Raw genomic sequence first — 52,157 nt, forward strand, 5'->3', positions numbered from 1 at the left:
CTTAATTTGATACGTTTCACGCTCTAGCAGTGCTGCTAATTGATTATAAGCTGATATCTTTATGACATCTGCACGTGGTACTGGCTTAGAAAAATATAAATCCTCGACCTCGACTCGTTCATAGTTTACATGATAATTGGCTAGATGATCCTCAATGATTTGTGTCGATTTTTTACCCTCAAGCTTCTCATCGTGATAGTACTTATACTCGATTGTCAGTGGAAGCGTATCCTTGACCATACCAAGTATACCTAGGACACTGATCAATGCTCCTGCCGAAGTAAAGGCGACAGTGGAGACAATGGTTACCATAAAAAACATCTGGGCATTATCCTTAATACGATAAGCTAGATCGGACAGCCAAATAATTCGGGTTCCACGCCAGTAGAGAATGGGTCTTTTTTTTACCCAATTAATCAGGAATGCTCCAAACTGAGAGTAGAAGAAGTAAGTACCGACACAGGTTAAGAGAATGACTATAAACATCCACCTTATAACCTCAAAGATATCGTTTTTAAGGGTAAACGTAATATAGTAGGCTGAACCAATGCAAAGGATAGAGAAAAGAGCTAAAATAACCGATCCCTTAGGCTCCTTTTTCGGTTTGCGTGATTCATCAAGTAAAACCTTGATACTCCGGTGCTTCGTTGTAAATAGAGTGAAAAAAGAAATAAGCAAAAAGGCAGTATAAAAGGAAACGATCGTAAGTAAAAGAGCTTTAGTTGGTATATAAAATGGTATTTCGTCCATATCAAGAATGGCTGAAGCGAATATGAAGAAGGATTTGGAGAATAGCAGACCAAATCCAATGCCAACCGCCATAGATAACGTAACTAACAGCAGGTTTTCCATAAATATCATGAAATTGATCTGCCAGCGTGAAATACCAAGTATAGATAAAACGGCAAACTCTTTTTTCCGCATCTTAAGAAAAATATTGGTGGAGTACCAGATAAAGGCAAAGGAAAAGCAGAAGATAATGGCTTCGGCTACGGTCATTCCATTCACCACCAAGTAATGTAGACCTTCTGTAGTCGTTCCTGGATGATAAATGAACATGCCGTAGGTAAAATAAATCATGATGACAAACGTAACACTTAAAAAATACGCCAAATAAAACCTGAATTTACGACGTACATTAGTGGCGATGAATTGTAGAAAGGTCATAGGTATTTCCCCCTAAAAGTGCAAGAACATCTAAGATTTGCTGGAAGAACACCTGACGGCTTTCTCCGCGTTGAATTTCATTATATAGCGTCCCATCCTTGATAAATAAAACGCGATCACAGTAACTAGCAGCTACAGGATCGTGTGTCACCATCATCATCGTGGTTTTTTTGGTAGCATTAATGCTTTGCAGAGTTTCCATGACGATGCGGGTTGATTTAGAATCCAGATTACCCGTAGGCTCGTCTGCTAATAAAAGGGAGGGCGAATGGATGATGGCTCTCGCGATGGCTGCACGCTGGTTTTGCCCACCTGACACCTCGTAGGGACGCTTTTGTAAAATGTGATTAATTTCTAGCTGAGTAGCGATTTCATCTAATTTCTGTTTCATTTCAGGAACCTTGTAAAAATCAAGCGCGAGCGGCAATAAGATATTTTCGCCCAGTGTTAAAGTATCTAATAGATTAAAATCCTGAAACACAAAGCCTAGATTACGTCTGCGAAACACCGCTAGCTTTGATTTTTTGATCTTATGAGGATTTTCACCATTTAATAGAATATCTCCAGTGGTGGGGATATCAATTGTGGCAATAAGATTTAATAGGGTCGTTTTTCCGCTCCCTGACGGCCCCATGATAGCAATAAACTCTCCCTCTTCTATGTGAAAGTTCACGTCGGTTAAAGCGCGATAGGGAATTTTCCCCCCGTATATTTTGCTGACGTTTGTTACCTGAAGAAGTCCCATGTCACACATACACCTCCATTACGTATCGTTATCCCGGTCAAGAGTCGCGTTTAGAGTATCATTTGGTTAGGTGTCAGTCAAGCTAAGCGCCGTATCATCGTTTTATCATCAGACTCTCATGAGTTTATAACGGTTCAAGCATGTTATTAGTGCCTTTACTAGCATATATTGGTATAGGCAGGAAGCGATAAAGAACATTTTACATCGTTATAAATAGAAGGAAAAATATAGTGGGGGTGCCGATCATGAAACTATTGAAATATGGCGCGGTGTTACTTCTAAGTGTGGCTATGGCGGGATGCTCAGTAATGGCAAAGGAATCTGAGCTACAAAGACCAGCAAGTATATCTGAGAAAAAAGAGATCGTTGATTTATCCAAGGTGGAAGTGAAGGAATTTTTTCCAAATGACGAAGGTACGTTTATCCTGCGTGATGTGGAGAAAAATTCGACCTTTATTTTTAATGAAGAGAGAGCAAAACAACCGCAAGCACCTGAGTCTACTTTTAAAATCATGAATGCTCTAATAGGTCTTCAAGTAAAAGCAGTGGACGATGAATATACGGTGAAGCGCTGGGATGGCGTGAAGCGCGATCTTGATGTCTGGAACAAGGATCATACGCTTGGTTCGGGGATGCGCTATTCAACAGTCTGGTACTATCAACAGCTAGCTCGCGATATTGGTGCAGAACGCATGAAGGAATGGTTACATAAAGCAGCCTATGGGAATCAGGATATCAGCGGTGGAATTGATAAATTTTGGCTAAATAGTACTTTAAAGATCACACCTCTGGAGCAGGCAGATTTCTTAGAAAAGCTATATAAAGAACAATTGCCGTTTGACAAGCAGGTAATGAAGACTGTGAAACGCATGATGATCCAGCAGGATGAGGACTTGTACACGCTTTACGGAAAAACAGGGACACGCAATACACCAGCAGTTGGTTGGTTTGTAGGGTTTGTTAAGATAGAGGGACATCCTTATATCTTTGTTACCAATGTGAATGGGGAAGGAAGTTCCTCAGGAGTAAAGGCTAAAAATATTACATTACAAATCCTCAAAAAATATAACATGCTCCCAACACCATCCCAGAACAAATAGGATGAAAAAGGGAAAGAACAAGGGCTGCAAACCAAGCAGCTCTTGTTGACGTATAAGAATCGTTTATAATAGAGTGAAGGATTAACTGTTATTTGGAGTGATATCATGTTGGGAGTAGAAGCATATCTCTTCATTAAAAAGGGAGATTCCAACCAGACGACGGTCAAAAAATTCATTACAGAGACCGAATGCACAATTGGTAGACGTGGTGCGACGTATCAACCTGATTTATCTTTTACCAGTTTATTTATATCAAGACAACACGCTGTCATCCGCCAAGAAAAAAATCAGTACGTTCTTTATGACTTAAACAGCAAACATGGCACGGAGGTAAATGGGCAACCGCTCCAAAATGCCCCGCATGTTTTACAATACGGAGATCGTATTTCATTGGCAAAGGGAGAGGCAGAATTTATTTTCTTTACATTGGAAAATGACTTGGATGTGACACGGGAGTTTATTCGACCATTGGGTGCTAGTAAGGATCAGGCGGTGGAACAGACTGAGCCAGTGGCAAGCAATGGGAGTACGGATGTGAAGGGTTTAACCATCAATGTGGAGAGAAGAGAAATTCTGCTGGATGGAGTTCGTCTTTATTTATCGGGAAAAGATATTGATCTGTTGATGCTCATGTACGAGCGTGTAAATCAAGCTGTGAGCTATGATGAGATGAAAGTGCATGTGTGGCCAGAACGGTCATCTACAGTGGATGGATTGCCAGATGTAGGTCGGGCCGAGATTAATGCATTGGTTTACCGTTTACGTAAAAGGTTGGGTGAGTACGGTGATAAAATTATCACCATACCACGGTATGGTTATATGTTGGACTTATAAAAGGCAGAAAAGCCAGAAGACAAAGCAGAGGAATTCCGTTCTGATAAGAGAGGGAGGTCTGTTGTTGTTCTTCTGGCTTTTTTATTATGTGCCATTTTGATGGGACGAAGGACTGTCTCATGTAAATATGAGCGATTTATCACCGATCTAATGTTGGAACAATATGTTTATTGGATGACGTATGACCTATCTTTAGGAGGAAGGAGTGGATTTATCATGAAAAGAATACTCTTTTTTTCTATCGTTGGAGTTCTTCTTGCTGTAGGAGGAATTTTTATTTACGCCCATTTGATGGAAGATGATCCTCGTGTTGTAAAGGATCGGGCAGAAAAACGTTTTGAGGAGTATCTGGACAACTGGGGTAAACAGGACTTTGCCCAAATGTATGAGCAACTAGCTTTGGATACAAAGAAAAAAATGACAAAGACGGCATTTATAAGCCGCTATGAAAGCATTTATAACGGGATGGAAGCCAGTCATGTACAAGTGAAGGATACCTCAATGGGACGTGAATCCATCACGAAAAATGAGGAGCTTCACCTGCCCTACCAAGTTAGCATGAATACAGTCGCTGGTCCTCTTACTTTTACACATAAGCTAACAATGGTACGTGAAAATCAGAGTGGAAAAAAAGATTGGTATATCAAATGGAATGAATCCCTCATTTTTCCTAGCATGAAGGAGAAAGATAAGGTGAGGGTCCAAACCATCCTGCCACAGCGAGGGGAAATTGTAGATCGTAATGGAATCTTATTAGCCACAACAGGGGTCGCTTATGAAGTAGGGCTAATACCTGAAAAATGGGAAAAAAATTCAGACGATCAGAAACAAAAAACAGCCGCTCTATTAGATATGACCGTCGAACAAATTGCGGCGAAACGAAATGCAAAATGGGTGAAGCCAGAGTTATTTGTTCCATTAGCAACGCAAGCTAAGGAAGACGATCGCTTAGATCAATTAGAAAAGATTGAGGGCTTGATGCTACGTAAGAAACAGGTGCGCTATTATCCTTATCGTCAGGCTACTGCTCATTTAATCGGTTATATCGGCAGTATGAATGAAGAGCAATGGAAGTTATACGAGCCAAAAGGTTATCGTGCTACGGATTTAGTGGGGAAGGCGGGCGTGGAGCAGGTCTATGAGGAACAATTACACGGTACGCCAGGTGCGCGGATTATTATAGCGGATGAGCAGGGACAGGAAAAGGAAGTGCTAGCAAAAAAACTAGCACAGGATGGGCAGAAGCTCGCACTAACCATTGATGCTGATCTACAGTTTGCAATCTATGAGGAAATGAAGAATGATGCAGGGACAGCGGCGGCTATTCATCCGCTTACTGGAGAAGTGCTGGCGATGCTAAGTACACCAGCGTATGATCCTAACGCGTTTATCAGAGGATTATCCAATAAGGAATGGACCCAGCTAAATGACGATCCAGCTAAACCACTACTTAATCGCTTTGCTATTGGATTTGCGCCGGGTTCCACCTTTAAGCCTATTACGGCGGCGATTGGACTGGAACAAGGAAGTATCCAGCCTGAGCAAGGCATGACTGTCAAGGGATTACATTGGCAAAAGGATTCCTCATGGGGGAAATACGAGGTAACGCGAGTGAAAGACCCACATAGCCCCGTTACTTTAGAAAAAGCCCTCGTGTATTCCGATAATATTTATTTTGCGCAAGCGGCATTACAGATGGGGCAGCAGGTTTTCTTAGAAGGAGCAAAAAAGTTTGGTATAGGTGAAAATTTGCCGCTTACCTATCCGTTAAGGAAATCAAAAATAGCTAACCAGGATATCAGAAATGAAATTCAGCTAGCTGATTCTGGGTATGGGCAAGGAGAAGTAACAATGACACCTCTTCATCTGGCGTTGACCTATAGCGCATTTGTAAATGAGGGAAATATAGTCTACCCCGCTTTAACCCAGCAGGAGATGAAGCCGCAAGCCATTTGGAGGAAAAATGTAATGTCGAAGGAGACAGCAGCATTGATTAAAGCTGACCTAATTCAAGTGATGGAAAATTCACAAGGGACAGGGCGGTTTGCCAAACCATCGGGTATCCGTGTGGCAGGAAAAACGGGAACAGCCGAGTTAAAGGCGAGAAAAGGTGAGGATGGGTTGGAGTATGGCTGGATGGCTGTGTTTAATGTAGATAAGCCAAAGCTATTACTAACGATGATGATAGAGAATGTAAAAGGTCGAGGTGGCAGTCATTATCTTGATCCCAAGGTTAAACGAATTTTTGCGCAGGAAATGAGTAGAGATTCCTAGTGAAAAGACAGCAGAAAGATAAGGAGAGCCTTTTGTGGATAAAGCAGAACAAAAACTGCATCAGGAACAGCGCTTACAGCGTATGCAATGGATTTTTCTGATTACCTTCTTTTTATTTTCCGCGATTATTCTGCGATTGGCTCAATTACAGATTATAGAGGGAAGCGAGTTTGAAAGAGTGTTAAGCTCTCGCTCCCTCAAAAAAGACCCCATTCCGGCCGTTCGCGGCGATATTTATGATCGTAATGGCAAGCTGCTGGTACATAGCAGAGCTTCATTTACAGCAGTTTTTCATGAACCAGAGGGTATAAAGCAGCGGGAGATTATTGAATTAGCCAAGAAACTTGAAAAAGTTCTCCGAGGAATGACACAAAGCGCAATTATGAAAAAGCTGGATGTAGGCTTCACCTTGGAGAATGGGCAGCGGAAAAACATTGCTCGAAATGCCCCGAAATATATGGAAAAAGAAATTAAGTATGACCTGACCCCCGAAGAAATTGCTTATTTAGAGGAGCATCGGGAAGACTTGCCAGGTGTAGATGTGGTAACAAAATCGATCAGAGAATACGACACCAAACAAATAGCTGTACAAACCATTGGCTACGTTCGTCCTTATCATGTAGCCCAAAATTTGAACAGCTCGTTTTATAAAACAGAGCAGGAGAATTATCTTTCTGATCAATTGGTTGGATTAGACGGGATCGAGCGTAGCTATGAAAAGGAACTGCGCGGAAAGAATGGCTATCGCTTATATGAGGTGGCGGCCGATCAGTCCGTACAGCGCGAGCTAAAGAAAGAGGCTCCCATACGTGGTCAAAGTCTCTATCTAAACATTGATGAGCGTGTACAGTTAGAAATTAGAGATTTCATTAAAGACTTCCTCCCCAAGCTAAGAAGAAGTGTTTCATTAGCTTCTGGAGCGAAAACAGCTTATGTAGTAGCGATGGAAGTGGATACCGGTAAGGTAGTTTCGATGGTCAGCTATCCCGAATATGATCCTAATGTTTGGGTGCATGGTCCAGATCAGGCTACGTATGAGCAAATGAAATACTCTGTTACCAATGGGACGATTCGTGAGGCTCCTTACGATGTTCGGCCATTAACAGGCCCTTCAGCGGAACAGGAAAATAATAAGCATCCCAAATCAATCGTGCCCTCCGGCTCTGTGATGAAGCCAATTACAGTATTGCTAGGGTTAAAAGAGGGCATCATTACGCCGAGCGATCAATGGACCGATCCGGTTACGTACTACTATGGTCGAGGGAACGATCGAATAAAAAACGATAACGGTCATAATTACGGTGTGCTCAATCCAGTAAAGGCGATAGCTAAATCCTCGAATACGTATATGGCGCGCATTGGAGAAGGTGTTGCCAAAAAGAAGGGTAACAGAGCAGTTTCGCTGTTGCAGGAGTACTATCATCAGTTTGGGTTGGGCGTGTTGACGGAAGTGGACCTACCGAGTGAGAATAAGGGCAAAGAGGATTATCTAGTTATGAATCAAAACTATGGGCCACTGGCTGCAATGGTACAAGCCTCCTTTGGACAACAGGTTCGAGCCACGACAGTTCAATTAGCTCAATACGCCGCGACTTTAGCAAATAAAGGCGTTCGGCTACAGCCTCAGCTTGTGGATAAAATCGTAGATGAAAAAGGAAACATTGTGTTTCGGCCCAAGCCTAAGGTTCTAAATAAAATCGAGCAACCGCAAGTACATTGGGATATTTTACGGAATGGAATGATACAGGTAACGCAACCAGGCGGAACCTCTGTCAATGCATTTCGAGGCCTTCCCTATCAGGTAGCAGCCAAGACAGGTACATCTGAACAGGATATTTATGTTCCTGTCATTTCGACGAATTCAAAAGAAGAATCCATTACGAAATGGCACAAACACGCAAGGGTCAATAATGGTGTCATTATCGCCTATGCACCCGCGGACAAACCGAAGCTAGCAGTAGCAGTGGTTGTACCAGAGGGTGGTTATGGAGGGCGCTCTGCATCAAATATTAGTCGAGCGGTGTTTCAAGCATACGATAAATATGTGGGGTTAAGATGAGTAGCTGATGAAAGCTAGCATTTGCGCAGCAGGAGTAAAAGCCTGGCAATGCTGGCTTTTTTCTTTTTGTACATAAAGTAGTATAGATGTGAAACTCTTTTCTGGTTTTTTGTAACGAATAGGTTGTAAAAAAAGATCATTATGCTTGATTGAAATAAGCAAAGCTGGGGTACTTTATTTTGCCTTCTGATTACGAATTGCTTGGCATAGTCCTTCTCCCTGTAATAAGATATGTCATAATAATATAAATTTTCGTGAGTTATGTATAATCATAGGAAGGATGAGGAGAAGGTGCAGCATAAAAATAAGACAGTGGTGAAAGCATTAGATTTACTTTCTCTATTTCTTACTCATCCACATTTAACGTTAGCTCAATTAGTAGAATTAACCGATAAGCCAAAAACCTCTGTTCATCGTATGGCCGGGTCCCTTGAAGAGATGGGATTCCTTCGTAAGGACGAGGAGGGGCGGTATGCGCTTGGGTTAACCTTTCTACAATATGGTCAACTAGTATCCGATCGGTTAGATATTCGCCAAATAGCTCTTCCCTGGATGAATCAGCTAAGAGAGGAAATGGGGGAAGCTGTTCATCTTATTATGAAGGATGGACTGGATGCCATTTATGTCGAGAAGCTAGATACCAAGCATCCGGTGCGATTGTATACGAAAGTAGGGAGGCGCTCTCCTTTGTATGCGGGGGCCTGTTCACGGATTATTTTAGCGTTTCTTTCTGATGCAGAGGTTGAAGAATATCTGGAAAACGTTCGATTTGAGCGTATTGCTAAAGGAACCATTACGAACGGCAGGGAGCTATTGAAAAAGCTGGAAGAGTCTCGTCAAAATTTTTATACGATCAGTTACTCGGAATTAGAGAACGAAACGGTCTCCGTGGCGGCTCCTATTTTTGATCATCGGGGCAAACTAATAGCTGGTCTTAGTGTTGCAGGTCCTGAGGTGCGCTTTCAGCCTGATAAACTACCTTTGCTAATTAAAGAAACAATGGAGACAGCCGAACGAATCTCGCGTGCACTTGGTGGGCAAAGAGAGTATCCGCGTCATCGATGGACCCAGCTGGCATAGCTTTCACTAGACATTTGATAAAGATGATAGAAGCAGAATAACAAAACTACCTAGCGATTTGTTGGGTAGTTTTTTTCTGTAAATTGCTTCTTGTCAATCTATTAAACTAAATCTATAATGAGTAAAAATATAAAAAATGGAACGATTATTCCGAATTTCGGAACGAGTAATGCTGGAATTTCCAGGTATCGCAATGTACAAGTCAAAGGGAGGGGAAGCAATGTATCGCGTAGATTTGAATTGTGATTTGGGAGAGAGCTTTGGTGCGTATCAGATGGGAAACGATGAAGAGATTCTTGCATTTATCAGCTCGGCAAATATTGCTTGCGGTTATCATGCAGGAGATCCATCTACCATGCGCCAGACCGTTCACATGGCTCTGGAAAAAGGAGTAGCGATTGGAGCACATCCAGGGCTGCCCGATTTAATCGGCTTTGGCCGCCGTACGATGGATATTTCACCACGTGAGGCACATGATATGGTGCTATACCAGATAGGAGCCCTACATGCCTTTGTGAAAGCGCAGGGGGGTGTTCTGCATCATGTGAAGCCCCATGGAGCCTTGTACAATATGGCGGCACAAAGTGAGAGCTTGGCCGAAGCGATTGCAGAAGCCGTATATAGCTTGGATTCAGAATTATTTTTGTACGGGCTATCAGGAAGCCGATTGCTTAAGGCAGCCGAAAAGCTTGGCTTACGCAGTGCCCATGAGGTATTTGCTGATCGCACCTATCAAAGCGATGGATCACTTACCTCCCGCCGACAGCCCAATGCCGTTTTAACTGACACGGATGCAGCGGTCAGCCAAGTAATTCGAATGGTTAAAGAAGGGAAAGTTACCTCACAGCAAGGAACAGATGTTAGGATTCAAGCGGACACCGTCTGCATTCACGGTGATGGAGCTCATGCGCTATCCTTTGCCAGACAGATCCGATCACAATTGGAAAACGAGCAGATCAGAGTTGAAACGGTAGGACATCAAGCATAAGGCTACGTACAAGAGTAAACAACAATCTTTTACCAAATAGAGATAGACAGGTAGATTCCATGAGATAAAGGGAGGGTGTACATGTTATCACTGATCGGAATTTTAATTGTTATTGTCGGATTTGCTTTACGCTTTAATCCACTACTCGTTGTTACAGTGGCAGGGATTGCTACTGGACTTGCAGGGAATTTATCGTTTGAACAAATCTTAATTACATTTGGAGAAGCTTTTGAAAAGAACCGCTATTTATCGTTGTTTATTTTAACATTGCCAATTATCGGTCTATTAGAACGATACGGGCTAAAGGAACAGTCACAGCGATTAATTCGCAAAGTAAAAGCGGCTACTACGGGTCGATTGCTGATTTTGTATCTATTTGTACGAGAAGTCACTGCCATGCTAGGACTAACCAGCTTAGGTGGACATGCTCAAATGGTTCGTCCGTTGGTAGCGCCGATGGCAGAAGGAGCAGCCGAGAACAAACACGGTCAATTGCCTAAAGAGCTAAGCGACAAGATTAAGGCTCAATCAGCAGCTACAGATAATATTGGTTTATTTTTTGGAGAAGACATTTTTATTGCTTTTGGTGCCGTCCTATTGATGCATGGCTTCTTCCAACAAAACGGCATCTCACTTGAACCTCTTCATATAGCAGTATGGGGGATTCCAACTGCAATTGCGGCCTTTTTGATTCATGGCACAAGATTATATTTATTTGATGGAAAAATCAGAAGATACATGGAAGAAAGCAAACAACTGCGAAAAAGTGCGTAGTATTACATGGAAGGGAAGGTGACCGCTATGTTCATCCAGTTAGATTTTATCTATTATCTTGCCGGCGTGTTTCTTGTCATTATCTCGATTTTAGCGTTAAGAGATAAAAGCAATCCCCGTCGTATTACCACCTCCCTTTTCTGGGCCTTATTTGCCTTTTCCTTTTTAGGAGGCAAGCTAGTATCTTCCTTAGTCATGGGCATCATTGTGCTGTTAATGGCGCTTATTGCTGGTTTGGGCGGAGTACGCTTGGGAACGTATCAGCAAACAACGGATGAACAAAGAGAGGCTAGCGCCAAACGTTTTGGGAATCGTTTGTTTATCCCCGCACTATTGATCCCGGTTGTGACCGTAATTGGTAGTGTTTTATTGAAAAATGCCAAAATAGGCGAAATATTTTTACTAGATCAGCAGAACGTTACGTTGGTGAGCTTAGGAGTCGCTTGTTTAGTCTCGTTAGTGGTAGCGATGAGCATTACCAAGACAAAAGGTATTCAGCCAGTAAAAGAGTCGCGTCGTTTGCTGGATGCGATCGGCTGGGCTGCTGTCCTGCCGCAAATGCTAGCCACATTGGGAGCATTATTTGGAGCCGCAGGGGTGGGCACAGTGATCGCTGATCTAGTAAGTTCTGCGATTCCAGTGGATAATCGTTTCCTAGTTGTCGTTGCATATGTATTGGGGATGGCCTTGTTCACGATGGTAATGGGGAATGCATTTGCGGCCTTTCCCGTCATGACTGCTGGGATTGGGCTACCCTTGTTAGTGCAAATGCACGGTGGAAACCCAGCCGTGTTGGGGGCAATTGGTATGTTTTCTGGGTATTGTGGCACGTTGCTTACTCCGATGGCAGCCAATTTTAATATTGTTCCGGCGGCCCTATTAGATTTGCCTGATAAAAATGCGGTGATAAAAGCGCAGGCTCCGACTGCTTTATTGCTGTTAGGAATTAATATCTTTCTAATGTACTATTTGCTATTTTAGGAGGAATATCATGGTGAAGAAAGTTTTGTTAACCGGTTTTGATCCTTTTGGTGGGGAACAAATCAATCCTGCATGGGAAGCAGTGCAACAATGCTACAAGCTTGATATTCCTAATGTTGAGGTATTCATCAAACAAATTCCCACTGTCTTTCATCGTTCTCTGGAGGTCTTGGAGAGCAGCATGGCCGAGGTACAGCCTGACGTCGTGATTTGTGTCGGACAGGCGGGCGGACGCCCGGACATCACCGTAGAACGGATAGCGATTAATGTAGACGATGCCCGCATTCCAGATAATGAGGGGAATCAACCAATCGATCAGCCCATTATAGAAGAAGGTCCGGTAGCTTACTGGTCTACGTTGCCGATCAAAGCGATTGTCAAAGAGGTTCGGTTGGCAGGGATTCCTGCCTCCGTTTCTCAAACAGCCGGTACATTTGTTTGTAATCATCTCTTTTATGGTTTAGCTCATCTGATAGCTACGCGTTTTACAAGGACAAAAGGGGGCTTTATTCATATTCCCTATTTACCTGAACAGGCCGTTCGGTTTCCTGGACAGCCAAGCATGGGCTTGATGAGCGTGAAAAAGGCTTTGGAGGTTATCGTTCGTACCAGTGTAGGAGTCGAACAGGATATTAAGGCGATTGAAGGACAGATCAGTTAGAGAGAAATGGTAGAGGTGATCAGGTGCAACAGCCAGATAAACAGATAGAAGGACAAGCGATCGAGCAAAAATGGTCTGTTCAGATTCTACCGCTGGGAGATGCAGCCGTGCTGGTGCAATTCCAATTAGCGGATAATGAGGATGCGGATATTTACCAGCTTGTACAGGCTTTTGCTACTCATATCGAACAACATCCGTTTCCCGGCATGATTGAATTTGTACCGGCTTTTACAAGCGTGGCGATTTATTATGATCCTATCATGGTTAAACAGGTAGTGAACCAACAGACAAACAGCACCGCGTATGAGATCGTAGTGAATAAAGTAAATGGGATGTTAGCAGGGCATACAAGCCAGTTAGAGCGACAATCACGGTTAATTGAGATTCCTGTCTGCTACGGGGGAGAATATGGGCCAGATTTAGAAGAGGTAGCCAACTATCATCAGATTACTCCAGAAGAAGTTATTCGTATTCACTCGTCAGCTTTGTATAAGGTTTACATGATCGGTTTTGCACCCGGGTTCCCGTACCTAGGTGGAATGTCCACTGAAATAGCTACGCCAAGGAGAGCTTCTCCACGCTTACAGATTCCTGTTGGCTCAGTAGGTATTGGTGGAGAACAGACGGGGGTCTATCCAATCGAAACACCGGGTGGTTGGCAGTTGATTGGTCGGACTCCTCTTGCGTTGTTTCGTGCCAAACAGAATCCGCCTAGTTACTTACGAGCAGGTGATACAGTTCGTTTCCGCCCGATTACCCAACAGGAATATCTGGAGTGGGGAGGGGAGCAGTCATGAGCATACGTGTAATCAAACCGGGATTACTCACATTAATTCAAGATCAAGGGCGGTTTGGATTTCGAAAATATGGGGTTGTGACTAGCGAAGCGATGGACCCTTTAGCCTTGCGGATTGCCAACATGCTAGTGGGCAATTCAGAGCAGCTTGCAACCTTAGAGATGACGCTTACAGGAGCAGAGTTAGCTTTTGAGCACGATAGCCTCATTGCAATTACAGGGGCAGATTTGTCTTTTACAATCAATGGTGAACGTTTACCTATGTGGCGTCCTATTTTTATCAGAGCGGGTACAGTCATGAAAGGTGGAGGCTGTCGGACGGGCTGTCGCGCTTATGTAGCTGTTGCAGGTGGTATCGAGGTTGAGCAGGTGCTAGGTAGCCGCAGTACATATGCTCGTGCCGGAATGGGAGGCTATCAGGGCAGAAGCTTGCAGGCAGGTGACTATCTATCAGTAGGTGAGCAAGCTGATGTGACGCTGGCTTTTCTAAAGAATTGGCACCAGAAGTTAGCGAAGAAGACATCTGTGGAAAGTTGGGCAAGTGTGGATTGGAGTGTTAGTGCCGAATGCCTAGCAACGTACCGAAGAACTCCGCAAGTGCGCATTAGTCGGGGAACCCATTTTTCTTTGTTTACCTCAGAGAGCCAACAGCATTTATTTCATTCCTCCTATAAAATCACACCTCAATCTGATCGCATGGGGTATCGTCTTCAAGGAGCTGTTCTTCAATTGGCAGAACCGATTGAGTTATTATCGGAGGCTGTAGCCTTTGGGACCATTCAAGTACCGGCAGAGGGGTATCCCATTATTTTACTTGCCGATCGACAGACGACGGGAGGATATCCGCGGATTGGTCAGGTAGCTACAGTTGATTTACCAATTCTGGCGCAGATGAGACCCGGGGAGGAGACCATGTTTACAGAGATAAGCAGGGACGAATCGGAACAGCTATTGGTAGAGCGGGAACAATTTATTATTGAGCTGCGGCAGGGAATCCATTTGCAAATGAAACGGTAATCATTGTGTTTATTCCTTTACGAAATGCTCGTTTTCACATCGAAGCATATTCTTGTGCATGTCGCAGGAAATATGCTTTTTTTATTTAATTCCAACTTGACAGATAGGAATTATGTGATTAAACTCAAATACAAAGTTTCCTAATTTTTGGTGGCTATCAAAAAGGTGGAACAGGCATGAAGGAGGCAAACGGTATGTCTGAACAGCAGGCAAGTCGACAAGACCTATGGATGCAGAAAATTTCAGATGCTTTGAAAGGTATTGAGTATGGCTCCGTGCATATTACGATTCATGATTCGAACATTACACAAATTGAGCGAGTAGAGCGTCATCGTTATTCGTTAGAAAAGAAAGAATTTTCAAAAAAACAAAAAGGATAGAGTGCCGATCGGACAACCGAAGGCTCCTTACGTTCGCCAGTGGAGAGTGAACGGGAGGAGTCTTTTTTGTATACAAGCGCAACATGCCGCACTTGACAATTAGAGAAGATGAAGGGGGTAACTCAATGAAAAAAAGCACTACAACCATAACCAAAGCAACATGTTTAAGCAGTAAAAAACGACTAAGGTGGCTAACCTGTCTTCTTTCCGGTAGCTTAGCGCTTGTACTGGCTGGGTGCGGAGGGGGAGCATCCTCGACAGGTTCAGAAGATAAGGGAGCCAAAACAGCAGGCACTGCTACAGACGTTTCTAGCAATAATCAATCCTCCTCAAAGCCAATTGAGCTGCTAAATGTCTCCTATGATCCGACACGTGAATTTTATCAGGATTATAATAAAAGCTTTGCTGATTACTGGAAAAGTAAAACAGGCCAAACCGTGACCATAAAGCAATCGCATGGTGGCTCCGGCAAGCAATCACGCTCGGTTATTGATGGATTGGAAGCTGATGTTGTCACGCTGGGTCTCGCATATGACATTGATGCGATTGCGAAAAAGGGACTGATTCAAAAGGAATGGCAATCACGCTTGGAACAAAAAAGCTCGCCCTACACCTCTACCATTGTGTTTCTTGTTCGTAAGGGGAATCCAAAGCAGATTAAGGATTGGAGCGATCTGCTAAAACAAGACGTTCAAGTAATCACACCTAATCCGAAAACCTCAGGAGGGGCAAGATGGAATTACTTAGCCGCTTGGGGCTATGCCAAACAGCTCAACCACAACAGTGACGAAAAGGCGAAAGAATTTGTACAGCAGTTATTCAAGCAGGTGCCTGTTCTAGATTCAGGAGCGCGCGGTTCCACAACGACTTTTGTAGAGCGGGGGATTGGCGATGTACTTCTTGCTTGGGAAAATGAAGCGTTTTTGGCTATCAATGAGATCGGGAAGGACAAAGTGGAGATTGTCGTGCCCTCCGTCAGTATTTTAGCTGAGCCGCCAGTGACCATTGTAGATAAAATCACTGAGAAAAAAGGAACGAAAGAGGTAGCAGAGGCTTATGTAAAATACTTGTATTCGGAGGAAGGGCAGAAAGTAGCGGCTCAGAACTTTTACAGGGCACGAGTAGAGTCGGTAGCCAAAGCATATGCGAATCAATTTCCTCCTATCAAGCTCTTCACAATTGAAGAGATAGCTGGAAGCTGGCAAGAAGCTCACCAAGCTCATTTTGCCGATGGGGGAATTTTTGACCAAATCTATCAACCATAATCGGTAATGGACGAAACTGACACAAGGTGGTGTAAAAATGAAAAACATCCGGAAACAGTCAAGTATCATACCTGGATTCGGTCTATCGCTAGGGTATACGGTTGTCTATGTGAGCCTTCTTGTGCTGTTTCCTTTATCTGTGCTTGTGCTATCGACTAGCTCTCTTAGCTGGGATCAATTTCTATCTATTGTACTCGCTGACCGAGTGATAGCATCCTATAAGCTTAGTTTTTTAGCCGCTCTTGGGGCCGCCTTAGTAAATACAGTGTTTGGCTTACTGATCGCTTGGGTACTGGTTCGGTATCGCTTTCCTGGTAAAAAAATTCTTGATGGACTGGTTGATCTGCCCTTTGCCCTGCCCACTGCGGTAGCTGGTATTTCACTAACAGCGGTTTATGCACCTAATGGTTGGATCGGTCAATATATTGAGCCACTGGGTATTAAGGTTGCCTTTACTTCACTTGGGATTACGGTTGCCTTCATCTTTATCGGAATTCCGTTCGTGATCCGCACTGTTCAACCTGTATTGCATGATGTAGATCGGCAAATGGAAGAGGCAGCCGCGAGTTTGGGTGCCACTCGCTGGGTTACGTTTTGGCGGGTTATTTTCCCTCAGCTCGTACCTGCTTTGCTAACAGGGTTCACGTTAGCCCTAGCTAGAGCAGTTGGGGAGTATGGATCTGTTGTATTCATATCAGGAAATATGCCGATGAAAACGGAAATAACGCCGCTTTTAATCATGACAAAGCTGGAGCAGTTTGATTATGCAGGTGCAACAGCAATTGCTTCGGTCATGCTTCTGCTATCATTTGTTATTCTGCTTTTGACCAATATCCTACAGTGGTGGAGTCGGAGAATGTACCGAATGGACATATAAAAAGGGGAGGATACAACATGTCATTATCTAACCAGCCTGATATTGCTAAACATCCAGGGGCTTGGTTCATGATCGTACTCTCCGTGCTGTTTTTAGGATTGTTTTTGATTGTGCCGCTGTTATCAGTGTTTACGGAGGCACTAAAGCACGGCTTCCAACCATTTTGGGAGGCGATTGCCGAGCCAGATGCGGTAGCAGCTATACAGCTTACCCTGTTGGTTGCCGCCATTTCTGTTCCACTAAATACGGTGTTTGGGATTGCGGCGGCTTGGGCAATTGCTAAATATCAGTTTCCGGGGAAAAGCATTTTACTTACCCTCATTGATTTACCTGTAGCTGTCTCTCCTGTTATCTCAGGGTTTTTGTTTGTTTTGTTATTTGGTACGCAAGGATTGCTGGGACCATGGTTAGAAGCCTACGATATCAAGATCATCTTTGCGGTTCCAGGTATTATTGTAGCAACCATGTTTGTTACTTTTCCCTATGTAGCGCGAGAGTTGATTCCTGCCATGCAATCGCTGGGCAACGATGAAGAGGAAGCGGCTTTGTCACTTGGAGCGACGGGATGGCAAACCTTTTGGCGGGTCACATTGCCTAATCTCAAATGGGGCCTGTTATATGGGATTATTCTCTGTAATGCACGCGCCATGGGCGAATTTGGTGCAGTATCCGTCGTATCAGGGCATATCCGTGGGATGACGAACACAGTGCCGCTGCAAGTGGAAATTTTGTATAACGAATATAATTTTGTAGCAGCCTTTGCGGTAGCCACTCTATTAGCCTTTTTAGCTATTGTGACACTGATTATCAAGAGCATAATGGAGTGGAAAGCAGAGCGGCAATACAAGCAAAGGAAGGCAGACGCACCTGTCTGGGGCTATGAAACGGGGGAGAGTGTACATGGGCATTGAAATTAAACAGGTATCCAAAAGCTTCGGGACGTTTTCTGCCCTTGATCATATTAACCTACAGATTCCAAGTGGAGAGCTAGTTGCACTATTGGGACCTTCAGGATCGGGAAAAACTACCTTGCTGCGGCTCATTGCTGGTCTTGAGCAAATGGAGCGAGGAGTTATCCGCTTTGATGGAGTAGATGCTACACAAAAAACGGTTCAGGAAAGAAGAGTTGGATTTGTTTTTCAGCATTATGCTCTATTTCGCCACATGAGCGTTTTTGATAATATTGCCTTTGGTTTACAGGTGCGTCCTCGTGCAAAGCGTCCTTCTAAAAACAGCATGCAAGCAAAGGTGATGGAACTTCTCCGTTTAGTCCAATTGGATGGATTAGAATCACGTTTCCCCGGTCAACTGTCTGGCGGGCAACGACAACGAGTGGCATTAGCTCGTGCATTGGCAATTGAACCAAGCGTATTATTATTGGATGAACCGTTTGGGGCACTCGACGCGCAGGTACGTCAGGAACTGCGTCGCTGGCTGAAGCGATTGCATCATACGTTGAAAATCACTACTGTGTTCGTGACACATGATCAAGAAGAAGCCCTAGAGATGGCAGATCAAGTGGTAATTATGAATAAGGGTAAAATTGAACAAGTGGGCACGCCGATCGAAGTCTACCAGAATCCTAGCAATCCCTTTGTTTACAGCTTTTTAGGAAGGGTCAATCAATTTCGTGTCTGTGGACATGAAGGGACTATTCACATGGGACAGCTAGCATGGAAATCAGAAGAAGTTTTGAACTGGAATCATACCGAAGCGATTGGGTACATCAGGCCCCATCAAATGGAGCTATCGAGTATTCCAAAAGGGGAGGGCTGGGCGGAAGCTACAGTATTACATGTCTCATTATTGGGCCCGCTTGTCCGATTGGAATGTCGGCTAGCGGAAGATGGTACGCTGTTTGAATTAGAGCTAAGTGGAGATCGGTATCGAGAGCTTTGGAAGGATTCTTCTCGGTCGTTGTATGTAAATCTTACATCCCTTCGATTTTTTCCTATCAAGCCAGCTCAACAACAATCGATTAAAAGAGTGAATCCCCAGTCTGTTTCACTTACGATGTCAGGGGTTAAGGTGTGAGGAAAACGAAAAAACCAACCATCGCAGACGCTTTGGTTGGTTTTTGCTTTGTTTTATAATCCAGCAGGTAGCTGATGCTGAGAGTAGATTTCTAATAAGTGAAGAACATCGTCAATTTGATCGGTCTGCAACAAGGTCTGTAACGCTTCTGGAGAAGAAAGAACCGCTGTTAGCTGAGCCAATGCGCGCAGATGGGTTTCATTATCTATAGCAGCTAGTACAATAAATAGCTGTGCCGAATGCTCCGGTCTTTCTGAGAAGGATACGGGATGCTTCAATTGTAGGAAGCTCATGCTCAAACGTTGAACACCATCCTGTGGTCTAGAATGTGGAATAGCGATTTTCGGCGCGATTACAATGTATGGTCCATGATCATACACAGAGCGAATCATGGCGTCTACATAAGATGGGAGAATACTTCCATTGCGAACTAAAGGTGCTGATGCAAGCCGAATCGCTTCTTCCCAATTGGCAACGGTTCGTGCCACCTGAATCTGGTCCCTCGTGAGGATGTCTGCAACAGTGGGCTTATAGGTAAGCTCCTTATGTAACGCAGCAGGTTCCAGTAGGTACTCCTTTAGCTCTTGATGGAGAGCTTCTTCATTTTCTATCACCGCATGACGACGAATAATAGACATCATGCCTTCTAACGACTCTGTCGGCTGTTTATCTTTGTCAGAAATATACGCTCCTACTCGTCTTAATAAGCGAGCTTTTTCCGCGTCATTAAGAATGGGATTTACCACATAAACAGGTGCATCGCTTTTAGTCAGGGTGGTAGTAGAAAAGATCAGATCAACATCATAAGAGTGAGCTTCATACTCTCGTAAGGAAACCGTTTTACAAATGTCTATAGAAGAGAACAGGTTTTCTAATTGGTTTTGCAGTATTAGTGAGGTACCAATACCGTTTGGGCAAACGATCAGTGCTTTTTTCCGTGGTGCCGGATTGGCTCCTTGTTTACGTAGCCACGCTCCAAAATGCATCGAAATATAAGCGATCTCGTCTTCACATACCCTTTGCCCAACTAACTGTTCAAAATGAACAATAACCTTCTGTGTTAATAAGAAAATCTCATGATAGTGCGTTTTAATGGAATCGATCAGCGGATTGTCCATATTAATTCCATACTTGATTCGATAGAAGGCAGGCTTAAGGTGTAGCATTAAATCGCGTTTCAGCCCTTCCGGATTTTCAAACATAATGCAAGCGAACTTTTGAAAATCAGTAATCATACGCTGAACGGCTTCCAACAGCATTTGAGTATGAGAATTCTCCTGATCGGAATGATATTGGTTCATCACACGAGCACCTAAGAGATGCGTAGCAATGTAATAGGTTTCATCCTCTGGTATATCAATGTGCAGAGTTTTGGACAATTCATTGCTGATATAGGTCGCCGCTTCAAAATGCTTTGTCTTTTTCAAAACCTCTTTCTCTTCCATATCAATTGTGACATGCTGTCCACGACTGAAGCGTTTACGGAACAGATGGATGTGAATACTTAAGCTCTCCAGAACTTCATCAGTATATTGAATGCCTAATAGGCGCTCGCAAACAGATAAAGCCTCGCGGATTACTTGAATTTCTTTTGTTTTCAAGAAATCCTCTTGCTGTTCCTCTTCTACCATGGAAGTAGAATACGCCATGGTTTGAATGTGGGAGATGAGTTCATTCCAGCTTTGGGTTGTCACGGCTTGAGAGAGATAGAAAATGAGCGCCTTTCGCTTATCCTGTTCCTCGCCCTGAATAAAGTAGCCTTGCTTGCGGTCAAAATGGAGCGATATATGAAAGGCCTGAAGCTCCGTTTTTAATTTTTTTAAATCATCCAGGGTGGTGTTGCGACTAACACCTAGCCGATTCATCAAATCTTCAAGCAGGATTCTTCCTTCCCGGGTTAAGAGATAAATGGTTAGCCAAGCCTTACGTTCCTTAACGGAATACTCATATTGCCATTTCTTCATTCCTTGTAGCTTATCAGGTATTTTTTGCTTGGTTTGTTCGTCTATATAGTAGCCAGTGCTTCGAATATATTGAACAGCAGGGAGTTGATTTTCTTCCAGCCAATCGTTTATTTTGTTCATATCATAATAAAGTGTACGTTTCGAAATTCCTTGAGATTCTAAGAGCTCCTGTACTGTTACATATGAGTCAGCTTGCATCATTTTATGCAAAATCGCAGCGCTTCGTTTATCGAGCGACATGGATACAACCTCCTTTGCCAGTTGATCTGTTGCCAAGTATTTTGCAAAGATTGGATAGAAGCAAAAGATGATCGATATGATTACCTTCTATTAGGCTCATTATAAAGCAGGATGGCTTCATTAGAGAAGACCAAAAACTAGTAATCTTTTGTGCATAAGTTGGACTATTATTCATAAGATTATTCAGTGCGCGCTCAATTTCTTAACACGCAATCGTTTTTAGGTATGATAAGAAAAGTAGATCATCATGGATAAAATATAGAGATAGAATTCTCTTAGCAGGAGGAATTTCACATGCAGAAAATCGGAGTTGGTATTGTTGGATATGGTCCGTCAGCTATCACCTTTCATGTTCCGTTTCTACAAGCATCAGAGCATTATGAGATTGTGGCCGTCCTATCTTCCAAACCAGAAAAGGTAAGAGCAGACCTAGGAGATGTGCAGGTGGCTTCGCAATTACATGAGCTATTGCAAAATCCCAAAGTGGAATTGGTCATCATTACGACGCCTACATCGCTTCATTACGAAATGGTAAAAGAAGCGATACATGCAAAGGTACATATTGTGGTTGAGAAACCGTTTGTGGTAACAACCAGAGAGGCAGATGAACTAATTGAGCTAAATAAGCTGACAGGCAAGGTACTAAGTGTTTATCAAAACAGACGGTGGGATAATGATTTTTTGACAATCCAACGCTTATATCAGGAAGGCCGACTAGGTGAAATCTATCATTTTGAATCTCATTATGATCGGTATCGGCCCGAAGTACGTGATCGGTGGAGAGAAAACGCAGGGCCAGGCTCCGGTATTTTGTATGATCTAGGCTCTCACTTGTTAGATCAGGCTATTATGATGTTTGGAATGCCCAAAGCGGTTACAGCAGATGTACAGGCACAGCGACCTGGGGCTAAAACAGATGATTATTTTCATGTCATCCTGCATTATGATCGCTTGCGAGCGATTTTACACGCGGGCATGCTGACAGTTCAACCGGGGCCGCGTTTTCAGGTGCATGGTGATAAGGGAAGTTATATGAAGTTTGGATTTGATGTACAGGAGGGGGCTATCCGAGACAATCAGCCGCTCAACGCTCCCCATTGGGGTCAGGAAGAAAAAGAATGGTACGGAGAGTTAACCACGATGGTTGAAGGTAAGCCTGTGACAGAAAAAATCGTCTCAGAAAGGGGATCTTATCACCGTTATTATGATCAGCTATATGAGGCAATTCGTCTAGGCAAGCATGTACCCGTTCATGCAGAACAGGCGCGAATGAATATTTTTCTAATTGAAGCGGCTTTTAAAAGCAGTCGGGAAGGTCGGACGATTTATCTAGATTGATCCACAGAGATTGTGGATCTTTCACTACATTGGTAAAGCTTGTGCAATCCTTCACAGAACGGACATCCAAAAGAAGGGGGAAGGCTGAGTTCCCCTTCTATAATAGGGGTAACCTAAGGAGAATGGTGGAAGGAATGGGGAGAAGAGATGGATCCATTTAAAAAACAAGAAAAGGGATTATTTATTCTTTGCATGGTGGTAGCTGTCATTATGCTATTATCCTTTGCAAGGAAGTTCTTTTAACTTGAAGCAGTCATTTTTTTACGTAAAAACGTTTCTGGATTTTTCATAAATATATGAAATCTTTGCTGATCTACATGCTACAATGATAATAAAGAACCGATATAACAAGGAGGCCATATGATGTTTGATAAAATGGTGATAGCTTTGGATGGTTCGCAGTTAAGCCCAAAAGTACAGGAAGCGGCGATTCTATTTGCCCGTGAGAATAAATCCTCGCTCACTTTTGTGCATGTTGTAAAAGAATTACCTGCCTATGTAACTAGTCAATTAGTATTTATGGTTCATGACGTTCAATCTGAATATCTGGGAGAAGCCAAAAAATACGGTCAAGAATTACTAGATCAAGCATGCGAAGCGGCAGAAAAAGAAGGAGTTCAATGTGAAGCTATCCTGCTTCAAGGAGACCCAGCTAACGAATTGCTCGCTTTGGTTAAAGAAAAGAATGCTGACCTTATCATGATGGGTAGTCGCGGGTTGGGAGATTTTAAAGAATTGATGCTAGGTAGCGTTAGTCATCGCATTACACAATTAGCACCGTGCCCGGTCTTTATTATTAAATAAGCAGCTAGCAATAAGAGCTTTATCACGCAACAGAAGCGCGATAAAGCTCTTATTATGATTACATATTGCTGATTTCTAGCGGCGAGGCTTTTTACCGAATAGAATCGTCAGGTCAATGGTTATTTCTGCTACATTCATTTGTAGAAATGCTTCCATTTCTTCTCCCGTTGCTCCCCAGGATAATGGAGTCATCTGAAGCAGAGCTTCGATGGAGGTTTGATCTAAAGCAAAGCAATAGCGGACTCGCTTTACATCTACAAGCTGAAAGTGACTTTTAAAGAGAGCCAGTGTGTTATCGTTGGAGTACTCCTGCCTATTCGGTTCCTTGTAAAAAGCCTCTCTCAATTCCTTCAGGTAATCTTTATTAGGGATGACCTTTATGACCATGCCGTCATCAGCCATCATTCTTATAAATTCAGAGTAATTAGATGGCGATAATATATTTAAAATATAATCAAATCGTTCACTAGCAAAGGGGCAATGTGCTATATCTGTAACGCACCAGACTGCATTTGGATACCCCCGCGAAGCCATGCTAATACCTTCTTTAGAAATATCTATACCTACTCCTAAAGCCTTACCTGTATGATGTTTGCTTATTTTTGCCTGAATGCTAGATAAATGCGAGCCTTCTCCGCATCCAGCATCTAGTATACTGATCGGTTCCTTCTTGGTTTCGGTCATGATCCTTTCGCTTATGATTTCATTCAAAGGATCAAAAAATCCACCTTTGCAAATAGTCCTTCTGGATGTAAACATTTGTTTCCTGTATTTTGTGCTTGAAGCTCTCGTTAATAAATTGATATATCCATGACCAGAGAGATCAAAATTATGACCCTTGATGCATAGCAGACTTTTTCGATGAACCATTCGCATTTGATTTTTACAAACCGGGCATCTAAAGATATCTTCAGACTCTAAAATCAGATTGGTACATTCTCTGGAACTCTTTGTTTTGGACACAAAAACACCTCATTCATTCGTAGTCGGTGAATGAAAAAAGGCACAGCCAAATAAACCCAAGCCATTTTTGAAAAAATGGTTGAGAATAACATGAACTGTACCTCACATTACCGTAGACGAATGAATTTGATGATCATAATGTTCAAAACTCCTCTGTGATAAAGTAAAAGGCTTTCACCCAGCTTTTATTGTAGCATATTTCGCTGTAACCAAACGAATTCTCCCTGTTACCAGCTTATTTTTAATCTTGAGATGTTATTTCGTTGAAGGGCGTAAATCTCCTGTTGACTTGGAAGATGATTAGAGTTTATTATATACCCACGGGGGTATAAAACTCCTTTACATGTAAATGTGGTTGAGATATTTTTTTACTTTGATTAATACCCCATAGGGTATCTTTCGTTCTGATACAGGAAATGACATTCAACATACAAAGGAGCCAACAACTTATGAAAAAGAAAATCATCATAGTAGGTGGAGTAGCAGGTGGAGCAACAGCGGCAGCAAGATTGCGTCGGCTAAGTGAGCGGCATGAGCTGATTATGGTTGAACGGGGTGAACATATCTCGTATGCCAATTGCGGTCTTCCCTATTATATTGGTGGAGTCATCGAGCAACGCAGCAAGCTCTTTTTACAAACAGTGGAGGGAATGTCTCAGCGTTTTAATATGGATATTCGCATTCGAAGCGAGGTTACTCATATTAACCGGGAGAAAAAGACGGTTACGATTCACAATCTGCAAACCAAAGAGATCTACGAAGAGAGCTACGATATTCTGATCCTGTCTCCGGGTGCAAAACCGATACGACCTGCTATTCCAGGAATTGATGAGGCAAAGCAATTATTCACATTGCGAAGTGTTCCAGATACGGATGCGATTAAAAGCTATGTCGATCAACAACAGCCTACTCGTGCCGTTGTTATTGGCGGCGGATTTATTGGTGTAGAAATGGCAGAGAATCTGTCCGAGCGTGGACTTGATGTTACGCTAGTCGAAATGGGTAAGCAGGTTATGGCACCGCTTGATATTGAAATGGCTGCTGTGGTACACGAGCATATGCGGGCTAAAGGCATTACGCTGCTTTTGCAGGATGGAGTGGAGGCTTTTGGCGATCAAGGAAGGATTGTTCGTCTCAGCAGTGGGCGTGAATTAGTGACAGACATGATCATTTTAGCTATTGGTGTACAGCCTGAGACTCAACTAGCAAAGGAAGCGGGTCTTTCCGTAGGGGTACGTGGAGCTATTCGTGTCAATAAGCACATGCAAACGGATGATCCAGCCATTTATGCGATTGGCGATGCGGTAGAGGTAACAGACTATATTAATAAGCAGCCGACGCACATACCGCTAGCATGGCCGGCCAATCGCCAAGGACGCTTAGTAGCAGATCATATTAATGGTCACGATGTTCAATATAACGGCACACTTGGTACGTCAATTGCGAAAGTGTTTGATCTTACTGTCGCCACTACAGGAAATAATGAAAAAACCTTACTGCGAGCTGGAATCGAATATACAGCCATCCATGTCCATCCTGCTTCTCATGCTGGATATTACCCGGGAGGAGCGCCTATTTGGATGAAGCTAGTTTTTGATAAAACAACAGGCAAACTCTACGGCGCGCAGGCCGTTTCAGCAGATGGAGCCGATAAACGCATTGACGTGATTGCAACAGCGATAAAAGGAGGATTAACGATTCACGACCTTCCTGATCTGGAGCTGGCTTATGCTCCTCCCTATTCCTCTGCTAAAGATCCGGTTAATATGATAGGATATGTAGCCAGCAATATTGCTGACGGCTTAGTTGACATTGTGCAATGGCATGAGATAGATCAGATTGTAGCAGACGGAGGATTACTGGTTGACGTACGGGAGCCAATTGAAAGAGAAACGGGTTATATCAAGGGCTCTATTAATATTCCTCTGCCAGAGCTACGCAATCGCCTTGCTGAGCTGCCAAAGGATCAGACGATCTATGTATCCTGCCAAGTAGGGTTACGCGGATATTTAGCGGCCCGTCTGCTTAGTGAATACGGCTATCAGGTAAAAAACGTAGATGGTGGATATAAAACATATCGGATGGGCAAATCGACAGAAGAAACGACTGAACCAAGAAAAGAGGATGTAGCTCCAGTGGCTCAATCACAATCAAAGCGCACCGATATATCAGCATCTAACATAGATAGTCCGGCGATTACGATTGATGCATGCGGGTTACAATGTCCCGGTCCTATTATGCAGGTTTTCCAGGCTGTATCAGGAGCCCAAGACGGACAAATAATTGAAGTAAAAGCTACCGATCCTGGATTTATGGCTGATATTGCCGCGTGGTGCGATAAAACAGGGAATACTCTTCTCTCTTCCGAATATAGCAATAAAGTAGCTCATGTGTTTATTCAAAAGGGGACAAACATGCCCACCTCAATAGCAGAAGCTGCTATGCAAAAGGCCAACGCTGAAAAGCAAATTGATAAAACTGGAGCTACAATGGTCGTATTTAGTGGTGATTTAGATAAAGCGATGGCTTCGTTTATCATTGCATCTGGAGCGGCTTCTATGGGGAAAAAGGTGACGATGTTCTTCACCTTCTGGGGACTAAACATCTTGCGTCGTGAACACGCGCCGGAAGTTGAGAAGGATACACTGGAAAAAATGTTTGGAATGATGATGCCAAAAGGGGCCAATAAACTAACCTTGTCGAAGCTGAACATGGCTGGAATGGGAACTAAAATGATGCAGCATGTTATGGAGAAGAAAAATGTAGATTCCCTAGAGACCCTCATGAAGAATGCTCAAGCGGCAGGAGTTAAGCTGGTAGCATGCGCCATGAGCATGGATATTATGGGGATTAAACAAGAAGAATTAATTGACGGAGTAGATGTAGCCGGAGTTGCTTCATATCTGAGCGATGCACAGGAATCGGGACTTAATTTGTTTATTTAAGAGGAAAGATAATGAAATAGGTGAGGTGAAACGGCATGGACTATCAGGATTCCGTCAAAAATAGATTAAAGCGAATAGAGGGTCAGGTGCGCGGTGTACTGAAGATGATGGAAGAGGATAAGGACTGTCGAGATGTGGTTACACAGCTTTCGGCTGTTCGTACCGCTGTAGATCGTGTCATTGGACTAGTTGTAGCGAGTAATTTGGAGCATTGTATACGTGAAGAATTAGAAAAGGGAAATGATCCCGAGCAGGTCATTAAAGAAGCTGTAGATATACTGGTTAAAAGTAGATAAATATCCTGTAAGTTACTCTCCTAGATATCCTAGATACAACCCGGACATAAGCTCCGGGTTGTTTTCGGTTTTCTCAAGCTTAGGAAGGTAAGCTGCATCAGGGTTCAATCTTTTCAAAAAAAGTGGAAACGAAATTATTTTACAAATAAACATACCATTTGATGTGAAGTTTGTTATAATGTACGGAAATCAAATGCAGTGAGGAGAAAAACATGTCAAAAAGTGAACAGTGGACTTCAAAGTTAGGTTTTATTTTGGCTGCCGCAGGATCAGCAATTGGGCTAGGGGCAATTTGGAAATTCCCTTATGTTGCTGGTACGAGTGGTGGAGGGGCTTTTTTCTTACTGTTTTTGTTATTCACGCTATTACTGGGTACTCCTTTATTATTAGGAGAGCTAATAGTTGGACGAAGCACGGGAAAAGATGCTATTTCTGCTTATAAAGCGATCGCACCTAATACCCCATGGCACTGGGTAGGTAGGTTGGGTATTATAACTTGTTTTATTTTATTATCCTTCTACAGCGTTGTAGGTGGCTGGATTCTTCTGTATTTCATAAAAAGCATTACGGGTCAATTACTTGGCCAAGGGTTGGATTATAATCAACTATTTGGTCAAACCATTTCAGACTCATGGCTAGTGTTGTCGGTTCAATTCTTATTTATGATGATTACGATTTTGGTTGTGTCCCGAGGAGTTTCGAATGGGATCGAAAAAGCTAACAAATATATGATGCCGGCACTCTTTTTGATTTTTATTGCCCTTATTGTTCGTTCTGTTACGTTGCCGGGGGCTTGGGAAGGAATTACCTTCTTTCTACAACCCAATTTTAGCGAATTAAGTTCTAAATCAATTTTATATGCATTGGGACAGGCATTCTTCTCGTTAAGCGTAGGTGTGTCGGTTATGGTAACCTTTAGCTCCTACTTATCGAAGAATGAGAGCTTGCCAAAATCCACAGTTTCCATTGTAAGCTTGACCATCGTAATTTCTCTGCTAGCAGGCTTGGCGATCTTCCCGGCTGTTTTCTCATTAGGAATGAAGCCTACGGAAGGTCCGGGACTTTTGTTTGTGGTCTTGCCGGCAGTGTTTGATCATATTCCGTTTGGAGCCTTTTTCTTGACCATCTTCTTGTTGTTGTTCTTGTTTGCTACGTTAACGTCCGCATTCTCCATGCTAGAAATTAGTGTAGCCGCGATTACAAAGGGCAATCAGGCAAAGCGTGCTTCCGCTTCTTGGAAGGTAGGTCTACTGATTTTCGTGTTAGGAATCCCGTCCGCTTTGGCATATGGAGTTTTAGGTGACCTAACCATCTTTGGCAAAAGCTTCTTTGATGCAGCGGATTTCTTGGTAAGTAATATCTTAATGCCGCTTGGAGCCTTACTGATTTCTATATTTGTAGCATGGAAGATGAAACGCGATATCTTGCTAGCAGAAGTACAACAGGGTTCAACTGGTAAAGTAGTCTGGTTTAAAGCGTGGTATTTCTTACTTAAATATCTAGTGCCTGTAGCTATTATTGTGGTATTTATTAGTTTGTTACTCGGAAAATAGATTACATCAATGAGGATCGATGATACATGTAAAAAGCTCTCCAGCATAGCGCGATGCTAGCTGGAGAGCTTCTTTTTTATCTATTCAATTCATGCTGATAAAGGGTTATTTACCAAGATAAGCATTTAACATCCAAACGTGTTTTTGTAGGTCAGTAATAGTACCAAGCAACATATCGCTAGTGCTTTCATCGCCAGCTTCTTGAGCGATATCCATTCCTTTTTCACATTCAGTAATCAAGGATTGGAAGTCATTGATGATTGCTTGAACCATTTCCTCAGCAGATTCATTACAGGAGGCTTCATGAATGGTTGCAAGTGTTGCGTATTCGGTTAATGTTGCTGCTGGTTTACCGCCAATAGCTAATACGCGTTCACCCAATTCATCAATTCTAGTTGTTGCTTCGTTAAACAATTCTTCAAATTTTTCATGTAAAGTGAAGAAATGAGGACCTTTAACAAACCAATGATAGTTATGCAATTTTACAAATAAAACATTCCAGTTTGCTACTTGGCGATTAAGAACGTCAATTACTTTTTGATTGCTTACCATTACTTGTTGTGCCATAGAAGAACAACTCCCTTTTGTAATTTGTATTACTTTATATTAATTATAAATTAATAATAATACTAATTAATCTTAAAGTCCAGTCTTTTTTGTGAAAAGTATGTGAAGATCATTTATACAAGTCTTCCTGTGTTTTCTGGCGCCAGCATGCTTACAAACATGTAAGCTTTTTGTAATCTCATTCGATGGAGAGTCTTTCTTCTTTTTACTACAATCAAGACAAGAGATAAGAAACGAACCAACCACTGAGGAGATGACAGACATGAGAATGATGAAGAAATCAATTGAGATCGTAATGGCGGTAGTAGAAGTTTTGTTTAATGGAAAGCAAGTTGTTTTAGAGCTTAATAAATAAAAGAGTTTGCAACCTAGAATATTTTCATGTAAATGAAGTTCATAGATGTACATTTGGTCAAGACCTTCTCCTCACATAAGATGGTCTTTTTTTATGTTTTCATGCATGAAAGATAGTAAATTACAACAGTCTCATCATGAATCATTATATCTCTATCTAGGATCGTTGCATTTGATCAAAAGTTATCATTTTAAAAACAGACATATGGATATCGAATGTTTGGAAAGGTAAGATTCGTATGATATGATTAGCTGGAAATGAAAAAAGCATAGGAGGTTACTAAATGAGGTATGAAGCTATGTTGGCATCGCATGTAGGTGGCTGGGAAGCTGCACTTGTATTATTAATTCTTGCCTATGTATTTTACAGATTAGATAAAAACAAAATTGCGAAAATCCTACATATGATACTGCGACTTATGTACATCATAATCGTTGTATTTGGAGCTATGCTCTTATTCAAGTTTTATCTGAGCGACATCCGATTCATCATAAAAGGCCTTTTGGGTGTCTGTACCATCGGCTTGATGGAGATGGCACTGGTACGTGCAGATAAACACAAGCCGAACTTTATTTTCTTTGTTGGCTCATTAGTATTGCTAGTGATTGTAGTGCTAATTGGATACAGAGTTATCTAGAGTAAGAAAGTCTATAACTGTTGAAAAAGAGATGGACCCTTGTGTGAGAGGGAACATCTTTTTTTGCTTATAATAGGGTTTTTTTATTAACTTTTTGAACAAAACATGCAATTGTTCTTATTTTTTTGACGTAGACACCTTGTTTTTTATTTGAAACTCTTTTATGTTTTAAAATGACAAATTTTCTATTACGTAGGTTTCTAAAAGATTCAAATTATTATTTTTTGGTTCCTTACATAGTAGGTTTGTCCAATAGGCATACTTCAAATAACCAAGTCAGCTATGAAAATGGGGTTTTGAAGTAAAGGAGGTTCGTACATGTTCAAAAAGATCTTCGGGGTGTTGCAACAGGTAGGTAAGGCACTTATGCTTCCAGTTGCCATCCTACCAGCCGCAGGGATTCTCCTAGCATTCGGTAATGCTTTGCAAAATCCGGCCTTGCTGGAGCAATTACCATTTTTATCAGGACCAGCGATTCAATTAGTCGCAAAAGTTATGGAAGAGGCTGGCTCCATTATTTTTGGAAACCTAGCGCTCTTATTTGCGGTAGGGGTAGCCATTGGATTAGCAGGTGGTGAAGGGGTAGCTGGGCTAGCTGCAATCATTGGTTTCTTAATTATGAATCAGGTTATGGGTGTCTTCCTTGGTGTAACTGCCGAAATGGCGCAGAATGACAAAGCCTACGCAATGGTGCTTGGAATCCCTACCCTACAAACAGGTGTTTTCGGTGGGATTATTATGGGGGTTATAGCGGCTAATCTGTACCGGAAATTTTATAACATAGAATTACCGCCGTTCTTAGGCTTCTTTGCGGGAAAACGATTCGTACCGATCGTTACAGCGGTCGCTGCTTTAATAACAGGTCTTGTACTCATCTTTATTTGGCCGCCAATTCAATCAGCTCTTAATGCATTCTCACATGTGATGTTGGATTCCAATCCAACCGTGGCTGCATTTGTTTTTGGTCTTATCGAACGTTCTCTTATTCCGTTTGGTTTGCATCATATCTTCTATTCACCATTCTGGTTTGAGTTTGGAGAGTACGTAAACAAAGCTGGACAACTTGTTCGCGGAGATCAAGCGATCTTCTTTGCTCAGGTGAAGGATAATGTACAGCTAACGGCAGGAACATTTATGACAGGGAAGTATCCGTTTATGATGTTCGGATTGCCAGCGGCGGCTTTGGCCATTTATCATACCGCACGTCCAGAACACAAAAAGATGGTAGCCGGAATTATGGGATCGGCTGCGCTTACTGCCTTTTTGACAGGGATTACAGAGCCAATTGAATTCTCATTTTTATTCGTAGCACCAGTATTGTTTGCTATTCACGCAGTTTTTGCGGGTCTGTCCTTTATGGTCATGCAAATCCTCAATGTAAAAATTGGAATGACCTTCTCTGGCGGAATTATTGACTACTTGCTATTTGGGGTGTTACCAAACAAAACACAATGGTGGTTAGTGATTCCAGTAGGCTTGGTGCTTGCAGTTATCTATTATTTCGGCTTCCGTTTTGCTATTCTCAAGTGGAATCTCAAAACACCTGGTCGCCAGGATGAGATAGAGACTCAGGCTAGTAATACCCAAACCTCTGGATTGGCCGCAGGTGTATTGGAAGCGTTGGGCGGTAACGCTAATATTAGTAATCTAGATGCGTGTATTACTCGTTTGCGCGTATCTGTTAATGATAGTAAGCATGTAGATAAGGAACAATTAAAAAGGCTTGGTGCAGCAGGGGTTCTTGAGGTTGGAAACAATATTCAGGCGATCTTTGGACCAAAATCTGATCAATTGAAGGAACAGATCAAGGATGTAATGGCTGGGCGCACGCCGGTTGAGAAGCCTGCAAGTCAGCCAGCTCCACAAACTGTCCCTGAGCAGACAAGTGCTGCTACGGTTTTTGTTTCACCACTAGAAGGTAAAATGCTAGATCTAAAAGATGTACCTGATCAGGTCTTCTCTCAAAAGATGATGGGAGATGGTTTTGCTATTGAACCAACTAATGGAGAGGTTGTATCTCCTGTGGATGGAACAATTGTTACCTTCTTCCCAACTAAGCATGCGATTGGTATTGCTGCAAATGATGGACGTGAAATTCTGATTCACTTTGGAATTGATACGGTGAAGCTAGAGGGTGAGGGCTTTGAAGCTCTAGCTCAAGAAGGAGACAAGGTTACAGCAGGACAGCCATTACTGCGTGTTCAACTAGCAGAGGTAGCGGAAAAAGTCCCTTCTGTGATTACGCCAATTATTTTTACCAACTTGCAAGAAGGGGAGCAAGTTATTGTTAAACCGGGCGCTTTGGTAAAACGTGGGGAAGAAAATATTATTTCCATTGAGAAATAAGCATCATCTATATGAAAAAAACGGCAGAGTGATAAGAACTCTGCCGTTTTTTTGTTTCGAGACATTAGGTAAGTGGCTTGGGTAAACGTATGACAAAAACCGTTGCTTCGGTATCAGTGGACGTAAGCTTGATTGTACCTCCGTGCTTGGTCACGATCCGCTTAGCAATAGATAAGCCAAGACCTGTTCCTCCTTCACTAGCACGGGAGGAATCAGCCCGGACAAATGGTTCAAAAATATTTTCCTTAATATCTTCTGAAATTCCAATTCCATTATCCGCAATCTTAATGACCACATAGTATTTTTCCTCTGACAATGATATACGCATGGTTGTTCCTACGGGATTGTACTTAATCGCATTCACCAATAAGTTACTTAATACACGAGTTAATTGAATCCGATCAAAATACAGATAGATTTCTCGTTCCGGTATGTCTAATTGCAAATGAAATTGTTTATCCAGCATTTCTGTATAATGCAAAACAACCATATCACGGATAAACTCTGTAATCTCTTCTAAACGTAAATGCAGTCGATAATCAGGAGCGTCTAATTTAAGTAGCTCAAACAGATTATTAATAAGGTGATTTACCCGGATTGATTTCTGATAGATATATTCTAGGTAGCGCTGTTTTCGTTCCTCATCCGTGGCCATTCCTTCCTTTAAGGCTTTAGCATATCCCTGAATGCTGGTGATTGGTGTTTTTAAGTCATGGGAGATATCCATTAACATCCGCTGCTTGCCCTTTTCTAGGATTTCATTTTCACGGCGTGTCTCTTCTAGTACATCCGCCATATAGTTAAAGGTATCACGGATTTGTACAAATTCATGCTCAGCCTTTAGATGAATACGGGTACTATAGTCTCCATCTGTCATTTTTTTCAACGCGTCTAAAATAATAATCAGCGGAGCTTTAATACGACGAGCTGTCCAGTAAATATACAGCACAATGAAAATCAGCATGATGAACCCAAACATGCCTAAATAAGTCATAAAGCTTTTCGCAAATGGGTCGAAAATATCGATCTGTTCAAAGTCCTTTGACACAAGGATATTGTTTCTGGGTATCTTTAATAATAAATACGGTGTTTTTGGATCAAGAGTATTCTGGTACATCGAGTAGTAATAGGGCTGTTGTTCATGATTTTGCAAAAGATCGAATAACTGATTCTCGGAATAGGACTTATGATCATCTAGCTTGTTGCCGTATACCCGAACCAGTTGTTTATTGGCATTGAGGTGTTCCAACCAGCCTCCAATACTTGTTAATTGCGGAAGGAGCTCCTTACGTTGATCCTCCTGCTTGTAATTAGAAGCCTCAATTTTTACATCAACAATATCCATACTTTCGATATGATTGAAGGTAGCATTGAGAAGATAGATAGCAAGTCCGATTAGAACAACCAAAAGAAAAAAATTAAAAACAAAGTAATCAAGGATGAGAGAGGTATAGAGACTACGCGATTTTTTAGGCTTCAACCATTTTTTCAAATTTATACCCCAATCCTCGAATGGTTTTTATATAAGTGGGTTGTTTCGGATCATCCTCGATTTTTTCACGTAATTTGCTAATGTGCACCATGATGGTATTATCATCATTGGCATAGAAGTCGCCCCATACCGCTTCATAAATTTTCTTTTTGGTAAAAACCTGACCGGCATTAACCATCAAGAGTTCTAGTATTTTGTATTCGATAGAAGTCAGTGAAATAGCTTCCTCATTTCGATAGACGAGACAGCTCGCTTTATCTAGGATCATCTCCCCAATTTTAATAAGCTGCTCCTCTGGGTTAATAGGAGCTTCCACCGTAAGGGTAAATTCATGAACACGGCGAAGAAGAGCCTGAATCCGTGCAATCACTTCCAAAGGATTAAACGGTTTTGTGATATAGTCATCTGCCCCAAGCCCTAAACCTAAGATCACATCATGATCCTGCGTGCGTGCTGATAAAAACATGACGGGAATATTATAGGCTTGCCTGATCTCCTTAATAAGCTGAAAACCATCTTTTCCAGGCATCATAATATCAAGGATGACCAAATCCACTTTCTTTTGAGCCAAAACTGGTAAAACGCTATCTCCATTATGAACTTCTATGACATGAAAATCTTCCTTCTCAAGATAGAGCGTTAAAAGTTCAACAATCTCTCTCTCATCATCGGCGATTAATATGGTATATGACACGATTTCTCCTCCGTTCTTTTCCTGAGCAAAACGTTACATTTAGAGTAACACGGACAAAAGACTTAGATGTTACATTTTAATCAAAAAATCAAGCATGTTTTATAATAGCTAATTCTACTATTTACATATTATGGGGAAATGATTATTCTTTTGGTGAAGAAGGCTATTAGTCAAATTAAGATAACCTTTAGCTTGGGATAAGGAGAATAAAAGGTTTTTCCACTATAATATAAACAAGTAAGCATCATTTAATTTTTGAGGTTTATGCAGATGGATATGAGATAATAAAATCTACCTGCAAAAAAGGGAGGTCATATATTGTTTGAATCATTGAAAGTTAGTTTGTTAAAGCCAAATAACCTAGGTCAGCTTGTAAACAAGAAAGCTGGGGTCGTATTTGGATTTATCCTGTTTCTTGCCTTACTGATTAGCGTGTTTGGTTTTTCTAGTTTTTATCATACATCAAGCATATTTTTAAAAGAGGCACAGGCTGTACTAAACAGCACACCGGATTTTACCTTTAAAGATGATGTGTTGAACATGCAGACTGATCAGCCGATTTATTCGCCTAACAAAATGTTTATCTTTGACCCTAACAATCAAGTAAAAGCAGAGAATTATCCCAAAGGTTCGTATGTAGTTATTTTTGGGAAGGTAAAGGCAACATTTATGGAAAAGGGTGTTGTTGTACGCGAAACAAATTATATGAATTCTGGTTTGCGTGACATAAGCAAGCAAGAATTTACGGAACTAGTTGATTGGCTTATAAACAAGGAAACGGCAATCTGGGCCACTATATTTGCAGGTATCTTTATTTACATGATTTTTAGCACGATGTTTACTGCATTTATTCTTGGTATTTTGGCATACATTATCAGCAATCTTCAGAAAAAGGAATTAACATTTGGTCAAGCGTTTAAACTAGCGATCTTCAGTCTGACAGTACCTTTCCTAATTAAAGGGATTCTAGTGTTAGCTGCATGGCCTGTTCCTATTGGTCCGATCACCTGGGGGTTAGGTGCTGTTTACGTTGTCATGGCTGTGCGGAACATAAAAACAAGCTGATGTAGGGCTACATCCCATTGTATAATGGATAATAGTAGAAAGCCGAGGAGGAAAAACACCATGTCGCAGGTACAAGTCAGAATTCTTTCTGTAAATGTAGGACAACCTCAAGTTCTTCCTTATAAAGGACAAGAGGTAGTAACAAGCATATGTAAACAACCAGTAACAGGGCCTCTCTATCTTTCGAAAACCCAATTACAGGGGGACGCTCAAGCTGATTTGAAGTATCATGGCGGGGTAGATAAAGCCGTATGCGTTTATGCATCCGAGCACTATCCTTATTGGGAGAAGGCACTGGGTAAGGCATTGCCGGCCTCTGCCTTTGGAGAAAACTTAACCATAGAAGGATTGCTTGAAGATGAGGTTTGTATTGGAGATATTTACCGGATTGGCGGTGCTGTGGTACAAGTCACTCAGCCAAGACAGCCATGTCATAAATTAGCAAAGCGCTATGATGTAATTGATCTGGCGGTACAAGTACAGAATACAGGCTATACGGGTTTTTATCTGCGGGTTTTACAAGAGGGAGAGATTTCACAAGAAGACACGATGACATTGGTTGAAAAAGATCCTGATGGCATTTCGATTGCATTTGCTAATCAAATCATGCACCACGATAAAAAGAATAAACAAGCGATAAAGCAAATTTTGAAGGTAGAAGCATTATCTGCTAGTTGGCGTCAAAGCTTTATGAAACGATTAGGAGACGAGGAAATAGATACATCTCTACGCCTACAAGGCTCTTAATGAATCCAAAATAAAAAATCCAGGGTGATTGTACCCTGGATTTTTTGTTATACATAAATAAACATGCTTGATTATTTTCGTTACAAAACACATTCTAGACGTTGCTGTGTGCCTATGATCAGTCAAGGTTATACTTTTGCAATCTATATTACCTACCTATTGCAACAACAGCAAGCAATAATTACCAATAAAATAAATAGAACCAAGATAATTTCAAAGTTGTTTGATCCGTTGAAAATACTCATGGTCTAATCCCTCCCAATAAGATGTACTTTATCCTATGTTTCCATAAATAAAGTGCTTGGGTAGGGGCCTCACTGCTGAAAAAATGGACTATTCTTGATAATGGTGTCCTTCATTGTTGTTTATCCAAATGATAAATAGGATGAAATAAAAGGGAACGCCAGATGTGTTATAGACAAAGAAGATATTCATGATATCTTGGGATGATGCGCTTCCGCTGGTATAGGCCACAAATCCAATAGTAAGGACAGCCAATGTATTTATGATAAGAGCCAATAGTAGAAATAGTCCGGCGATTTTCTTTCTATTCATTGCTACACTCCCCTTCTTTCTATACGAAGTAGTGATAAGAATTTATTCCCATTTTAGTATAGCCCATTTATGTTAGGGAAACAACAAACAGAAATCCCTTTTTGTGAATAGGATGAAGGCGTGGGCTATTTACATTTCAAATGAGGTGTTTATAATAATTATTACAAAGTTTCCTTAGTGCAAAAAAGGCGGTTGTTAAGGGAAAAGGGAAGACAGCATAACAAGTACATGTAAATAAAAGAGGTAAGCTGGGAAGGGAGTGATCTCAAATGACTGATCAACATCACGAAGCGGTAGCATCAGAGCAGGGAAAAGGATGGAGAAAAGGGATTACCCAGCCTTCCTTACAAGAAGTGCACAGTTCCATGCGTGTACCCAAAAATGCGTCCAAATTTCGTAAATTTTTAGCTTTTGCGGGACCGGGTTATCTGGTTGCTGTAGGATATATGGACCCTGGAAACTGGGCGACTGATTTGGCGGGAGGTTCCCAGTTCGGTTATACGCTATTGTCGGTGATTCTTCTTTCTAATATAATGGCAATGTTTTTACAAGCCCTCGCAGGAAAGCTGGGAATCGTAACAGGTCGGGACTTAGCTCAGGCTTGCCGGGATCACTATTCCAAGCCAGTAGCAATGGTCTTATGGGTTCTGTGCGAGATCGCCATTGCAGCTTGTGATTTAGCAGAGGTGATTGGATCAGCAATTGCATTGAATTTGCTATTTGGCATTCCGTTATTGTATGGGGTGTTGATTACTGCTATTGATGTGCTGTTAGTATTGTTTTTACAAAATAAAGGATTTCGTTATATAGAAGCTATTGTTATTGCGTTGATCGGCACCATTGGGGTGTGCTTCGGAGTTGAGATCCTATTGGCTCAGCCTCAAATCAGCGAGATCATGCAAGGATTTATCCCGCGTACGGAAGTCGTAACAAATCCTGCGATGCTCTATATCGCGATTGGGATTATTGGTGCAACTGTCATGCCGCATAATCTGTATCTGCACTCCTCTATTGTCCAAACTCGTGACTTCGAACGGACGCAGACTGGCAAGCGGGAAGCGATTCAATATGCTCGTTTGGACTCAACGATAGCTTTATTCTTCGCCTTGTTTATCAATGCATCTATCTTGATTTTGTCAGCCTCTACGTTTCACCAGGCTGGCATGACAGATATAGCTGAGATTGGCGACGCTTATTATTTGCTGACTCCTGTGCTTGGAACAACAGCAGCAAGTATCCTGTTTGGGGTAGCCTTGCTAGCTTCTGGTCAAAATTCTACTTTAACGGGTACATTGGCTGGTCAGATTGTCATGGAGGGTTTTATTCATTTTCGCATAACACCGTGGCTGCGACGTTTAATTACTCGTCTGATTGCGATTGTTCCGACGGTGATTGTTACAGCCCTATACGGAGAAAAAGGAACCACAGAATTACTCATATTAAGTCAAGTCATTTTGTCGATTCAGCTCCCCTTTGCGATTGTTCCTCTTGTGCAGTTTACCAGTAGCAAGGCTAAAATGGGTGAGTTTGTTAATAAGAAGTGGGTTACTGCTATTGCGTGGCTGATAAGTGGTGTCATTATTGCGTTAAATATATTTTTGATCTATCAAACTGTTACGCAGTTGTAGTTATTTTGTCTACAAAAAGGGATTGGACAGATAAATCACGAAAATAATAAGGTACAAAAAAACCTACCAATACGTGCAGCATCTAAGAAAATGGGCAGGCCAAATTGAGAGAAAAGTCGAGGTGAAGAAGCGTGGGAAAACTTGAAGAGATTTTAGATTACAATAAAAAGTTCGTAGAAAATCAGAGATATACGGAGTTCACAACAACCAAGTTTCCTGATAAACGGTTGGTTGTCATTTCATGTATGGACACAAGACTGGTCGAACTTCTTCCTCACGCAATGAACGTCAAAAATGGAGATGTCAAGATTATAAAGACAGCAGGAGCTATTGTCTCGCATCCGTTTGGGGCGGTTATGAGAAGTATCTTAGTGGCTATCTATGAGTTACAAGCAGAAGAAGTCATAGTGGTAGGTCATTACGATTGTGGAATGAGTGCGATTAATCCTACGCATTTTTTAGAAAAAGTGCGAGAACGAGGAGTTTCGGCAGATTCGTTACATCTATTAAAAAGTGCTGGAATTAATTTAGAAAAATGGTTGCGAGGTTTTGATAACGTGACTGATGCTGTCAAAGAGAGTGTCGATATGATCCTTAATCATCCGTTACTGCCTCCATCAGTGCCAATCCATGGTTTAATCATTGACCCAAGTACAGGTAAACTAGATGTAGTTATAAATGGATATGAAAAAAAATAAAATGTACAAAAGAGTCATTACGCATATTTTACGTGATGACTCTTTTGTTTTTACTTTAGTAGAGTTAATAATGTTTAATTATGTTTTATTTGATAAAACGTAAAAATAAAATTAGTATAAAATTTATTCATATCTTTCGTTATAAACATAAAAGGGGGATTTACAACTATGAAGAAAAATATATTTGTGTTGATGAGTTCCGTTCTTGTATTAGGTGCTGCTCTTGCAGGCTGTAGTACAGGTAACGGTAACGGAGCTGCTCCGGCTGGTAACGAATCTAAAAAGTCTGAAGATTCAAAAGCAAGCAGCAATCAAACCCTTCGTTTAAACCTTGCATCTGAGCCTCCTACGCTTGATCCTGGTCTTACAGAAGATGCTACTTCTGGAGCAATTGTTCGTTCTACCTTTGATGGTCTAACTCGTTTGGGTGAAGACGGCAAGCCTCACAATTCTGTTGCATCCGATATTAAAATTTCAGATGATTTAAAAACATATACATTCACATTGCGTGATTCAAAGTGGTCTAACGGTGACCCTGTTACTGCTAAAGACTACGAATATGCTTGGAAACGCGTTCTTACTCCAAAAACAGCATCTAGCTATGCGTACCAGCTTTACTACATTAAGGGTGCAGAAGCATTCCATAAGGGTAAAGGAAAACTTGAAGACGTAGGTATCAAAGCTATTAATGATAACACATTAGAAGTTACGTTAGAAAACCCTACTCCATTCTTCTTGGAGTTAACAGCTTTCTACACATACTATCCAATTAATCAAAAAGTAGATACCGAAAATCCTGACTGGGCGAAAAATGCAAAAACCCACGTGGGTAACGGCCCGTTCAAGCTAGATACTTGGGAGCATAAGAGTAAGATTTTATTGACCAAGAACGAAAACTACTGGGATAAAGATTCTGTAAAAATGGAAAAAATTGAATTCTCCATGATTGATGATGGCAATACAGAGCTTTCCATGTTTGACAACGGTGATTTGGATTGGGCAGGTAAACCAGTTGGAGACTTGCCAACAGATGTTGTGCCTATCAAAAAAGCAGAGGGTGCCTTGAAGATGAAGCCTACTGCATCCATCTATTGGTACAAGTTCAATACAGAAAAAGCACCGTTTACTAATGCAAAAATCCGTAAAGCCTTTGCCTATGCAGTAGATCGTAAAGCGATTGTAGAAAACATTACGCAAGCTGGAGAGCAACCAGCACTAGGTATCCTGCCTCCAACTATGGCTGTTAAACCAGAAGGCTACTTTAAAGATAACGATGCAGCAACAGCTAAAAAATTGTTAGACGAAGGTATGAAAGAGCTAGGTATCAGCAAGCTGCCTTCAATTTCACTATCCTTTAATACGTTGGAAGGTAACAAGAAAATTGCAGAAGCTATCCAAGACCAATGGAAAAAGAACTTGGGCGTAGATGTAAAACTAGAAAATACCGAGTGGAAAGTATACATTGATAAGCTACACCAAGGTAACTATCAAATCGGACGTATGGCTTGGTCTGCTGACTTCAATGATCCAATTAACTTCCTAGAGCTGTACCGTGATAAAAAAGGCGGTAACAATGATACAAACTGGGAAAATCCAAAATACAAGGAGCTATTAATCAAGTCGGCTTCTGAACCAAATCCAGAGAAACGTACACAGTTGTTTGCTGAAGCAGAGCAAATCATCATGGATGAAATGCCTGTAATTCCAATCTACTACCGTACACAAAACTGGATTCAAAATGACAAAGTAAAAGGCGTATTGCTTGATGCACTTGGTTTCGTCGATTACAAATGGTCTTACATCGCTGAATAAGATATCGAAGAATAAAAAAAGAAGCCTGTTGAGTTGTTCAACAGGCTTCTTGTATTTGATTGTGTATCGTGCCTTTCGTTAAAATGAAAGGAATATAAGCATGCGCTACAAACGGCAAATGTCTGGTGGACAATCATCACAGCATATTTTTTCTCGTAAATAGTGAATGTCCTTTACTAGAATGTAGCCATTTGGCAGAGGTTCAATAACATCTAGTTTTTTTAAATCACCTAATAACCGATTAACACTTTCGCGTGTAAGTCCAATAAATTGAGCTAAGTCTTTATTGGTCAGTGATAGATCGATCAGGATACCGTTTGGAAGCTGACGGCCGTATGTGTTACACATGCGAATGAGAGTTGAATAGAGCGCACCTGTTTTTCCGTTTAATAAAAGATCGCGGAACTTAGATTGCATACGGCGGTTCTCAAGACTCATCCAACGTAGGAACTCTACACAATAGGCTCCGTTTGCCGTAAGGAGCTCTTCTAGGGACGCACGAGAGATGACTCGTAATTCACCGGGCTGTAGGACAACGGCAGTAGCGCTATAACACAGGGATGAATTAAATAACCCGAACAGCCCAAATAACTCACCCGGATTATATACTTGAAGGGTTAATTCTTTTCCGTCTGTGCTTGTCTTAGATAGCCGAACCTTACCGCTTTCTACCAAATAAACATAATCAGCAGGGTCTCCGTCAAAAAATAACGGCTTACCCGGAATACTTTCAACGAGGGTCGACATACGTTTCATATCTTCCCAAAATGCTCGGGATATTTGATCCACGAAGGTTTTCGTTTCTACAGGCATGAAGATTTTCCCTCACTTCATACTTTTCTCTCTTGTAAGTGATACTTGTTACAAGGTACGGTCTTAGTATATCAATTACGGTTGCATATGAATATAGCATCATAACTATTTTGCCATTTGTCCATAAATGTATGAAAGAAGTATGAAAAATAAGCGGGGTGATGAAAAATGGTGGATTCATTATGTATTGTAATTTTAGCAGGGGGACAAAGCAGCCGTATGGGTAAGCCCAAAGAATTACTGGAATGGCAGGGGAAACCACTCATTTTACATATGCTGGAGCAGATTTTGCCTCTGGGTCGCCCCTGTGTGATCGTCACGAATGATCCAAAACGATTGCCTCACATCAATGAGCTTGGAACAAAAGTGTTTATCACAGGTGATATCGTAGCTTCACATGGGCCGATCAGCGGTATTTATTCGAGTATGTCTGTAAGACAGGAAGAGTGGTATTTGGTTGTATCCTGTGACCTGCCATTTTTACGTACGGAGCATGTACAACGCTTATTCGAAAATTTAAACGATCGTTTAGATAAAGATATAAATGCTGTAGTAGCTAAAGCGGGCGGGCGATTACAGCCGTTATTTGCGCTTTATCATCAGCAAACCAAAGAAATTTGGAAGGCAGCTCTGGATCGGAAAGATTTCCGGGTAATGCATGCGTTAGAAGAGATGATTGTAAAGGAAGTAACGGATGAATGCTGGGATGATCTGACGACGTTTAATATGAATACCCCTGCTGATTATGAAGAAGCAAAAAAAGTATGGAATAGCAAAAATTCATTAGGAGAAAACAAATGAACAAGGAAGGAAACCAAATGGAATCTACAGATATTGTTATTCAATTTGTGGGATATTCCAACTCAGGCAAAACTACATTGGTTTGCAAGTTAATTGAGCGATTTACACAAATGGGAATACGACTGGGTGTAATTAAGCATGATGGGCATGACTTTGAATTAGATCAGCAGGGAAAGGATACATGGAACTTCCGGCAGGCAGGAGCTCCTATGGTAGCTATTCAATCGGCTACACAAACCGCTTGGATGGAAAATCAAGCAGTTCCACTCCCCGAGCTTATCACGAGGATGAGCGAACAAGGGGCCGAGCTGATCATAGTGGAAGGCTTTAAACGGGAGTCTTATCCGAAAATCGTGGTAATCCGGCGTGAGAAGGACAAGGAGTTGCTGGACAAGGTGCAAAACATCCTGGCAGTAGTAAGCTGGCTGCCATTACAGAAGATGTCTATCCCTGTTTTTTTCATTGATCAGGTGGAGGAGATTTTTCAATTTGTTGATAGGCACAGGCTTGTACAAAATAAGAAAACAAAAGAAAATAAATAAAATAATGAGATTGGCTGAGGAAACGTGAGAGTGTTTCCTCAGAAATGCGTAATTTCAGATGAAATTGACAGTTTTTGTAGCTAGATCACTGTTAACAGAAGATAAGCAAGGACGTATAATAAGACTCGTAAGCAACCAATAGCATAACGGCCAAATCCCGAGGCATTCGGGAACGGAGGACCCACTTTTTATTGGGGTTAATTCTACTAGATGTAGAAGGGATGAGTAACTCTTTCGCCATCCTACCCGTCAGCTAACTTCGTCGGCTAAAGCGAAGGAGGTCAATGAGACCACCTGTATTTATTGAGGGGTTTTTTCTTTTTCCCTCAGAGCTAAAAGCGTAGGTCTTTTTGTTTTGCTTACATTTATTTAAACATCATACGTACAACTGTACGAAAGAGGATTAGGGAGACAGAACGCAAAGAGAGCGATGGCTAGCTGGGCGTTAGGTAGACCAATGAGTGCTTCTTTTTTGACGGTTGAACATTATAACAAATGAGTAGGCAGGCTCTGGTGAGGCAATAGGTAAGCTTCGCTAGGATAGGCTGTGACTTACGGTTTGTATCATGTTCTTTTTACCGTTTGGATAGGAGCAAGCATTGGTCTATTTTTTGTTCCAAGGTGGACTTCAAATGAAAGGGAGAGCACAGGGGAACCACAGATTGTCGAACGTTGATCAGACAGTTGGCAGAGGAGGAAAAAAGGATGGATATTGTTGCGATTTTACTGGTGGCAGGAGCATTCGGTCTGTTTTTTGGAACGATGGCATTCTGTGACAAAGTGGTAACAGAAGAAGGGAGAGAAGAGCGGTGACTATACTCATGATCATCGTTACAGGGGTTATTCTCTACCTCATCGATGCATTAATTCGTCCTGAAAAGTATTAATAGTACCAACTGTAAACTGTAGAAACGTTAGGAGGAACTGTTGTGGATTTGTTGCAAATTGCCGCAGTATTAGGAATGTTGCTGATCCTAGCCATTTTATTTGGTCGTTACTTGGCGCAAGCTTTTTCATGGGAGGCAACTAAGATAGACCGAATATTTGGAGGATTCGAGCGAATTATATATAAAGCTTCTGGTATTCAAGTGAGAGCAATGACATGGAAACAGTACGCAGGAGCAGTATTACTTAGCAATCTTGTCATGTTTGTCATTGGGTATCTCATTGTTAGACTTCAGGGATTTTTGCCGGGGAATCCTAGTCGGATTGATGGCATGGAACCGCTGCTTGCCTTTAATACAGTAGCTAGCTTTTTAACAAATACGAACTTACAGCATTATAGTGGAGAGTCAGGCTTGTCCTATCTGTCCCAAATGACGGTTATTATCTATTTGATGTTTACAACGCCTGCCACTGGTATTGCGGTTGTGATGGCCTTTATGAGAGGAATTACAGGACAAAAGCTGATTGGCAACTTCTACGTAGACCTGATTCGGGCACATACCCGCGTGTTATTGCCTTTGGCCGTGGTTGTTACTTTATTATTGGTAGCTCAAGGGGTGCCACAAACGATGAGTCCAACAGTGACTGCTACTACTTTACAGGGTGCGGAACAACAAATTGCTCGTGGACCTGTGGCTTCCATGGAATCCATTAAGCACCTTGGTACAAACGGAGGAGGATTCTTTGGAGTTAACTCTTCACATCCCTTTGAGAACCCTACACCTTTAACCAATGTTATTGAAATCTTATGTATGTTTCTCATCCCGGCTTCCTTACCGTTTACTTTTAGTGCTATGACACGCAATAAAAAACAAGGACTTATGATATTTAGTGCTATGTTCCTGATGTTTTTAACTTTCTTGACGATTGTATATGTTGCGGAATCGAATGGAAATCCAGCGTTAGCTCAAGCGGGGCTGTCTCAGGCGAATGGCAGCATGGAAGGGAAAGAAGTTCGCTTCGGTATTGCACAGTCGGCTCTTTTTACTGCGGTAACCACAGCGGCTACTACAGGAACGGTTAATAACATGCATGATACCTTAACGCCACTTGGCGGGATGGTTCCATTAGCTCAGATGATGCTAAATTGTGTGTTTGGCGGAGATGGTGTCGGCACAATGAACATTTTGATGTATGCCATTATGGCTGTATTTTTAGCAGGCTTGATGGTAGGGCGTACACCAGAATATTTGGGGCGCAAGATTGAAAGTAAAGAGATGAAATTAATCGCAATCGCTATTTTGATTCATCCGTTAATCATCCTAGCTCCATCTGCGATTGCTTTGGCTAGCGAACTGGGAACAAGCTCTATTTCAAATGCTGGCTTCCATGGAATTTCTCAAGTGGTATATGAATTTACTTCTTCAGCAGCTAATAACGGTTCGGGATTTGAGGGCCTATCTGATAATACGCCATTCTGGAATATCTCAACGGGCCTGGTCATGTTATTTGGACGCTATTTCTCGATTGTTTTAATGCTAGCGGTAGCAGGCTCCCTAATGATGAAGAAACCTGTGCCGGAAACCATCGGTACCTTCCGCACGGATAATACAGTATTCATGAGCATCTTGCTTGCTACGGTACTCATTGTAGGTGCGTTAACATTCTTCCCTGTGATTGCTCTTGGTCCTGTTGCCGAGTGGCTGTCGATACGCTAATGAAAAAAGGAGTCCTTCACTATGAGTAATCAACGAAAATCCTTGGTTACCAAGGAGATAGTTTGGCAGGCAATGATTGATGCCTTTAAGAAATTTAACCCGCGGTTGATGGTTAAAAATCCAGTCATGTTTGTGGTGGAAATAGGCTTTGTGATTACCCTCATTTTAAGTGTTATGCCAAATGCCTTTGGTGGCGAGTCCAATGCTTTTTACAACAGTATCGTGAGCGTGATTCTATTTGTGACCATCCTGTTTGCGAATTTTGCTGAAGCTCTGGCGGAAGGGCGTGGTAAGGCACAGGCTGATAGCTTGAAAAAAAGTAAGCAGGATATGACAGCAAATCTATTACAAAAAAATGGAGTCATAAAAGTGGTTAATTCCACAGAGCTACGCAAGGGCGATATTGTTATCGTTACTACCAATGAGCTAATCCCAAGCGATGGTGAGATCATTGAGGGAGTAGCATCAGTTGATGAGTCGGCTATTACGGGCGAATCGGCTCCAGTCATCAAGGAGGCAGGTGGAGATTTTAGTTCGGTTACTGGCGGTACTCGCGTGGTTAGTGACCGAATTACGGTACGTGTGACGGCAGATCCAGGGGAATCCTTCTTAGATCGAATGATCAGTATGGTCGAGGGAGCAAAACGGCAAAAAACTCCTAATGAGCTAGCTTTAAATACTCTTTTGGTAAGCTTAACGTTCATTTTTTTGATCGTATGTACGACACTGTTACCAATTGCTTCTTATGTAAATGTAGTGATTCCAGTTGCGACCTTGGTGGCTTTGCTGGTCTGCCTTATACCAACAACCATTGGTGGATTATTATCTGCGATCGGGATTGCAGGGATGGATCGGGTCACCCAATATAATGTGATTGCCATGTCAGGAAAAGCGGTCGAAGCGGCAGGAGATATAAATACCATTATTTTGGATAAAACCGGGACAATTACGTATGGCAACCGAATGGCCTCTGAATTTGTGGCAGTAGGCGGTTCAAAACAAGAAGAGCTATATCGAGCAGCTCTGCACAGCTCCTTGCATGACGAAACACCAGAGGGGCGCTCTATTGTAGAACTAGCTAAAAAAATGGGAGTTCCTGAATCAGAGTGGCACATTTCAGGTACAGAAGGTGTGGAATTTAAAGCGGAAACTCGGATGAGCGGTACTAATTTTTCAGATGGTCGTGTGGTAAGAAAAGGGGCTGTTGATGCCATTAAAGCCTATGTTATAGAGAGAGGCGGTCAAGTTCCTAACGATTTGGACACGACAGCGAATCGAATGGCTAAGGAAGGAGGCACCCCATTAGCAGTGGTAGATGGGACTCAAGTATTGGGCGTCATTTATTTAAAGGATACGGTAAAAGCAGGTATGCGCGAGCGCTTCGAGGAACTGCGGCGGATGGGAATTAGGACGGTGATGTGTACAGGTGACAATCCATTAACGGCGGCTACCATTGCACGCGAAGCTGGTGTGGATGATTTCATTGCAGAAGCTAAACCAGAGGACAAGATCGCGGTTATTCGCAAGGAACAGGCGGAAGGAAAGCTGGTGGCGATGTCGGGTGATGGGACGAATGATGCACCTGCACTAGCTCAAGCCGATGTGGGATTAGCGATGAATAGCGGTACTGTTGCTGCGAAAGAAGCTGCGAACATGGTTGATTTGGATTCTGATCCGACCAAAATTATCGAGGTAGTGGCAATAGGGAAACAGCTTCTTATGACTCGTGGAGCTCTTACTACTTTTAGTATTGCAAACGATATTGCCAAGTATTTTGCCATTATTCCGGCGATGCTAATGGTGGCAATTCCTCAGATGCAAGCGTTGAACATCATGCAACTGGCCACACCTCAAAGCGCAATTTTATCAGCATTGCTGTTTAACGCGATCATTATTCCTTTGTTAATACCGTTAGCGATGAAGGGTGTTACATATAAACCTATGAGTGCAACCAAGCTCTTGTCCCGCAATCTGTTTATGTACGGATTAGGCGGAATCATTGCTCCTTTTATCGGTATTAAGCTATTGGATATGCTGTTGGTGGTAGTTGGTCTGCAATAGAAAAACTAATAAACGAAAAGGTGAGTAATCATGTTAAAAAATATACGAGTCAGTCTCGTGCTGTTATTGATCTGCGGCGTTATCTATCCCTTGCTCATGACGGGTCTGGCTCAGGCGTTAATGCCGGCACAGGCAAATGGAAGCTTGATTACAGATGCGGCTGGGAAGGTCGTAGGGTCTAAGCTAATTGGTCAATCATTTACTGACCCGAAATACTTTTCTGGACGTGTTTCTTCTATAGAGTATAACGCGGCTGGCTCAGGCTCGAATAACTATGCTCCGTCCAATCCAGCATTAGTGGAACGAATGAAAAAGGACGTAGTAGCTTTCTTGACTGCGAATCCGACTATTGTGCAGGCCGAGATACCAGCAGATTTAGTAACGAACTCAGCTTCAGGACTTGATCCGCATATTACACCAGAGGCGGCTCGTGTTCAGGTGCCGCGCATTGCAGCCTTGCGCAATTTGACTACAGATCAGCTTAACCAACTCATTCGCAACCACACAGAGGATCGCTCGCTGGGTCTGTTTGGTGAAAAACGAGTAAATGTATTGGAGTTAAACATGGCACTGGATCAGGTGAAGTAGTATGGATGATTTTCGCCGAAAAACGCCAGAGGAAATCTTGCGCTCTATTTCGGAAATCCATAAAGGTCGTTTGCAAATTATTCTGGGGGCGGTTAGTGGCTCGGGCAAAACCTACCACATGCTGTTAGAAGGGCAACGCCTCCGGAAAAAAGGCTTAGATGTGGTTATTGGTGTGATTCATTCACGTGCCATTAACCAAGGGAAAAATTACGAGAAACTGGAAGGCCTCGACGTAATGCCTGCTATTGCTTGGGATGAAAAGGGCATGCTGAAAGAGGACCTCGATGTTGAAGGAATCGTTAGACGTGATCCAGAGGTCGTCTTGGTGGATGAGTTAGCGCATCGGAATCGACCCGAAGCGGTACGTCGTACTCGGATCGAGGACGTTCGTTATCTGTTAGAACACAATATAAGTGTGATTACTACGCTTAATATCTACGAACTCGAAGGAATGAAAGGCATAGCCCAACGACTAACCGGGGTGCCTGTTCGTGTAGCCGATTGTGTCGCGGATGAGACGTTAGCCGAAGCGGATGAGGTAAAGCTTTTGGATGTTCCACCGGAAGTTATTCTTAAGAGATTGCAGGAGGGAAGGATTTTACCTCACTCATCTGATCAAGAAGAAGCGTTGTCTAAGCTAAAATCAAAGCATCAGTGTTTGTATCGGCATGATAATTTGGCTGTGCTAAGAGAATTGGCATTACGTTTCGTGGCTGGGGAAGTAAATGATGATTTAGACAGATATCGTGAACAACAGGGGATGCTTGGCCCGTCTGGAGCGAGTGAGCGTATCCTGGTTACTGTTCAGTATCACTGGAATGGTTCGATTTTGATTCGTCGCGGACAACAAGTAGCTAAACGCTTAGGTGCGGAGCTTCTTATCGCATGCTTTCGTAATAGCAAACGGATGATGTCTAAGGAAGAGGCAACCTTTAAACGCTCAATGGTTACGTTGGCCCAAAAAGTGGGTGCAAGCTTTGAAGAGGTCCCTTTATCCAAGGATAGTGATGTTGCTAAAGAGATGGTACAGTACGCTTTGCAACATAACATTACCCGGATTGTCATGGGGCAATCCAAGCGAAGCAGATGGGAAGAAATTGTGCACGGGTCGATTATTAACAAGATTTTACGCAAAAGCAAAAATACAGATGTCCTCATCGTGGCAGATCGCTCGGCAACCAGTGGGGGACGGGTTCTCCCTGCTAAACGCCATCGTGGATTTGTTCCTCATCCATTTCATCGCCTTTCGACAGAGGAGATGGAAAAGGAGATTAAGCGAATAAAACGTGGTAAATTAAAAATTTTTGTTGGAGCAGCGCCAGGTGTAGGAAAGACATACACCATGCTTCGCGAGGCGAATGAGCTGTTACACAGCGGGATAGATGTTGTAATTGGATTATTGGAAACGCATGGGCGCAAAGAAACCCACGAGCAAATAGGGAAGCTAACGACTATTCCGAGGAAGGTGATGCTCTATAAGAATGTATATTTGGAAGAAATGGATAGTGAAGCTATTATTAGGCGCAATCCGGAAGTGGTTCTAGTGGATGAATTAGCCCATACCAATGTTCCGACTAGCCGGTTCTTAAAAAGATACGAAGATGTCGAGCACATCCTGCAAGCTGGCATTTCTGTAATTTCAACTATGAATATTCAGCATGTAGAAAGTCTAACGGATAGTGTTGAACAAATCACAGGTATTCGAATACGGGAAACAGTCCCTGACCGAATCTTACACGATGCAGATGAGATTGAGCTGGTGGATATTTCTCCTAAAGCTTTACAAGAGAGAATGAAAGAGGGCAATATCTATGCCTTAGATAAGGTAGAGCAGTCGCTAAATCACTTTTTTCAGCTTGGAAATCTGATTGCTTTACGTGAATTAGCTTTACGTGAAGTGGCGGATGATGTGGATGAGCGTTTAGAGTCTTGGGAGCGTAAGGGGGCGTTACGCGGGCCGTGGAGAAAACAAGAGACTATTTTTGTCTGTGTAAATTTACGTGAAGACAGTGGACGATTAATACGACGCGGATTTCGGATTGCTTATCGGTTAAAGGCAGATTGGTATGTTGCGTATGTACAGGATCATAATCCCCTTACTCCAGATGAGCTTGATTTACTAGACAAACTTAGGTATTTAACGGAACGCATGGGTGGTTCTTTTGAAATTTATCAAGTACAAGAACGAAGACACATTTTTCGTGAGTTAGTCATGCAGATGGATCGTAAAAATGTTACGCAGGTCATCATCGGCCATTCTGCTCGGACGAGATGGGAAGAAATAAAAACGGGCTCTGTTGTACAAAAATTATTAAGGCAAATACGCCATATGGATGTTCTTGTTGTTGCGGATCATAATCCAGTCACACAGTGATTTGAATGAATGAGGCGAAAGCAGGATGAAAAGTATGCTTATTGTAGGCCGTGGAGAAGCTTTTTGTGATTTTGTTCAAATCGCTAGTAAGCATGAGTTAGATCGAAATCTAATAGATGGCTTGCAGATTGTGGCCTTTTATCGGGAAGCATTGAGAAATGATAGGGTTAAAGAAGGGTTTCGCCAAGTGGCTACACAGGGCTTTGCTCCTGAAGAAACAAAGCTTGCTTCGTTTGAACAGGTTTACTTGTTTCCTGATGAATGGAACGATTCGTTTCGAGTTATTGAATTTTTCGTTAGTTTGGGTACTTGTCGCGTATATGTTATGACACAGTTGCCGCGGTATGCTGCTTTGTATCGGAGATTAGGGGCACATTATGTGTTTATCAGTAGTCCTAAGCATCGAGGGTATCGCTGGTTGTTGGATAATGCTGAAGATGATGAAAACACTCCTTTATAACGCGGAGGAGTGCTTTCAACATTTTAGTGTTCGTTTATGGGAGAGGCTGTTAATTGCTGGAGGTATTATCTTGTAGGTGTTTTTCTAGGTCTTTGTCCAGTACGTATACCTCGATCCGTTCACCCATTTTGGTGCTGATATCGCTGTGACTGGAAAGAACCTTAAGGCCCGTAATTCTTTCTAC

The 52,157-nt window shown here is 42.1% G+C and carries 47 protein-coding genes and 1 riboswitch (2 of these 48 running past the window's edge); of the genes, 36 read left to right on the plus strand and 11 right to left on the minus strand.

Features of this window, described 5'->3' with window-relative positions; translation table 11 throughout:
* Positions 1-1,167, minus strand: partial view of an ABC transporter permease gene (locus GOP56_RS17540; RefSeq protein WP_163246173.1) — the 5' portion only. The gene continues 729 nt to the left of window position 1, outside the view; only the first 1,167 of its 1,896 coding nucleotides appear in the window; it begins with the start codon at positions 1,165-1,167; its stop codon lies beyond the left edge, outside the window.
* Positions 1,139-1,912 (minus strand): ABC transporter ATP-binding protein, encoded by a 774-nt coding sequence (locus GOP56_RS17545; RefSeq protein ID WP_101667251.1) that lies wholly within the window; start codon positions 1,910-1,912, stop codon positions 1,139-1,141. Before GOP56_RS17545 ends, GOP56_RS17540 begins: the two co-directional genes overlap by 29 nt.
* A 245-nt stretch (positions 1,913-2,157) precedes the next feature.
* On the opposite strand from GOP56_RS17545, the gene blaOXA reads away from it, so the two are divergent.
* The 16 genes from blaOXA to GOP56_RS17625 all read left to right on the plus strand — a co-directional run bounded on the left by blaOXA (position 2,158) and on the right by GOP56_RS17625 (position 19,032).
* The gene (gene blaOXA, locus GOP56_RS17550; RefSeq protein ID WP_003333652.1) at positions 2,158-3,012 is read left to right on the plus strand and encodes a class D beta-lactamase; all 855 of its coding nucleotides are present in this window, start codon (positions 2,158-2,160) and stop codon (positions 3,010-3,012) included.
* 105 nt (positions 3,013-3,117) lie between these two features.
* Positions 3,118-3,846, plus strand: a complete 729-nt coding sequence (locus GOP56_RS17555; protein WP_003333650.1) for an FHA domain-containing protein — start codon at positions 3,118-3,120, stop codon at positions 3,844-3,846.
* A gap of 216 nt (positions 3,847-4,062) precedes the next feature.
* Complete coding sequence (locus GOP56_RS17560) at positions 4,063-6,120, plus strand: penicillin-binding transpeptidase domain-containing protein (RefSeq protein ID WP_163246174.1); 2,058 nt, start codon at positions 4,063-4,065, stop codon at positions 6,118-6,120.
* 34 nt (positions 6,121-6,154) lie between these two features.
* Entirely contained in the window at positions 6,155-8,179 is a 2,025-nt protein-coding gene (locus tag GOP56_RS17565) for a peptidoglycan D,D-transpeptidase FtsI family protein (protein ID WP_163246175.1), read from the plus strand.
* A gap of 291 nt (positions 8,180-8,470) precedes the next feature.
* Positions 8,471-9,259, plus strand: a complete 789-nt coding sequence (locus tag GOP56_RS17570; RefSeq protein WP_003333646.1) for an IclR family transcriptional regulator — start codon at positions 8,471-8,473, stop codon at positions 9,257-9,259.
* A 220-nt stretch (positions 9,260-9,479) separates the two neighbouring features.
* Positions 9,480-10,247, plus strand: coding sequence for a 5-oxoprolinase subunit PxpA (pxpA, locus tag GOP56_RS17575; protein WP_163246176.1), 768 nt, complete (start codon positions 9,480-9,482; stop codon positions 10,245-10,247).
* An 81-nt stretch (positions 10,248-10,328) separates the two neighbouring features.
* Positions 10,329-11,021: a DUF969 domain-containing protein gene (locus GOP56_RS17580; RefSeq protein ID WP_003343290.1), complete on the plus strand. Its 693-nt coding sequence runs from the start codon at positions 10,329-10,331 to the stop codon at positions 11,019-11,021.
* A 27-nt stretch (positions 11,022-11,048) separates the two neighbouring features.
* Positions 11,049-12,002, plus strand: coding sequence for a DUF979 domain-containing protein (locus tag GOP56_RS17585; protein ID WP_003343291.1), 954 nt, complete (start codon positions 11,049-11,051; stop codon positions 12,000-12,002).
* Between the two features lie 13 nt (positions 12,003-12,015).
* Entirely contained in the window at positions 12,016-12,663 is a 648-nt protein-coding gene (pcp, locus tag GOP56_RS17590) for a pyroglutamyl-peptidase I (RefSeq protein ID WP_163246878.1), read from the plus strand.
* A gap of 23 nt (positions 12,664-12,686) precedes the next feature.
* A complete protein-coding gene (gene pxpB, locus GOP56_RS17595) occupies positions 12,687-13,460 on the plus strand; it encodes a 5-oxoprolinase subunit PxpB (protein ID WP_022585397.1) in 774 nt (257 codons plus the stop codon).
* The gene (locus tag GOP56_RS17600) at positions 13,457-14,476 is read left to right on the plus strand and encodes a 5-oxoprolinase subunit C family protein (protein ID WP_163246177.1); all 1,020 of its coding nucleotides are present in this window, start codon (positions 13,457-13,459) and stop codon (positions 14,474-14,476) included. Before pxpB ends, GOP56_RS17600 begins: the two co-directional genes overlap by 4 nt.
* Positions 14,477-14,706: 230 nt before the next feature.
* Positions 14,707-14,856 (plus strand): YezD family protein, encoded by a 150-nt coding sequence (locus tag GOP56_RS17605; RefSeq protein WP_369799683.1) that lies wholly within the window; start codon positions 14,707-14,709, stop codon positions 14,854-14,856.
* A gap of 125 nt (positions 14,857-14,981) precedes the next feature.
* Positions 14,982-16,121: a sulfate ABC transporter substrate-binding protein gene (locus tag GOP56_RS17610; RefSeq protein ID WP_163246178.1), complete on the plus strand. Its 1,140-nt coding sequence runs from the start codon at positions 14,982-14,984 to the stop codon at positions 16,119-16,121.
* A gap of 37 nt (positions 16,122-16,158) precedes the next feature.
* Complete coding sequence (gene cysT / locus GOP56_RS17615; RefSeq protein ID WP_121473295.1) at positions 16,159-16,998, plus strand: sulfate ABC transporter permease subunit CysT; 840 nt, start codon at positions 16,159-16,161, stop codon at positions 16,996-16,998.
* A gap of 17 nt (positions 16,999-17,015) precedes the next feature.
* On the plus strand, positions 17,016-17,909 hold the full coding sequence (cysW, locus tag GOP56_RS17620; protein ID WP_003333635.1) for a sulfate ABC transporter permease subunit CysW: 894 nt from the start codon (positions 17,016-17,018) through the stop codon (positions 17,907-17,909).
* A complete protein-coding gene (locus GOP56_RS17625) occupies positions 17,899-19,032 on the plus strand; it encodes a sulfate/molybdate ABC transporter ATP-binding protein (RefSeq protein WP_121473296.1) in 1,134 nt (377 codons plus the stop codon). Before cysW ends, GOP56_RS17625 begins: the two co-directional genes overlap by 11 nt.
* A gap of 53 nt (positions 19,033-19,085) precedes the next feature.
* On the opposite strand, the gene GOP56_RS17630 is transcribed toward GOP56_RS17625, so the two are convergent.
* Positions 19,086-21,236 (minus strand): BglG family transcription antiterminator, encoded by a 2,151-nt coding sequence (locus GOP56_RS17630; protein WP_041751901.1) that lies wholly within the window; start codon positions 21,234-21,236, stop codon positions 19,086-19,088.
* A 294-nt stretch (positions 21,237-21,530) separates the two neighbouring features.
* On the opposite strand from GOP56_RS17630, the gene GOP56_RS17635 reads away from it, so the two are divergent.
* Both GOP56_RS17635 and GOP56_RS17640 read left to right on the plus strand, forming a co-directional pair.
* Positions 21,531-22,574, plus strand: coding sequence for an oxidoreductase (locus tag GOP56_RS17635; protein WP_163246179.1), 1,044 nt, complete (start codon positions 21,531-21,533; stop codon positions 22,572-22,574).
* A gap of 360 nt (positions 22,575-22,934) precedes the next feature.
* Positions 22,935-23,378 carry a universal stress protein gene (locus GOP56_RS17640; protein ID WP_121473299.1) on the plus strand — a complete coding sequence of 148 codons (444 nt, stop codon included), beginning with the start codon at positions 22,935-22,937 and terminating at the stop codon, positions 23,376-23,378.
* A gap of 75 nt (positions 23,379-23,453) precedes the next feature.
* Here GOP56_RS17640 and GOP56_RS17645 read toward each other — a convergent pair whose 3' ends face one another.
* Positions 23,454-24,089 carry a methyltransferase domain-containing protein gene (locus GOP56_RS17645; protein ID WP_371807998.1) on the minus strand — a complete coding sequence of 212 codons (636 nt, stop codon included), beginning with the start codon at positions 24,087-24,089 and terminating at the stop codon, positions 23,454-23,456.
* A gap of 701 nt (positions 24,090-24,790) precedes the next feature.
* Between GOP56_RS17645 and GOP56_RS17650 the strand changes: the two genes are divergently transcribed.
* From GOP56_RS17650 to GOP56_RS17660, 3 genes are all read left to right on the plus strand, one after another.
* Positions 24,791-27,286, plus strand: a complete 2,496-nt coding sequence (locus GOP56_RS17650) for a CoA-disulfide reductase (protein ID WP_163246181.1) — start codon at positions 24,791-24,793, stop codon at positions 27,284-27,286.
* Between the two features lie 35 nt (positions 27,287-27,321).
* Complete coding sequence (locus tag GOP56_RS17655; RefSeq protein WP_003333625.1) at positions 27,322-27,582, plus strand: metal-sensitive transcriptional regulator; 261 nt, start codon at positions 27,322-27,324, stop codon at positions 27,580-27,582.
* 212 nt (positions 27,583-27,794) lie between these two features.
* Entirely contained in the window at positions 27,795-29,135 is a 1,341-nt protein-coding gene (locus tag GOP56_RS17660; protein ID WP_003333624.1) for a sodium-dependent transporter, read from the plus strand.
* A 105-nt stretch (positions 29,136-29,240) separates the two neighbouring features.
* Here GOP56_RS17660 and GOP56_RS17665 read toward each other — a convergent pair whose 3' ends face one another.
* Positions 29,241-29,687: a Dps family protein gene (locus GOP56_RS17665; protein ID WP_031309354.1), complete on the minus strand. Its 447-nt coding sequence runs from the start codon at positions 29,685-29,687 to the stop codon at positions 29,241-29,243.
* A gap of 653 nt (positions 29,688-30,340) precedes the next feature.
* Between GOP56_RS17665 and GOP56_RS17670 the strand changes: the two genes are divergently transcribed.
* Entirely contained in the window at positions 30,341-30,694 is a 354-nt protein-coding gene (locus GOP56_RS17670; RefSeq protein WP_022585411.1) for a DUF1516 family protein, read from the plus strand.
* A 318-nt stretch (positions 30,695-31,012) separates the two neighbouring features.
* Complete coding sequence (ptsG, locus tag GOP56_RS17675) at positions 31,013-33,040, plus strand: glucose-specific PTS transporter subunit IIBC (protein WP_163246182.1); 2,028 nt, start codon at positions 31,013-31,015, stop codon at positions 33,038-33,040.
* Between the two features lie 64 nt (positions 33,041-33,104).
* Here the strand turns inward: ptsG and GOP56_RS17680 are convergent, their stop codons facing one another.
* Both GOP56_RS17680 and GOP56_RS17685 read right to left on the minus strand, forming a co-directional pair.
* Positions 33,105-34,532, minus strand: a complete 1,428-nt coding sequence (locus GOP56_RS17680; protein WP_003333619.1) for a sensor histidine kinase — start codon at positions 34,530-34,532, stop codon at positions 33,105-33,107.
* Positions 34,510-35,226, minus strand: coding sequence for a response regulator transcription factor (locus GOP56_RS17685; RefSeq protein ID WP_003333617.1), 717 nt, complete (start codon positions 35,224-35,226; stop codon positions 34,510-34,512). Before GOP56_RS17685 ends, GOP56_RS17680 begins: the two co-directional genes overlap by 23 nt.
* Positions 35,227-35,544: 318 nt before the next feature.
* Here GOP56_RS17685 and GOP56_RS17690 point away from each other — a divergent pair, with 318 nt between their 5' ends.
* Complete coding sequence (locus tag GOP56_RS17690) at positions 35,545-36,291, plus strand: DUF1189 family protein (RefSeq protein ID WP_163246183.1); 747 nt, start codon at positions 35,545-35,547, stop codon at positions 36,289-36,291.
* A 60-nt stretch (positions 36,292-36,351) separates the two neighbouring features.
* Positions 36,352-37,038 carry an MOSC domain-containing protein gene (locus GOP56_RS17695; RefSeq protein WP_163246184.1) on the plus strand — a complete coding sequence of 229 codons (687 nt, stop codon included), beginning with the start codon at positions 36,352-36,354 and terminating at the stop codon, positions 37,036-37,038.
* Between the two features lie 152 nt (positions 37,039-37,190).
* Here GOP56_RS17695 and yjcZ read toward each other — a convergent pair whose 3' ends face one another.
* Positions 37,191-37,283, minus strand: coding sequence for a sporulation protein YjcZ (gene yjcZ / locus GOP56_RS17700; RefSeq protein WP_081476727.1), 93 nt, complete (start codon positions 37,281-37,283; stop codon positions 37,191-37,193).
* A gap of 88 nt (positions 37,284-37,371) precedes the next feature.
* Positions 37,372-37,593, minus strand: a complete 222-nt coding sequence (locus GOP56_RS17705) for a hypothetical protein (protein ID WP_003333614.1) — start codon at positions 37,591-37,593, stop codon at positions 37,372-37,374.
* A 269-nt stretch (positions 37,594-37,862) separates the two neighbouring features.
* On the opposite strand from GOP56_RS17705, the gene GOP56_RS17710 reads away from it, so the two are divergent.
* The 3 genes from GOP56_RS17710 (at position 37,863) to GOP56_RS17720 (ending at position 41,731) form a co-directional block, all read left to right on the plus strand.
* Positions 37,863-39,221, plus strand: coding sequence for an Nramp family divalent metal transporter (locus tag GOP56_RS17710; RefSeq protein ID WP_003333613.1), 1,359 nt, complete (start codon positions 37,863-37,865; stop codon positions 39,219-39,221).
* 131 nt (positions 39,222-39,352) lie between these two features.
* Positions 39,353-39,919, plus strand: a complete 567-nt coding sequence (locus tag GOP56_RS17715; RefSeq protein ID WP_003333612.1) for a beta-class carbonic anhydrase — start codon at positions 39,353-39,355, stop codon at positions 39,917-39,919.
* A gap of 168 nt (positions 39,920-40,087) precedes the next feature.
* On the plus strand, positions 40,088-41,731 hold the full coding sequence (locus GOP56_RS17720) for a peptide ABC transporter substrate-binding protein (RefSeq protein WP_163246185.1): 1,644 nt from the start codon (positions 40,088-40,090) through the stop codon (positions 41,729-41,731).
* Between the two features lie 105 nt (positions 41,732-41,836).
* Here GOP56_RS17720 and GOP56_RS17725 read toward each other — a convergent pair whose 3' ends face one another.
* A complete protein-coding gene (locus tag GOP56_RS17725; protein ID WP_003333608.1) occupies positions 41,837-42,544 on the minus strand; it encodes a Crp/Fnr family transcriptional regulator in 708 nt (235 codons plus the stop codon).
* A 219-nt stretch (positions 42,545-42,763) separates the two neighbouring features.
* On the opposite strand from GOP56_RS17725, the gene GOP56_RS17730 reads away from it, so the two are divergent.
* The 8 genes from GOP56_RS17730 to GOP56_RS17765 all read left to right on the plus strand — a co-directional run bounded on the left by GOP56_RS17730 (position 42,764) and on the right by GOP56_RS17765 (position 51,973).
* Positions 42,764-43,345 carry a molybdenum cofactor guanylyltransferase gene (locus tag GOP56_RS17730; protein WP_254068446.1) on the plus strand — a complete coding sequence of 194 codons (582 nt, stop codon included), beginning with the start codon at positions 42,764-42,766 and terminating at the stop codon, positions 43,343-43,345.
* Positions 43,342-43,887, plus strand: coding sequence for a molybdopterin-guanine dinucleotide biosynthesis protein B (mobB, locus tag GOP56_RS17735; RefSeq protein WP_163246186.1), 546 nt, complete (start codon positions 43,342-43,344; stop codon positions 43,885-43,887). Before GOP56_RS17730 ends, mobB begins: the two co-directional genes overlap by 4 nt.
* Before the next feature lie 138 nt (positions 43,888-44,025).
* Positions 44,026-44,170, plus strand: a riboswitch (cyclic di-AMP (ydaO/yuaA leader).
* 538 nt (positions 44,171-44,708) lie between these two features.
* Positions 44,709-44,774, plus strand: a complete 66-nt coding sequence (locus tag GOP56_RS24430) for a potassium-transporting ATPase subunit F (protein WP_081476729.1) — start codon at positions 44,709-44,711, stop codon at positions 44,772-44,774.
* Positions 44,775-44,816: 42 nt separating this feature from the next.
* On the plus strand, positions 44,817-46,490 hold the full coding sequence (gene kdpA / locus GOP56_RS17745) for a potassium-transporting ATPase subunit KdpA (RefSeq protein WP_163246187.1): 1,674 nt from the start codon (positions 44,817-44,819) through the stop codon (positions 46,488-46,490).
* A 21-nt stretch (positions 46,491-46,511) separates the two neighbouring features.
* Positions 46,512-48,551: a potassium-transporting ATPase subunit KdpB gene (gene kdpB, locus GOP56_RS17750; RefSeq protein ID WP_101667272.1), complete on the plus strand. Its 2,040-nt coding sequence runs from the start codon at positions 46,512-46,514 to the stop codon at positions 48,549-48,551.
* 30 nt (positions 48,552-48,581) lie between these two features.
* Entirely contained in the window at positions 48,582-49,139 is a 558-nt protein-coding gene (gene kdpC, locus GOP56_RS17755; RefSeq protein ID WP_163246188.1) for a potassium-transporting ATPase subunit KdpC, read from the plus strand.
* A 1-nt stretch (position 49,140) separates the two neighbouring features.
* Complete coding sequence (locus tag GOP56_RS17760) at positions 49,141-51,513, plus strand: universal stress protein (RefSeq protein WP_163246189.1); 2,373 nt, start codon at positions 49,141-49,143, stop codon at positions 51,511-51,513.
* Positions 51,514-51,538: 25 nt separating this feature from the next.
* Entirely contained in the window at positions 51,539-51,973 is a 435-nt protein-coding gene (locus GOP56_RS17765; RefSeq protein ID WP_101667275.1) for a hypothetical protein, read from the plus strand.
* 49 nt (positions 51,974-52,022) lie between these two features.
* On the opposite strand, the gene GOP56_RS17770 is transcribed toward GOP56_RS17765, so the two are convergent.
* Positions 52,023-52,157: the 3' end of a Na-translocating system protein MpsC family protein gene (locus tag GOP56_RS17770; RefSeq protein WP_003333597.1), read on the minus strand. The gene runs 252 nt beyond the window's last position; the window shows 135 of its 387 coding nt (coding positions 253-387); its start codon lies off the right edge, out of view; its stop codon occupies positions 52,023-52,025.

This window comes from Brevibacillus sp. 7WMA2, assembly GCF_010748895.1.
Lineage (GTDB): Bacteria > Bacillota > Bacilli > Brevibacillales > Brevibacillaceae > Brevibacillus_B > Brevibacillus_B halotolerans.

Bases quoted from the DNA above. Each gene is read 5' to 3' on its own strand.
- GOP56_RS17545 (WP_101667251.1), bottom strand. From the start codon at position 1,912: ATGGGACTTCTTCAGGTAACAAACGTCAGCAAAATATACGGGGGGAAA.
- blaOXA (WP_003333652.1), top strand. From the start codon at position 2,158: ATGAAACTATTGAAATATGGCGCGGTGTTACTTCTAAGTGTGGCTATG.
- GOP56_RS17555 (WP_003333650.1), top strand. From the start codon at position 3,118: ATGTTGGGAGTAGAAGCATATCTCTTCATTAAAAAGGGAGATTCCAAC.
- GOP56_RS17560 (WP_163246174.1), top strand. From the start codon at position 4,063: ATGAAAAGAATACTCTTTTTTTCTATCGTTGGAGTTCTTCTTGCTGTA.
- pxpA (WP_163246176.1), top strand. From the start codon at position 9,480: ATGTATCGCGTAGATTTGAATTGTGATTTGGGAGAGAGCTTTGGTGCG.
- GOP56_RS17580 (WP_003343290.1), top strand. From the start codon at position 10,329: ATGTTATCACTGATCGGAATTTTAATTGTTATTGTCGGATTTGCTTTA.
- GOP56_RS17585 (WP_003343291.1), top strand. From the start codon at position 11,049: ATGTTCATCCAGTTAGATTTTATCTATTATCTTGCCGGCGTGTTTCTT.
- GOP56_RS17600 (WP_163246177.1), top strand. From the start codon at position 13,457: ATGAGCATACGTGTAATCAAACCGGGATTACTCACATTAATTCAAGAT.
- GOP56_RS17605 (WP_369799683.1), top strand. From the start codon at position 14,707: ATGCAGAAAATTTCAGATGCTTTGAAAGGTATTGAGTATGGCTCCGTG.
- GOP56_RS17610 (WP_163246178.1), top strand. From the start codon at position 14,982: ATGAAAAAAAGCACTACAACCATAACCAAAGCAACATGTTTAAGCAGT.
- cysT (WP_121473295.1), top strand. From the start codon at position 16,159: ATGAAAAACATCCGGAAACAGTCAAGTATCATACCTGGATTCGGTCTA.
- cysW (WP_003333635.1), top strand. From the start codon at position 17,016: ATGTCATTATCTAACCAGCCTGATATTGCTAAACATCCAGGGGCTTGG.
- GOP56_RS17625 (WP_121473296.1), top strand. From the start codon at position 17,899: ATGGGCATTGAAATTAAACAGGTATCCAAAAGCTTCGGGACGTTTTCT.
- GOP56_RS17630 (WP_041751901.1), bottom strand. From the start codon at position 21,236: ATGTCGCTCGATAAACGAAGCGCTGCGATTTTGCATAAAATGATGCAA.
- GOP56_RS17635 (WP_163246179.1), top strand. From the start codon at position 21,531: ATGCAGAAAATCGGAGTTGGTATTGTTGGATATGGTCCGTCAGCTATC.
- GOP56_RS17640 (WP_121473299.1), top strand. From the start codon at position 22,935: ATGATGTTTGATAAAATGGTGATAGCTTTGGATGGTTCGCAGTTAAGC.
- GOP56_RS17650 (WP_163246181.1), top strand. From the start codon at position 24,791: ATGAAAAAGAAAATCATCATAGTAGGTGGAGTAGCAGGTGGAGCAACA.
- GOP56_RS17655 (WP_003333625.1), top strand. From the start codon at position 27,322: ATGGACTATCAGGATTCCGTCAAAAATAGATTAAAGCGAATAGAGGGT.
- GOP56_RS17660 (WP_003333624.1), top strand. From the start codon at position 27,795: ATGTCAAAAAGTGAACAGTGGACTTCAAAGTTAGGTTTTATTTTGGCT.
- GOP56_RS17665 (WP_031309354.1), bottom strand. From the start codon at position 29,687: ATGGTAAGCAATCAAAAAGTAATTGACGTTCTTAATCGCCAAGTAGCA.
- GOP56_RS17670 (WP_022585411.1), top strand. From the start codon at position 30,341: ATGAGGTATGAAGCTATGTTGGCATCGCATGTAGGTGGCTGGGAAGCT.
- ptsG (WP_163246182.1), top strand. From the start codon at position 31,013: ATGTTCAAAAAGATCTTCGGGGTGTTGCAACAGGTAGGTAAGGCACTT.
- GOP56_RS17695 (WP_163246184.1), top strand. From the start codon at position 36,352: ATGTCGCAGGTACAAGTCAGAATTCTTTCTGTAAATGTAGGACAACCT.
- yjcZ (WP_081476727.1), bottom strand. From the start codon at position 37,283: ATGAGTATTTTCAACGGATCAAACAACTTTGAAATTATCTTGGTTCTA.
- GOP56_RS17705 (WP_003333614.1), bottom strand. From the start codon at position 37,593: ATGAATAGAAAGAAAATCGCCGGACTATTTCTACTATTGGCTCTTATC.
- GOP56_RS17710 (WP_003333613.1), top strand. From the start codon at position 37,863: ATGACTGATCAACATCACGAAGCGGTAGCATCAGAGCAGGGAAAAGGA.
- GOP56_RS17720 (WP_163246185.1), top strand. From the start codon at position 40,088: ATGAAGAAAAATATATTTGTGTTGATGAGTTCCGTTCTTGTATTAGGT.
- GOP56_RS17725 (WP_003333608.1), bottom strand. From the start codon at position 42,544: ATGCCTGTAGAAACGAAAACCTTCGTGGATCAAATATCCCGAGCATTT.
- GOP56_RS17730 (WP_254068446.1), top strand. From the start codon at position 42,764: ATGGGTAAGCCCAAAGAATTACTGGAATGGCAGGGGAAACCACTCATT.
- mobB (WP_163246186.1), top strand. From the start codon at position 43,342: ATGAACAAGGAAGGAAACCAAATGGAATCTACAGATATTGTTATTCAA.
- kdpB (WP_101667272.1), top strand. From the start codon at position 46,512: ATGAGTAATCAACGAAAATCCTTGGTTACCAAGGAGATAGTTTGGCAG.
- kdpC (WP_163246188.1), top strand. From the start codon at position 48,582: ATGTTAAAAAATATACGAGTCAGTCTCGTGCTGTTATTGATCTGCGGC.
- GOP56_RS17760 (WP_163246189.1), top strand. From the start codon at position 49,141: ATGGATGATTTTCGCCGAAAAACGCCAGAGGAAATCTTGCGCTCTATT.
- GOP56_RS17765 (WP_101667275.1), top strand. From the start codon at position 51,539: ATGAAAAGTATGCTTATTGTAGGCCGTGGAGAAGCTTTTTGTGATTTT.